This is a genomic window from Streptomyces sp. SAI-170, assembly GCF_049739565.1.
GTDB lineage: Bacteria > Actinomycetota > Actinomycetes > Streptomycetales > Streptomycetaceae > Streptomyces.
Genome location: NZ_JBMGQD010000001.1, coordinates 8,446,748 through 8,504,418 on the forward strand (window position 1 = coordinate 8,446,748; position 57,671 = coordinate 8,504,418).

Genomic DNA, 57,671 nt, shown 5'->3' on the forward strand with positions numbered 1-57,671 from the left:
CGGCATGATCGGCGGCGGCGTCATCGTGGAGACCCTGTCGCTGCGGGGCTTCTTCATCATCCTCACCGCGGTGTGCGCGGCCACGACCGTCGCGTCGTACGCCACGATCCCGCACGCCCCGCCCGCCGAGCGCGCCGGCCGCATCGGAGTACTCGGCACGGTGTGGATGATCGCCTGGGTCGCGACGATTCTCCTGACCCTGACGCAAGGCCTCGTGTGGGGCAGCGCGGCACTCGTTCCGCTGGGGATCGGCATCGTCGGCGGCATCGCCTGGGTGCGTGTCGAGCGCACCTCGTCCTCGGCGGTGTTCGACGTCGCGCTGATGAAGGCTCCCCTGGTCACCGCTTCGTGTCTGTCCATCATGTTGTTCGCAGCGGTGAACTCGGCCTTCCTGCTCCTGCTCAGCACGTACGCCCAGATCGTCCCCGACGCTCTTCGTCCCGCGGACGCCTACGGCCTCGGGCTCGACGCTCTGGAGACCGGCTTGCTCATGGCGCCCTTCGCGGCGGCGTTCCTCGTCCGCGGCGCCGTGCTCGACCGCCTCTTGTTCAACGGCCGTGGTGTGCCCGTCTTCGTCACCGGAGCGCTCATCAGCGCAGCGGGGCTGGCCTGGCTCGCCGTGGCGCACGACCAGCGGTGGCAGTACCTCGTGGGCGCCGCTGTCATGGGGCTCGGATGCCGCATCGGCTACGCGGCCGGCTTCACCTTGGTGCAGATGGCAGTACCCGAGGAGAAGGCCGGAATGGCCGCCGGTGTCGCCGGGACGTTCATGGCCGTGGGCTTCGCCTTCGGCACGGCACTGATCAGCGGCGACCTCAGCGCCTCCCTGGTTCCGGTGCCCGGAACCGGTCTCGAGGTCGCCGCGAAGGGCCTCTACTCGATCGGCTACTGGCTCTCAGGAGTTCTCGCCCTGCTCGTCGTGATGACCGTGCTGATCTCGCGCGCCCGGTCCGGTCGGCGGCCCCAAGCTGCCGCGTCCTGAACCAGTCCCTCGATTCCCCAAGGAACCGCACACCATGAAGGAACTGCTCTTCCTGCTGGCCGATCTCTGGATGATCTGCGCCGGCTTCGTCTGCGGATGGAAATTCATCCGACGCTACGGCAACTACCTGCTCGGCCTGGAATGGATCATCGTCGCCACGTCCGGCTCCAACTTCCTCGCCTGGTCCCTCCTCGGAGGTGACGAGGGCAGCGTCCTGTTCTCCATCGCGTACTTCTTCGACGCCTTCTCACGGTCGGTGGGCATCACCCTCATCCTCGTCATGGGCCTGATGCGCGTCACCCACCGGTACAAGCCGACGTTGACCGTCGACATCGGCGTGTTCGCGCTGGCCATCGCGGCGGGGCTGTACCTCCAGCAGTTCCGAGGCCATGAACTCCACGTCGGCCCGGCGACGCTCTATCTCGTCGTCAACGCCCTCACGACCCTCTTCCTCGCCTCCTTCTCGTGGCGCCTGTGGAAGATCCGTGCCAAGGGTCTGGCCGTCCTGAGCGCGCTCGCCACTGCCGCGGGAACAGCCATCGCACTCATCTACGACTTCTTCCCGATCCCGGGCGACGACGAGTACCGCACCACCCACTACATCCTCGCCCTCGCCACCTGGGGAACCCAGCTTTTCGTCTACTTCCGCTCCTACCGCGCGCTGCACGACCACAACGTGGCGACGGGTGCGGAGCCGGCCTCGAACGCACCAAGCGTTGCCCGGACCTGACGTCCGTACCGAAGAACAGCGCACGCTCACCAGGAGCCACCACATGAGAACCGACAACGTGCAGTACACCGACTTCAGCGGCTGGGTGGATCCCCCCACGGACATGCTGCCGGCCCTGACCTACGACGTCACCTGCGAGGTAGCGGTCGTCGGCGGCGGCCTCGGAGGCATGTCGACGGCGCTGCGCCTGGCCGAACGCGGTCAGGACGTGGTGCTGCTGGAGGCCGAGTTCTGCGGACACGGCGCCAGCTCCCGCAATGCAGGGCAAGTGGCGGGTGCTCCGGGAGGGGACCTGCAGCTTCTCAATCTGTTGTTCCGCACGAAGATGCCCGGCATGGTCCGCCTCGCCGAACGCGCCGCGCACTACGTCGAAGACCTCATCAAGAGGCACGACATCGACTGCGACTACGAACAGACGGGCAACGTCTTCGCGGCGGTGTCCCGGGGACAGATGGGCCGAGTGCGCCGGGTGGCCAGGATTCTCCGGCGCGCCGGCTGCCACGTGGCACTGGGCACGAGTGAGGAACTCGGCATCCCCCGCGGGTTCCTCGGCGGAATGCGCGAGGAAGTCGGCGGAATCATGAACCCCGGCACGTTCACCTCGGGGGTGCGCCGCGCTCTGCTCCGCTCGTCCGCGCGGGTCTTCGAGCGGACGAAGGTCACCGACGTCGTACGTGACCGCGGTCAGATACTCCTCACCACTGCTCAGGGCCGGGTGCGGGCGGACAAAGTCGTTCTGGCGACGAACGCCTACGCGGGGGAGTGGGACATCACTCCTCCACGGCTCTCCGTGCCCATCTGGGTCGTCGAGGTGGAGACCGAGCCCATCGATCCCGCCCGTCTGGCGGCACTGGGATGGACCAGCCGGTCGGGGCTCGTCACCCAGCACAACATCATGGAGAACTACCGCCTGACGCCGCGCAACACGATCGTCTTCGGCGTCCGACGGCTCGAGCGCGGCACGACGTATCCCCTGCCGCGGAAGAAGCCGGACCCGGGGCTCGTCGAAGAACTCGCGGAGGCCTTCGCGACGCGCTTCCCGGCTCTGTCCGACGTGGCGATCGAGCGTGCGTGGGGAGGATGGATCGCGATCACCTCGTCCTGGCTTCCGCTCGCCGGGCAGATCGACGACGACGTCTTCTACTCGATCGCCTGCAACGGCCACGGTCTGGCTCAGGCGCCGTACGTCGGCTCCCTCATCGCCGATGCGATCGTCGACGGCGAGCGGCACGAGGACTTGCGTCAACTGTGGGTGAAGAAGCCCGCGTTCCCTCGTCCGATGATGATGGGCCCGCTGGGACTGCGCACCATCTGGGCCGTCGACCGATTCAACGATCTGGTCAACGGAAGCCGGCGCAACGCCCGACGAGGCTCGGTGCCTGTGGCCTGACCGATGGGACCGCTCTGTGGCGACCGGATCGCCGAGGCCACGCCTTGAACCCCCGCACCCCTTACTCACAAGAGAGTTCCGTGCACTCCTACTTCGTTCCGAAGCCGCCCTACGAGCCGGTGACGGATACCCGTCCGCGACGCACCGACACCCTCCACCGAGCGATGCGCCGTGCCCAGCGAGTGTTTCTCGCCGTCAACGCGATGCCCCTCGCCGTCGGCATCCTGCTGTCCTGTGCCGCCGAAGCCGCTGCGGCTCCGGTGTACGGGCGGCTCACCCTGGGCCTCGTCTGGGGCATTCTGCAGCTCGGCGTCTTCGTCGCAAGCGCCTGGTGGTACGAGGTCCGGTCGACGCGTGCCTGTGATCGCCTCGAACAGTCCTCGGACCCCGGCGTGCCCCTGACCGGAGCGCTGGGCGCTTCCCCGGCCGACGCCTCCTGGCGGTGACGCGGTGGTCCTGTACCTGAGCTCGGGCGTACACGACCCGATCGGCTCGGTCGCCAGAGGCCCGGTCATGGTCGCCTTCTTCCTCTTCATCGGCCTGGCCCTGCTGTGGGTGTTCACGCTGGTCACCCACGACGACCGCCCGGAAGGGCTGTACGTCGCCGACAGGTCCCTCTCACCGGCCTTCAACGGGTTCGCCCTGGCGGGCGAACAGATCTCCGTCCTGACGCTGTTCGCGACATCCGGGGCCATCGCTCTGTTCGGCTACGACGGGTACGCCTCCGCCGTCGACAGCGCCGTCGCCCTCGGTCTGCTGCTGATCCTCGCTCAGAAGGTCCGCGACAGCGGCCGCTACACACTCGGTGACCTGTTCTCCCTCAGGGCGTCCGGGCCGGCGCCGCGTACCGCCGCGGCTGTGGTGACGCTGGCGATCACGCTTCCCATGTTGGTTCTCCAGCTGCGGGCCGGCGGCATCATCGCGGCCATGCTGATCGGCATGTCGACCGATGCGGCCCAGGTGCTGTGCACGGTGCTGATGGGCGGGCTCGTCGTCTGCTTCGCGGCGGTGGCGGACCTCAAGGGCACCAGCCGCATGCAAGCGGTCAAGGTGGTCATCACCCTGGTGACGCTCGCGGTGCTCGCGGTGCTGTCCTTGAGGAAGTTCTCGTGGGACGCCGGCAGCCTGCTCTCGGCCGCCGTGGACAGGAGCATGACGCCCGACGGCTATCTGAGCCCCGGGCTCTGGGCGCACATCGCGAGCCTCGTACCGCTCAACATGATCAGCGATCACATCGTCGTGATCGTCGGGACGGCGGTGATGCCGCACCTGCTCCTGCGGGTCGGCGCGTCCCGCACCGGGCGCTCGGCACGGCGGTCCATGAGCATCGCCGTGGGACTGAGCGGTGTCTACTTCCTGCTCCTGATCGTCACGGGTTTCGCGGCCGCGGCCGTGGTGGGCGGCAGGGACATCGGCATGGTCGACCCGAACGGCCAGGCGTCCCCGGTCCTGCTGGCCTCCGGGGTGCTGGGGAGCGGCTCCGCGGGCCGGGTCGTGCTGATCACCGTCGTGGCGTGTGTCGCCTTCCTCGCCGTCCTCACGACCGTGACGAGCGTGACGTTCGCAGCCGCGGTCTGCCTCGCTCGCGACGTCTTCGCGCGCGCCGACGGCCCCCGTGATGCCACGCGGCAGGTGAGGGTGCTGCGTCTGGCCATCGTCCTCCTCGGTGTCATCGGCCTGACGCTGTCGGCGGCCGCTCACCGGTATTCGCTCGAGTTCCTGGCCACCTTCGCGATGAGCGTCGCTGCGTCCTGTGTGGCTCCGGTGCTCGTGTACTCCTTCTTCTGGAAGGGGTTCAACCGCACAGGGCTGCTGTGGTCCGTCTACGGGGGGCTGCTGCTGTGCACCGTCCTGACGACGTTCTCTCCCACCGTGTCGGGGTCCGCTTACGCGCTGTTGCCCGGCGTGGACATCAGCTGGTACCCGCTCCGCAGCCCGGGCCTGATCTCCGTACCGGCGGCGTTCCTCCTCGGGTGGGTCGGCAGCAGGCACGCGGCCAAGGGCGCCGCTCCTGCCGAGGGCGGGGCCGGCGAGAACGGCGTACGTCGGCTGCGGACGTCTGACGGAGCCTTGGCGATGACGACGTCGCGGTCCGGCGAGCGCAAGGAGGGCGAATCGCCATGACCCTGTCCTGGCGGCCGGTCGCCGCCTGAGCCGACAAATGCGGCGGCCAAGACGTGCCGGGGGGCTCCAGGCGTAGCCTTGATCTCAGACGTTCCAGTCCTGGGCAGGTCGTATGGCCACGACGCACGCATCACGCGAAACCAGTCTCCAGAACCCGTTCGACGCGACGACAGCGGCGACGATCGTGGTGGATGAGCACGGGACGGTGACCGGCTGGAGCCCTGCGGCCCGCGCTCTCTACGGCGTCGGCACCCCAGAGGTGATCGGCCGCCCGGTGAGCGAAGTCCTGCGGGACGTCCGGTCCCAGGGCGGCGGGCCGCAGGCGTTCGGGGCGGCGGGGGCACCGCCACCCGGGGATGCCCGGACCGAGAATCGCACGGTCCGACGCCCTGACGGATCCCTGGTCGAGACGGTCCTGCGTGTTTTCCCGGTGCAGCAGGACGGGGGAAGGCCCGCCTGGGTAGTGATGGCGGTGGCCGGCGACCGCTACCGGCAGTGGATGACCGACCAGTCGATGCTGGCCGGGCTCTTCACACAGGCTCCCGTGGGTCTGAGCGTCTACGGCCCTGACACCCGCCTCGTATGGGTCAACGATCTCGTGCGGGACAGCATGGGCTGGCGCGACGGTGAATGGCTGGGACAGCCCGACAGCTCGCTCTACCCGCACGGCACCATCCTCTCCCCTCCAGGCTTTCATGACATGCAGGAGGTGCTGGAGCGGGTCCTGCACACCGGCGAAGCCGTACTCGACGTCCATTGGCGCGGGCCCACTCCCGCCACCTCCGAGCACCACCAGGTGTACTCGTGCTCGTACTTCCGTCTCCAGGACGACACGGGCCGCCCCCTGGGCGTCTGTGAGGCGGCCGTCGATGTCACCGACCGCTATGAAGCGCAGACTCGCCTGGCCCTCCTCGGACGGGCCAGCGGGATCGGCACCACGCTCGACGTCAGGCGAACGGCGGGCGAACTCGCGGGGCTCGTCGTTCCGGAGTTCGCCGACTCCGTACGGATCGAGGTCGCCGAGTCGGTCCTGGCCGGAGAAGAGGCCTCGCCGCCGGATTCCGCCGCATCGGCGCGGCTGCGACTCGTGGCGGAGCGCACCGCGAGTGACCCGTCCGTCGTGCCGGGCGACCAACTGCTGGGTGTCATCGGCAGTCGGTCGATGACCGCGGACCAACGCCTGCTGTCCCTGCCGCTGCTCCGCGGCGGCACCACGCTCGGTACGGTCACCCTCGTGCGGCAGTCGCCGCGGACGCCCTTCACCGAGCAGGACCGCGCCCTCGCGGAGGAACTGGCGTCACGCACAGCGGTATGCGTGGACAACGCCCGCCGCTACATCCGTGAGCACACCGCGGCGCTGAAGCTGCAGCGCGACCTCCTCCCGCGTGCGCTCCCGCAACCGAGCGGAATCGAGCTCGCGCACCGCTATGTCCCCGCCACCGGCCCTCTCGGAGCAGGGGGCGACTGGTACGACGTGATTCCGCTGTCGGGTGCCCGCGTCGGGCTCGTGGTCGGTGACGTGGTGGGACACGGAGTGGACGCCGCGGCCACCATGGGACGGTTGCGCACGAGCGTACGGGCACTGGCCGCCCTGGACCTGCCGCCGGACGAACTCCTGACCCGGCTCGACGACTTGGTGGCACAGGCGCGGATCGGAACGCACGCCATGCCCGGCGACGAGGCGACGGACAGGGCGCTGGGGACGACCTGTCTGTACGCCGTGTACGACCCCACCTCCTGTACGTGCGTCATGGCCAGTGCGGGGCACCTGCCGCCGGTCGCCGCCGGTGGTGGGGCAGAGCCCCGGGCGGCTGAAGCGCTCGACCTGCCGACAGGCCTTCCGTTGGGCATCGGAGGGCTGCCGTACGAGAGCGTGGAGTTCGAATTCGCCGAGGACACTGTGCTCGCCCTGTTCACCGACGGAATCGTCAAGGCACGCAGCCGGGACGTCGACGAGGGGCTGGCGGACCTGTGCCGTGCATTGGACGCCTCGGCCGGGTCCCTGCAGAAAGCGTGCGACGAGGTCGTCTCCCTGCGTACCCAGGAATCGACCGACGACGATGCCGCACTCCTGTTGGTGCGCCTCCACGCCTTCCCCGAGGAGAACATGGCGCTCTGGCATGTCGCCTCCGACCCGGCCGAGGTGGCCGGATGCCGTGCACTCGTACGAGGCAAGCTGGAGGAGTGGGGGCTGGACGACGCGGCGTTCGTCACGGAACTGGCCATGAGCGAGCTCGTCACCAACGCGATCCGATACGGCCGGCCCCCGGTCTCCCTCCGCCTGCTGCGTGCCGTCGACCGGACGCTGATCTGCGAGGTGTCGGACGCAGGCCACACCTCTCCGCATCTGCGCCGAGCCGGCAGCGAGGACGAAGGAGGACGGGGTCTTTTCCTCGTGGCCCAGTTGACCAGCATGTGGGGCACGCGCTACACCCCCCAGGGCAAGACGATCTGGGCCGAGATCGGGGTGGGGCAGGAAGCGCCACTGGCTCTCTTCGAGGAGCTGTGAGCGCGTCACGCTGGTGTACGTCGTACCGGCAGCCCGTGCGGGACTTGTCGAGTCCGAGCACAGCGCAGTTGCAATTGCGCGGCTGACCCTCAATACCCGCTCGCGCCGGCCCCGCGAGGTCCCCGGCAGCGCCGTCCTCCCCGGCTGCTCAAGGCACCCCCCACCCGTGGCAACCACGACCGTCACCAGGCCCCATACTCGGTGATCGTTGCAATTGACGGGCACACGCTCATACGCACAGGCGAGCACCAAAGGGAAAGGGCTGATGGGGGACATGGCAGACAGCGACGGGATGGCTGTGCCGGAAGAGGCACCCAGTCCGGCTCTGCGGACACAGCCGACCGGCAAGGTGGCACGGTGGATGCTGCGTCACCGGGTCCAGCCGGTCGGCCCCGCGGCCGGCGAGGGACACACCGAGCCCCAGGCCTGGTGGAAGGTGATGTGCCTGACCGGCGTCGACTACTTCTCCAGCCTGGCCTATGTGCCGGCGATCGCGGCGCTCGCGGCGGGTGCGGTCTCGCCCCTGGCCACGCTCCTGATCGTGGCGCTGACGCTGCTCGGGATGCTGCCGATGTACCGGCGGGTGGCGCGCGAGAGCCCGCACGGGGCCGGGTCGGTGGCGATGCTGGAGGATCTGCTGCCGTTCTGGTGGGGCAAGCTCTTCGTCCTGGTCCTGCTCGGGTTCGTGGTCACGTCGTGGATCGTCACGATCACCCTGTCCACGGCGGACGCCTCTGTGCACGTGGTGGAGAACCCGTTCTTCCCCGCGGCCCTGCACGGGCACGAGGTCGCGCTCACCGTGACGCTGCTCCTGGTGCTGGGCGGGGTGTTCCTGCTCGGGTTCAGCGAGGCCGTTGGTATCGCCATCCCGCTGGTCGCGGTCTTCCTCGTTCTCAACGCCGTCATCATCGGTGTCGGCCTCGCCCATGTGGTCACCACACCGGGCGTGTGGTCGGCCTGGACCGACGCGCTGGTCGGCGGAGGGACCGGTGCGGGGGATCTGCTGGGACCGGCGCTCCTGGCCTTCCCGTTGCTGGTGCTGGGGCTGTCCGGCTTCGAGACCGGGGTCAGCATGATGCCGCTCGTGGCCGCCCAGGGAGACGACGACGAACAGCGCCTGCGTTCGCGCATCCGCAACACCCGCCTGCTGCTGACCACGGCGGCGCTCGTCATGAGCGTCTATCTGCTCTCCGCCAGCTTCGTCACCACCGTCCTGATCCCGGAGGAAGAGTTCGAGCCCGGTGGAGCGGCCAACGGCCGTGCGCTGGCCTGGCTGGCGCACGAACACGTCGGTGAAGCCTTCGGCACGGTCTACGACATCAGCACCATCCTCATCCTCTGGTTCGCCGGCGCCTCCGCCATGGCCGGCCTGATCAACATCGTGCCGCGTTACCTGCCCGACTACGGCATGGCTCCGGAATGGGGGCGCGCCGTCCGGCCCGTGGTGATCGTCTACACCGCCGTCTCGGTCCTGATCACCTTCGTCTTCGACGCCGACGTCGAGGCACAGGCCGGCGCCTACGCCACCGGAATCCTGGCCATGATGGTCTCCGGCGCCTTCGCCGTCACCCTCTCCGTCGCCCGCACGGGCCGTCGTACGAGCGCGGTCGGGTTCGGACTGCTCACCGCCGTCCTGTTCTACGCCCTGGCCTACAACATCGTCGACAAGCCCGACGGCATCGCCATCTCCGGCGCGTTCATCCTCGGCATCATCATCGTGTCGTTGATCTCCCGGGTGTCCCGCACCACCGAACTGCGTGCCGACCGCATCGTCTTCGACGCCGAGGCCCGCCGGTTCATCACCGACACCCTCGCGCACGACAACGCCATCAACATCATCGCCAACCGCCGCCAGACGGGCGACCGAGAGGAGTACAGCGGCAAGGAGCGGGAGCAACGCGGTACCAACCCGGTGCCCGCCCCCGCGGACGTGCTCTTCCTGGAGATCGACGTCGTCGACCCCTCCGACTTCAGCGAGACCCTCACCGTACGAGGCGTCGAGGTCGACGGTTACCGCATCCTGCGCGCCGAGGCCCCGGCCGCCCCCAACGCCATCGCGGCGATCCTGCTGGTCCTGCGCGACACCACGGGTCTACGGCCGCACTGCTACTTCGCCTGGGCCGAAGGCAGCCCCCTGAAGCACATGTTCCGTTACTTCCTGCTCGGCCGCGGTGACACCGCCCCCGTCACCCGAGAGATCATCCGCCGTCACGAGCCCGACCCCTACCGACGCCCCGGCATCCACGTCGGAGACTGACCACCATCGGCGACGACACCCACAGGGGCGGGGACAGGACCGGGGGACAGTACGGGCGGCTCGGGGCCCGGCCAGCGCCGTGGGTTCGTGTCATCGGCCGGGACGGTGGTGGAGATCAAGGGGCCGACGACGTCGGTGAGCCGTCCACGGCGCCGGTGGGCGGCGCCGCTGCCTTCGACACCCCGGCGTGCCAAGCCCCCTCGCGCACGAGGTCGGCGTCGCCATGACGCCGAAGCGCAGGGTGCAGCCGGTGCAGCAGTCGCTCGACCTCTTGGGCGGCGGGCCGCAGACGGCCGTCGGCCAGGTCGACGGCCAGGCCGTCCCGCACCGTTCGCCGGCAGGCGGCGCGCAGAGCGGTGTCGCCGACCATGGGGCAGGCGTCGGCGGCCCGGAACTCCAGCGTGGGCATGAACCGACGGACGAGCAGGATGAGGACGACACGTCGGCCGCCCAGCGGCCGGTCCGCAAGTCGCCGTCGGTACGTGCTGTGAACCCTCGTACCGGACGACCCGCAGCCCGGACACGCGACGTCGCTGCGGGTCTCGATCCGGACTGCTTTGCCAATCGGCCTCCACCCTGTCGACCACGAGGTCTCCGACCTACGGCCAGACCGACTCCCGAAACGTGCACTCCACCCGGTGGGCCGCCGCCTTGATTTGAGGGGCTGGGCTACCTCACGCCGGTGTAGGTCGAAGCGACGAGAGCAGTGCGGAAGATCCGAGATGCTCGGGGTGGGCATGCGGGTGCGGGGCGGACATGCTTGGCCTCGACCGGCCGGCGCACAGGGCGCCGCCGTGGAGAGGGTTCGTTCGTGATGACCACCACCGATGCTCTGCCGGGCCGGGCTGTGCGCTCGCTGCCGTTGACGTTCGCCTGCGGGGCGGCGGTCGGGGTGCTGGGCGGCATGATCGGCCTGGGCGGAGCGGAGTTCCGGCTGCCGCTGCTCATCGGCGTGTTCGGGTTCGCGGCCCTGTCGGCGGTCATCCTGAACAAGGCGATGAGCCTGATCGTGGTGCTGACCGCGTTGCCCGCCCGGCTGGCTTCGGTGTCCTACTCCGACCTGGACGCGCACTGGTCGATCGCGGTCAACCTGTTGGCCGGGAGTCTGCTGGGTGCTTGGGCGGGGGCGTCGTGGGCAGTGCGGATGCGGACCGCCCCCCTCTACCGGTTGCTCGCCGTACTGATGGTCCTCATGGCTGCCGCCCTGGTGGCCACCCATACCTTGGAGCTGGACAGTGCGGGGCTGAGTGGAGCGGTGCGCATCGTGGCGGGGGTGGTGGCCGGGTTCGGGATCGGCGTGGTCGCCGCGATCATGGGTGTGGCCGGGGGTGAGCTCCTGATCCCCACGATCGTGCTGCTGTACGCCGTGGACATCAAGACCGCGGGCAGCCTGTCGCTGCTGGTGTCACTGCCGACGATGCTCGTTGCCTTCGCCCGCTACAGCAGGGATGGCAGCTTCGCCGTCCTGCGGGCCAACCTTCGCTTCACCCTCGTCCTGGCGGCCGGCTCCGTCGCCGGGGCCTTGCTCGGCGGACTGCTTCTCGGCGCGGTCCCCGATGTGGTGCTGATCCCCGCCCTCGCGGTAATCCTGCTCGTCTCGGCGTGCAAGACCGCCCGCCACGCCGCCCCCGCCGCACATACTCCACGCGCGGGCGCACCCGGCCCCAGCTGAACCCGGAACCAAGTGGGAAGGCGAGCACCCCTGGGGAAATTGTCGGCTCTGTTCGCGCACGCAGCACGTACCAACGAAGCCTGGACGAAAGGTCGCTGGGCTCTCTCGCCGGGTCATGGTCAGGCTGCGGGTTCGCCGGTACTTCTGCGACCGTAAGAGCTGTTTCGCCGGACTGACAGGGTGGCTGCGGTCGATCGAGATCGAGAGCGAGTTCGCCGGCGTCCTGCCGCCTTGTCGTTGCCGCGTGAGAGGCTGCCCGGCGGCACCAGGACATGAATGGAGAGCTGGCGGGATGGGTTTCGAGGGCGAAGTCTGGCGACTGATGCGGCAGGAGGATCTGCTCGGCGAGATCGTGATCGACGAGGCCGACTTCCCATGGTTGAACGGCCGCTTCGTTCCAACGCCTGGGTTCGGAGAGGTGAAGCCATGGTTCGACGAGTCGCTGGCTCTGCTGGAAGCGGAGGAGTACGAGCGCTTCGACGACTCCTACGACCGGATCGCGGACACCTTGTCGCTGGTCGCCCCGTCAGGTCCGGTCCCGGAGTTTCTTCTGCACATCAGTGACGGTCGTGCTTGGTTCAGGTGGAGTGACGAACCATTCGATGGCCTCTGAACCCGCCAGGCCGTTGTCGACAGTCAGGAGGGCGTCTCGTCCTCATAGGACCACGAACGAATAGACCACGGCTCGTCCAGGCAGACCCGCTCAGCAATGTGGCCAGGCGGAAGGCTGGCCAAAGCCGCGACAGAGGGGTCCAGGCCAAGGACGTGATCTAGATGGCAGACGATCGACGCTCCGTCCGCGTTCGGATCGTGAAGCCCGTCAGCCAGAAGCCAGTCTTGCTCATCATCATGGATCACCATCAGCGCCGGCCGGCTACCGTCGGCCACCGTCCGCTGCACGATGGCCAGCAGATGCTGAGGAAAAGTGCCATCGGTGAACGGCCACGTCACGTCCGGTTGCATCGAGCCCATGGGCTGATCATCCACGATACGACCGAGTCGAGACGAAGATGCTCAGGGCGATCACGACGTGTTCCTGTCCCACGTGCGCGGTCGACTCGGACTAGCCGGCTGTGAATGTGCCGCACCACGGCCGGCGCTTGGTCTGCCGACCAGGACTGCAAAGCACCGGTGCCGTGGCGGCCCACCCGGCAGAATCGGGTGATCGGCACGCCCTTGGGGGACCTGCGCGGGAACTGCGCTTGACGGCATCCACTTCACCGTGGAGGTCAGCAGCGATCAAACCTGTCTTCGTCGCGCACTGGGCGGTCATGAGCTGGGCGTCCAGCCCGCCATCGCCGGATCCGGTGAAGCGTCCAGCCGTCCGGCTTCTCGATGTCCTCGCGTGAGGTGAGGGGGTTGGCCAGCAGCCGGGCGTTCGTGCTGCTCTGCGGGCAAGGCGGGCGATGAGGCGGGGCAGCGGCCAGGGTGCCGGCTGCGGGGAGTTCAGCGTCAAGGCCGGTGTTCCCGAGGCCTCCCTGCACGGCGACCTGAAGGGGTAGCGGTGCAGGGAGCCGGGGTGACCGCCGTATAGCTGCTGTCGGTGCGATTGCACTACGCGTCGCGCCTGTGCAGCAGCACGCTGCCGGCCAGCAGCGCGGCCGCCGTCCACGCCGCGAGCACGCCCAGGCCGGCCCATGGGCCGATGGGCAACTCGTGCAGGTGGACGGTGGCTTGGACCGCGAGTCCGGCGGTCATGGGGGAGATCTGCTGGAGGTGGTGCTGCCACTCCGGGTCGTTGACCAGCCGGGTGACGACGGGGAAGAGGTAGAGCAGCGCGAGCACGATACCGATGGCGGTCGCCGCCTGCCGTACCGCGGTCGCCACGCCGAGGCCGAGCAGGGCGATCAGGGCGAGGTAGAGGACCGAGCCGACGGCCGCGCGCAGGGTCGGGCCGTCGGCCAGGGACAGCGGGGGATAGCCGTGCGCCTCGGTGAACCCGTTGCCGGGCAGGATGTGGCGGCCGGCGAGGAGGGAGGCCAGGACGGCAGCCGTCCCGGAGGCCAGGACGACCGTGGTGAGGACCGTCGCCTTGGCGGTGAGAACGGTGAGCCGGTTCGGCACTGCCGTGAGCGTGGTGCGGATCATCCCGGTGCTGTACTCGCCGCTGACGGCCGCCGCCGCGAGGACGGCGATGACCGCCTGCCCGACTGTGACGCCGGTCAGGGCGAGCCTGACGGGGTCCTGGCCGCACCCCGTGTCCGGGCACTTCACGGCCTTGGCGGTGCCGCAGCCGACGGCCACGGTCAGCACGACGGCGAGCAGGAGCAACCTGCCCATGTCCCCTGCGGTGCGCAGCTTCGTCCACTCCGCGTGCAGGGCGCGGCCGAAGTCCCCTCGCCATGCGCCGTCCGCCGTGTGCGTTGGTCGTGCGTCGCGCGGGAAACTCATACGTCCCTCCCGCGCAGCCGCACCAAGGCCAGACCGAGGGCGAGCGCGGCGTATGCGCCCAGCACGGCGAGGCCGGCCCAAGGAGCCAGCGGGTAGTAGCCGGTCGACGGCTCGTACACGCTGAGCACCTGCGCGTACTGAGGCAGCGTCTGCTGGATGGCGAAGCCCGCAGCCGGGGTCACCCGCAGCAGCCACTCCGAGACGCCCGGGGGCAGTACGCCGGAGGCGGCGAGCAGGAAGGGCAGCACGATCGACGCGATGACCAGGGCGACCGCCGTGGCGCTGCGCCGCAGCAGGGCGCCGACGCCGAGAGCGAGCACGGTGGCGGCCGCGCAGAGCAGGCCGGTGCCGGCCATGACGCGTACTTCGGTCGCCGGCGTGGCGGGGAAGACATGGAAGCCCCTGCCGAGGGCGCTGCGTTCCCCGACGGGAATGGTGATCGCGGCGGCCGCCAGGCCGATGGCGAACGCGATGCCCCCGGCCACCACCGCCTTGGCACCAAGCACCCGGCCCCGCAGGGGAGTTGCCGCCATGGTCGTACGCAGCAGATTGCGCCGGTACTCGCCGGTGATGAACACCGTGCCCACGACGATCACCACGATCAGCCCGGCGAAGGTGCCGACGAGGAATTTCTCGACGGAGAAGCCGGCGCCCATGACGGGCCCGCCGACGACCGGTGCGATGTCACCGGCCCCGGTCACGGTGAACCCGCCGCCGTCTCTCTGCGCGAAGCCACCCTTGAGGGTGTTCGTGTAGCTGCCGGAGGTGCCCGCGTCGCCGCCCACCTGTGTGCCGCTCCACGCCCCCTGGGACCAGTCGCCGGCGAGGACGGGGCGGCCGAAGGTGCCGGTGGCCACGGCGGGGCTGAAGCCCGCGCCCGCCGCAGTGTTCTGCTGCGCCTGCGGTGACGTCGCGAAGAGCCCGGCCTGCACGGTGCGCGCAAGCCCAGGCAGCTTCGCATGGCCGGCGTTGGTCCAGTGGGAGCCGTCGGTGGAGGTGGAACCGGTGAGACTGTCACCGGAGCGGACCAGGCGCAGCCAGCGCGGGGACTCCTGGGAGACCTTGCCGGAAGGGCCCGCTGTGTCGTGCGTGTAGTCGTACTGCATGCGCACGCCGTGGCCGCCGGTGGCCATGACCGCCGCGTACGGGGATCCCTGGGCGAGGCTTTCCTTCACGATGATCCCGGCCTTCGACCAGGGCTGGACGCCCCGGGCCGTCTTGCCGGCCCCGGTGTCGGCCACACCGGTCAGGGACCGCAGAGGAACGGTGAGGGTGCCGTCGCCGGTGAGCGTCTTGTGGACGAAGTAGAAGCTGTCGTTGACCGGCTCGCCGCCGGGACCCTGCGGGTACGAGGCTGAGTCGGCCCCGCGATTACCGGGAGCCGGGGCGGCCGTGCCGAGCAGGCCGACCACGATCGTCGCCAGAAGCGCCCCCGCCATCGCGAGGACCCAGCCGCGTACCGTACGGAACTTCGTCCACTCGGCGTGCAGTGTCCGGAGGAACCCGCCCCGCTCGGCGCGCCTCGTGGCAGGGGGGCGAGGGGTGAGGGTGGCGGTCATCGCGTGGCCTCCCCGGCCGGGATGCCCCGGTACTCCACCGCGTCCCGGGTGAGCTCCATGTACGCCTCTTCGAGCGTCGCCCGGTGCGCGGACACCTGGGAGAACGGCACCCCGTCGCGGGCGAGCAGGGCCACGATCTCCTCGTCGGGCAGGCCCGTGACGCCGAGGGTGTCGGGACCGGTGGCCAGAACGGTGGCGCCCGCGCCGTGCAGGACCTGGGCGGCGCGCGCAGGCGCGGAGGTACGCAGGGTGACCCGGCCGCCGGACGCCTCGGCGAGCAGTTCGGACACGCTGGTGTCCGCGACGACCCGGCCGCGGCCGACTACGACGAGATGGTCCGCGGTGTCTTCGAGTTCACTCATCAGGTGACTGGAGACCAGAACGGCGCGTCCCTGCCGGGCCAGCGACGACAGCAAGCCGCGCATCCACACGATGCCTTCGGGGTCGAGGCCGTTGAACGGCTCGTCCAGCATGACGACCGGCGGGTCACCGAGCAGCGCCGCCGCGATCCCCAGGCGCTGGCGCATGCCCAGCGAGAAGCCGCCGGCCTTGCGCCGGGCCGCCGTGCCCAGGCCGGCCTGTTCGATGACCTCATCCACCCGCCGGGCCGGCACGCCCTGCGAGTGGGCCAGCCACAGCAGGTGGTTACGGGCGGTGCGGCTCGGCTGCAGCGCGGAGGCGTCGAGCAGTGCCCCCAGATGCCGCAGCGGGCGACGCAGGGTGCGGTACGGCACCCCTTCGACCAGCGCCTTTCCCTCCTCAGCCGCGTCGAGGCCCAGGATCACGCGCATGGTGGTGGACTTGCCCGCGCCGTTCGGGCCGACGAAGCCGGTCACCCGTCCGGGCCGCACGGTGAACGTCATCCCGTCCAGAGCCGGCTTCGGCCCGAAGTGTTTACGCAGACCGATGACCTCGATCGTCGCCTTCGTACTCTCATTGTTCATGGGCCCCACCCTGTGACGGAGCGAGTTACAGGGGCCGAACGGCCGCTGTCATCTCGCTGTTAGGCGCCTCGGCCTAGCCTGGCCCGGTACGTGTCCTGGTGCGGCGGGGAGAGGGAAGCATGCGGATGGAATGGGATTGGCCCCGACGGCTCGCGGGCCTGACCGCCCGGCTCGGCCTGCGCCACGGCACTGCCCGCACCCGCTTCACCGCCTTGTACGTGACGCTGTTCCTGCTGTCGGGAACAGTGCTGCTCGCCATCGCGGCCGCGGTGGCATCCAGCGGATCGCGCTCCAGCCAGACCGCCCCCGATGGCGGCACCGGCCGGCCCGCCACGGCGGCACAGGCGCAGGGCCGCATCGACGAGCTGGAGCATCAGCTGGCTCAGGCGCACGGCATCCAGTCCCGGCAGATCCTGATCGGCTCCGCCATCGCCCTCGGTGTCATGGCGGTGATCTCGGTCGGCCTCGGCTGGTTCGTCGCGGGCCGGGTGCTGCGCCCGCTGCGCGTGATGACCGCGGCCACCCGCCGGATCACCGCCGACAGCCTGCACGAACGCCTGGCCATCGGCGGCCCCGGCGACGAGGTGAAGGACCTCGCCGACACCATCGACGACCTCCTCGGCCGCCTGGAGGGCTCCTTCGACGCCCAGCGCCTCTTCGTCGCCAACGCCTCCCACGAGCTGCGCACCCCGCTCACCACGATGCGGGCGTCCCTGGACGTGGCGCTCGCCAAGCCGGGCCCGGTACCCGAGTCCACAGCCACGCTGGCCGCCCGGATGCGCGCCGAACTCGACCAGGTGGACCGGCTGCTGGAGAGCTTCCTCGTCCTGGCCCGCACCCAGCACGGCGAGTTCACCGACGGGGCGTGCCTCGCCCTCAGCGAACTCGCGCTGACCGCCCTGACCGGACGGGCCAAGGACATCGCGGCCAAGGGCCTGACCGTGCGCGAGAACCGCATCGACGACTCCGCGTGGGTGTGGGGCAGCCAGACGCTGCTGCGCCGCATGGCCGACAACGTGGTCGACAACGCGATCGCGCACAACGACCCCGGGGGCTGGATCAGTGTCGCGGTACGGGCTGAAGGAGACGACGCAGGCACAGTGTCCCTCGTCGTCGAGTCCAGCGGACCGGTCCTCGACCAGCGGCGGGTGGCGGACCTCGCGCAGCCTTTCCGCCGCCTGGGCGCCGACCGGACCGGCACCGGCCGGGGCAGCGGCCTCGGCCTCTCCATCGTCGCGGCCATCGCCCAGTCCCACCACGGCACCCTGGAGCTGCGCGCCCGCCCCGACGGCGGCCTGCGCGTCACCATCACCCTCCCCCGTACGGACGGCAGGGCGACGGCGGAAGCCACCGACACAGAGACGAGCGTGGCGCGTTGAGAGTCCTGGTGGTCGAGGACGCCCGCCCCCTCGCCGAAGTCATCGCCGAGGGACTGCGCGACCAGGGCATGGCCGTGGACGTGGCCCACGACGGGCTCGACGCCGCGGCCAAGCTGGACGTCAACGCGTACGACGTCGTCGTGCTCGACCGCGACCTGCCGGGCATCCACGGCGACACCCTCTGCCAGATGATCACCGAGCGGGACGGCCGCGTGATGGTCCTGATGCTGACCGCCGCCGACTCACCCGGCGACCGCGTCAGCGGCCTGACCCTGGGCGCCGACGACTACCTCGCCAAGCCCTTCCACTTTCCCGAACTCGTCCTGCGCATCCGCGCCCTGGCCCGCCGCCGCCCCGCCGCCCGCTCCCGCACCCTGAGCGCAGCGGGCATCGAACTCGACCCGATGCGCCGCACCGCCAGCCGCGACGGCCACCAACTCGACCTCTCCGTCAAGGAATTCGCGGTACTGGAAGCCCTCCTGAACGCGACCCCCGCCTTCCTCAGTACGGAGAACCTCCTCGAACAGGTCTGGGACGAACACGCCGACCCGTTCACCAACACCGTCACGGTGACCATCAGCCGCCTGCGCCGCAAACTCGGCGACCCCCCGGTCATCGCCACCACACCCGGCGTGGGGTATCGGATCGTCGACGCAGGCTCCCCGCCCGGCTGAGCAGCGGGCCGGGGCCGGTGGGCCGCGAGTGAACCGCACCCAATGCGCCCGGCACACGCCAGCTGTGCCGGGCCCGTGGTGTGTCCGCTTCAGGCGTGGGAGCGGCAGGACCGCCTACGTGAGCTGCAGGTAGAAGAACAGCTCCAGATCGGCCGCCCGCTGCCGATCCACGTCGTGGACGAGCAGTTCACGCCTGGTCTGGTCGGCGCTCGTCCCGAGGTGCTCGGCGTTGAGATACACCCTGCGTTTGGTCTCAGGGTCCTCGGTCCAGATATGGGCGGACCGGATGCGCAGGCGGCACAGGATCGGCGTGGCCTTGCCGCCGGTCCAACCGCTGGCACGGACCTCCTCCTCGAGTGAGGGGACGATGCGATGGCCCCATTGGTGCTGCGGCGCGGACCTGAGGAAGACGCTCGCCATCTTGGACGGCCGCCACAGCAGACCGGGCCGCGGCTCCCTCGTCACGGTGACCTCCCCGTCGAGCCGCACCCGGTGGAAACCGAACGGCATGACGATGCGCCCCCGTACGTCCTCCCTGCTCGACGCACGAGCCCAGTAGATCTTCTCGTGGTCCGTGCCGGGGTAGGGCAGGTCCAGTTCGACCTCGACGATCGGGTCGAACGGCGCCGGCGTCGACTCCAGAGGGACCGGCTCCTTGCGCAGGGCCGCGGTCAGGTCGATCCCCCCGGCGAAGGCGTCGTGGGGGACTTCGAGGCCGTTGAGGATCAGATCGTCCCGTACCAGCTCGATGGACCGTTCGACGCCGTCGAGCAGCTCGATCGAGGCGAGCCGCAGGGTGACGGGTTCCTCCGATCCGCCGCTGTTGGCGCACAGCACGTCGAGGGCTTCCTGCACGGTGGTGGCCGGTTGGAGCAGGGAACAGTCGCCGGGCTGGTAACTGGTGGCCGCAGCCGTACGAAAGCCCGCGGTGAACACCAGCGGCGGGCCCTCGGCGGTGTCCGAGGCCGCGCCGACGGCCACCTGCACCTGGTGCCGGACATCGGTGCGTGCGGCGTCGATGGCCCAGGTGACCTCGCACAACCCCTCCGGGTCCGTCTCGGTCGTGACGGGGTTAGCCGCGTCCACCGCCGAGCCGTCGATCCGGCTGGGCACGCCGCCGGCGGGCATGCTCCAGGTCACCTTGGCCCCGGCGACCGGAGTGCGTCCGCGCATCACGGCGACCCGCAGCCGGCCGGGCAGCGGCACGAAGCCGCCGCCGACGGGCGCCGGCACCTCCTGGCCGTCGCCGCCCCGGTACAGCAGCGTGCGGTCGGTCAGTGTGGCGGTGGGCACCCGGCAGTCGTCGGCGCTCGTCGCGCTCTTCAGCGCTGCCAGGGGTGCGTACCGGATCTGTGGACCGTGCGGCGGCTCCTCCTGTCCCGTCGGCCAGTCGATCGAGCCGTCGGCCCGCGCCGAGAAGGTCCAGTAGTCGCCGCGGCGGAAGACATCGTCGCCGCCCCGGCCGAGCCGGATCGCCAGACCGTCGCCCAGATCGATGAGTTCGGAGTGGTTCGGATCGGCGGCGGACACCTCGGCCGTCGCGACCCCCTTCCCCTCCGGGAACGCGTCCCACAGCCGCAGGAACCAGCCCTCGGGTTCGTCCTTGACCGCACCGGCCATGCCGGCCGCGGCGGACTCCAGCGTCACGACGACGTCCGTCGCCCGCGCGACCTGGAACAGCCGCTCCTGGGCGACCGCGTCCCGCGGGTCGACGTCGTCGTGCCGCGAGACGAACTCGGCGTAGGCGCCGGGGGCGAACCAGTTGAGCGGGTCCAGCGCCGCGGGCTCGACGGTGATGTCGGTGCCGTCGACCTTCACGACCCTGGCCATGACCGAGGCATTGCGCCGGGACAGCTTCACGGTGAGGCCGTCCATGCCGAACCGCGGCCCGTCCGCGACCGGATGGTCCTGGCGCGGGACGCCGCCGTGCACCTCGATCCGATACAGGAGGTTCTCCGGCCGGGAGTAGCCGCCCTGCGGCAGCAGGGTGCACGGGTCGGCCGCCGGAGGCGCCGTGTCGGGCACCACGGCCAGCGTGCCGGACGACGGCTTCGCCAGCTTGGCCCAGTCCGCGTGCGAAGTCGCCGTGGCGCAGCCGAAGTCGGGGCCCCAGCCGCCGGCCGGGGCGAAGGGGAACACCTGCCAGTCGACCAGGGGCCCGCCCGGACGCCTGGGCGTCGCCGAGGGCCCGGTCGGCGAACGCCGGCTCCTCGACCGGGTCGACGTACCGGACGAGCGTCTTCAGGGCGAGCAGGACCGGCGCTGTCGGGGCGGTGTCGGTGCGGGGGTGCGGCTGAGTGCTGAGCAGGCAGTCGGTCGCGTTCTCCACCAGCCGGCCGCCCAGGTAGCCGTGTCCCTTTCCGAGCCCGCAGGCGTCCGGGGTCGCCGCCTGTGTCACCGAGAAGGCGTTCGATCCGGGCGGGATCACGAGGCGGCCGTCGGCGCCGAGCATGTCGTCGGTCGCCGTCTCGACGCGGTGCAGCAGATGCCGGCTCTGCTGGTCGAGGTCGGCGTCGAGCAGCACCTGCCCCTGCCGGCCGACGACCGAGCGTGGCTGCCGCTCGTCCCGCGCCCGGATGGTCAGGCGGGTGGCGTCGTTGCGGATGGTCATGGTCTGTTCCTCCGGGCTGCGACGGCGCTGGAGCGCGTGTCGTCGATGATTCCGGCCTCCAGGGCGACCGGCAGATACTCGGCCGACAGGGCCCGTACGTTGCTCACGGCGATCCCGTACGCGGCGCGGGCGAAAGCGCCCATCTCGCTGTCTCCCTCGCCCCCCGAGCGCACGCTGTCCGGGCACAGCGGGTGCAGCATGGCCAGCGTCGGCTCGTCGGCGGAGACATCCAGGAAGACGGGCTCGCTTGCGAGCCGGACCGCGTCGGCCTCGTCGGCGGTCAGCGGCCGCCCGGCCGCCTCCTCGGCCGCGGCCAGGGCGAGTGCGGGCTGACAGCGGAACACACGCGGTGCGGCCGAGCCTTCGGGGACGAAGCTGTACCGAACGCAGCCGGTCTGACGGCGGGTCACCTGCACCGTCTCGGCGAACACCGTGTTCGTCGCCGTGAGCGAGCGCAAGGACGACGTACCGAGCACCGTGACGTTGCACAGGGCGGTGTCGAGGCCCGGCGCGGCGAGAGCGTGGCCCGGCGCGCCGTCGGCGCTCACGACGCTGTCTCTCACCACGAGCGCACCGCCGGCGGGTACGCCCGTGTCCCCGATCCGCAGCGGACCGCAGACCGCGTGGTCGACCTCGACCCGGGTCGCCTCCAGCGGACCCTCCGCGTGCACCGCGACGTCGCCGGGAGCGCGCACGGTGGCATACCGCAGGTGCAGCTCGGACACACAGGCCGCCTGGAGCGCCAGGCCGCGGGTGAGTTCCAGGCCGTCGAGCACAAGGCGGCCGGCGGGCGCCGTGGCGTCTCCCGTTCCGCGCAGCACCCGCGTCGGCGCGTCCACCGTGAAGCGCCGCTCCCGGCGGACGAGGAACCCGCGCAGGGCGGGGTCCGGGTCCGCGCCGGTCACCGGCCGCGGGGGCCGCCACTGGGCGGCGACCAGGTACACCTCGGACCCGGGCGGCACCGTCACGTCGAGGGTCCCCGAGCCGGCGGGCGCCCCCTCCAGGTCGCAACGGGCCAGGACGACGAAACTGCGCCGTCCCACACCGAGGGCGGCGATCTCGGCCAGCGCGGTCGCGAGTGCCGGGACCGTGCGGCCCGACGTCTCCGCGGAGCCACCGGCCGTGGCAGTGGGGTCGACGATCCACACCAGGTCGCGCGGGCCGCCGGTGTCCCGGATGTCGAACGGCTGATCCGGGGCGTTGCGGTCGTGGGCCCCGGCTCCGACGGCCCGACCGGCGGCCGTGGCACAGGCCACCCGGACCTCGACCACATCGGGGCCGGCAGGAGCCTCGGGCACGACGATCCGCCCGGTCACCGGGTCGAGGGCGCAGGCGATGGCATGGGTGGGGGTCCAGCGCCGCGGGGCCGTGGGGCCCGGCTCGTACCAGACGTGCGTCACCTCGGGGGAGGGCCGGGCACCCGGCGGGGACGGTGGTGACTCCAGGTTCACGATGCGGATCTCGTCGGCCGGCACCCGCCGGAAGGCACTCTCGCCGTCCCGCCGCAGGAAGACGGTGAACGGCGCACCGGCCCGCTCGTCGAACCAGCGCCGGTCGGGCAGCCGCAGCGGGCGCATCTCCAGCTTGGCGGCACGCAGTTCCGTGGTCTCCTCGTGCAGGGGCAGACGGCGCAGCCGGTCCGGCAGGTCGACCTCCCGCAGCCGGGTCCCCTCCGCGGCGGACCGGCGATCGGGATTGAACAGGCGCAGTACGGCGCCCGGTTGCTGCGCCAGCTGGAAGTAGCCCGCCCGCTCTGCCCCGTCGACCTCCCACGGCCGCGCCTGGGGGACACCCGCCAGGTCCGCCGCAGGGACGGCAGCCGGCGGCGAGCCTGCCTCGGGGGCGGGGGAGGGGAACCGCATCACCAGCGGCCGCAGCAGGTGCACGCCCACCGAGGTCGGGGCGTGCCGCCCGACGGGCCGGCCGGGGCGGGTGCGGTCGACCCGGCGGACGTCGAGCAGACGCGGCAGCAGGTCGAAGGCGCCGCCCAGCGACGACAGGGTCCGCCCCGGGACGAGGCCGGCGGTGGCGGGCCGGTCCGGACGGACGTTCAGCAGATGGGCGCAAGCGGCCAGCCGCTGGTGGTACTCGACCGCCACCGCGGCCAGGCCGGTGACGTCCCCGGCCATCGCCTCGACGACGCGGGCCGTCCCCTTGCCGCGCCGGTAGCGGATGGTGTTGGCCACGAACGGCCGACGGGTCAGGCCGGAGTCGCCCGGGACGGGGTGCAGCGCGGGCGCGGCGACCAGGGCGGCGATCGCGTCCAGCGCCGCCTCCCCGGCCGTCTCGACGAACAGCGCGTCGTACCACGCCTCGATCTCGGCGTCGATCTCGGCGCTCGCCCGGCCCAGCACCCCGAACAGCGCCCGCAGAGAGCCGGTGCCGGCCAGATCGGCCTGGCGCACATGGGCGGGCAGCAGCCGGTACAGGGCCTCGGCGACCGCCTCGGTGCGGGACTCCGGGAGCTGCGCCCCGCCGTCCGTCGTGGTCGTCATGCTCATACGGTCAGCTCCGTGAACGTGATGTCCGGCGCGGCGACGGACAGCAGCCGGGCCGGCTCCAGCCGGGCCAGGCCGGTGGCCGGGTCGGTCACCAGGACCGGCCCGGGGCAGGGCAGCCGTCCTTCGGCGTCCGGCGTCACGCCCGGCGCCGAGAGGCCGGAGAGCACGACGGCCGTGACGCCGGGGACGTTCTGCACCGTCGCGATGACCTGCGAGCGGTGCACGGCGGTGCCGAAGGGCCGTACCGGCCTGCCGAAGTCCCGGACGAGCGCGGCCCGGACGGCGGCCTCCACCCGTGGCCTCGGCAGGTCCGGGTCGCAGGCGAGGGCCAGCGTCACGGTCATCGGCAGGTCGACGAATCCGGCGATGCGTACGTGTGTCCCCGGGGGTGCCGCCGCGGCGAGCGCCGCGTGCAGTCCGGTGACCAGGTCGGAGCTCTCCTGGGGCGGCGCGAACGAGGTGGTCGCGATGGTGAGGCACACGATCCGCCGCAACCCTGCCCGCAGTTCGACGGCCGAGGCCCTGCCGACTCCGCGATACCCCTCGGCGAACGCCTCGAAGTCCGTCAGGGACACGGCCCGGTCCAGGGTCCGAACGGCTTTCGGCGCGCCGGTGCGCATCTCCTGAAGCGTCTCCGCGTCGCTGCCCCCGTCCGCGGCCAGCGGGTTGGTCACCGAGGCGACTCCGATCACCGGGGTGACGATCTGGGTCAGCCGGTCGCCCGGAACGTTCCCCGCCGACCCGCCACCGGTGCGGTACAGGGCGACGACGTTCCCGGTCCCGCTCGGCAGCCTGCCCGCGAACTGCACTTCGGCCCCGCCGTCCGGCCGTTCGACGGACCGGAAGCGGCGGCTGTCGGGTCCTTCGCCGTAGAGGGAGTCGGCGTGCTCGTAGCGGCGGTCGTCGACCCGGACCTCGATCGCCGGGGCGTATCCACGCGGCCCCGGCGCGGCGACGTGGGCGAGCGGCGACTGCTTGAGCGGGAAACGCTGCAGTGCGGTCGCCGGGTCGCCGGACCCGAGGGTCTCGGCACCGGAGGCGGGCGTCTGCGCGTGGGAGGACGTCACGACGTTGGCGAGCACGGTCAGCGTGTGGCTGCTCCACCGGCCGGACAGGGGTCGGTCGAACACGACGAGCGTGGCCGCCGTATGCGCGTGGCCCGTGCGCGTCTCGGTCCGCAGCACCGTCGCCGCCTCGGACAGCGGCTCGCCGTCGGGCGTCCGCCCGGTGAGGATCACGCGCCGCCCCGGCGGCAGGGCCGTCTCCCCGGCCAGGTAGAACCGGTCGGGAAGGTTCTGCCGGTCGATGTCGGGGTGCTGCGGCGGGGCCGGCTCGCCGTCGGGCCCCGGGTCGGTGACCGGCAGGACCCGCTCCTCGGGACGGGCGACGAGCGCGCCCCTGGCGGTCTCGATGTGGAGCGTCGTCTCACGGACCGAGGAGTTGAACTTCTTGGCGAGCTTGGAGCCGAGGGTCATCAGGGTGCAGCGGGCGGACAGGCCGAAGGCCGAGCGTGCGGTCTCCCGGGCCGCGGTGACGCGCGCGGCGCCGGTCGCGGGCTTCCCGGAGCCGGTCTCCAGCACGACGACCCGGCCGGGCGCGGCCTCGGGGTGCACGGCGTCGAGATGAATGTGCCACCCGCTCCTGGAGACGGTCCCCATCATGAAGTCGTCCCATTCGGTGGGCAGTTGGGGCTCCGGGACCGGCTCCCCGTGTGCCCTGCGCACCGCGTCCGGCATGAACGTGATGTCCGGGGCGGTCGCCCCGAACGCCTGCGCCCGCCCGCCCAGGACGATCAGCGTGCCCGGGCCGGAGCGCCCCGCCAGGCTGTCGTCCACGGTGAGCAACTGTCCGCCGGACAGGGCGAGCCGGGTGTGAGCCGGTTCGGCGGAGGCCGCCACGTCCACGGCGGTGACCCGCGCCAGGAGCCAGAAGGACGTCCTCGCGGCCTCGGCCGCCCCGGCGTACACGAGCACCCGGTCACCGATCCTCGCCCCGGGATCGACGCCCAGGACCTCGACACTCCTCGTCTTGGCCGAGATGTCCGGCAGGACCGGCGCCCGCAGCGGCCGCAGCACGTTCCACGCCGCACGGGCCTCGACCGCCCCGTCCGTCTCGAACGTCACGGGCTGTCCGCCCTGTTCGGGCACCGAGGCCACCTTCACGCCCCCCGGGATCGTGACGACGTCCGGCACACCCGGCAGCCCGGTGCCCTCCGGCGCGCCCGGCAGCGTGCCGACCTGGAAGGCCAGCAGGGTGTCGGCGGCGATCGCCGGGCGCGGCACGTGGCCCAGCATGGCGGTCAGCCGGACCAGTGCCGCTCGGTCCTCGGTGCCGGGCAGTGTGGAGTCGACGGCGAGCCGGTGGAGCGTCCGGGCCAGCACGTGGTGCGCTCCGGCCGCCGCCGCGAGCAGGGCGATGGCGGGATCGTCGGGCGAGCGGCCGAGCGTCGCCAGCGGCCGGGAACCGAGGGCCTCGGCCCGGGAGATCCGGTCGAGCAGACGCTCCAGGATCGCGCCGTAACGGAACCGGGACGGATCGCCGGGAAGGCGAGGGGGACCGTCCGGGCCCTCGCCCGCACACACCGCCGCGCCGCAGCCGCACCCGCAACTCATCGTCCGCCTCCGGTCCTGATCAGAAGACGTCCCCGCTCCGGGAAGCTCGGATCGTCGCGCAGTTCGAGCACCTCGGTCGTCGCCGGGCGGATCACCCCGCGCTCCAGCTCACCCATCGCCAGGCGTCCGAAGCGCTGGAACACCAACGGCCTGACGCTCTGCACCCCTGGCACGGCCATCACGGCGGCGAGCAGCGCCGACAGATACAGCGGGGCGCCGAAGCCGAAGCGGTCGGGGTGGAAGAAGCCCGCGGTGCCGCCGCTGCCGGACGGCGACAGGGCGGCGCGCACCCGGCGTCCCACCTGGCCGGCCGTCTGGCCGGGCGCGGCGCACACCGCCAGAGCGACGTCGAGCGGGACGGTACGGGCCTCACGTACGGCGACGTCGAAGCCGGCGAGCCGGAACGACTCCAGGTGGGTCAGCAGGCCGGTGCGGAAGGCTGTGTCGACGGCGGCGCCGCCCTGCCGGTCGATGTGGACGACGACGGTCTGCCAGGCGCCGGTCCAGCGCGCCACGGCGACGGCATCGGCCACACCAGGGAACCGGCGTGCCGCCTCGGCGTAGTCCTGCGGTGTGACGGCGCGCTCCTGACGGCGGAACGCCTGCGGGGCGGCGAGGCGGACCGCGGCGTCCTCCTCCGGCGCCGCGCCGCCCGTCGCCGGGACCGGGTTGGTCACCGAGGCGACCCGCACGCTCCGGTCGGTGTCGGGCAGGACGACATGGCCCAGCGCGTCCGCTCCGAGGTTGCCGGCCGGGCCGGTGCCGAAGCGTCCGCTCACGCCGAGGGCGTCGCCCACCGCAGGGGCCAGCCCGTGCGTGCCGTCCCCGAACCGCAGCACCGGCAGCCCGTCCGGGCCGGTCTCCACGACGAACTCCCGGGAGAACGGCCCGCCGGCCAGCAGGTCGCGCCGGACGTCCCAGCTCGCGAACGCGTCGTGGAGGGTGATCTCCGGCAGGCACCGGGCCGGGTCCACCGCGGTGAGGGCGCGGGCCGAGGAGTCGGCCGGTTCGGCCGGGCCGTGCCGCGCGCACCGCGCCAGGGGACCGATGCCGCCGGCCACCCGGGGACGCCAGACCGCCCCCGGCTGTGGGGCGGGCGGGGACAGCCGCGGGGTGAGCGCCTCGGCGGCCGACGGCGGCAGGTTCAGGTGGGCGGGCGGCGGCAGCGTCGCGCCGTGCTCGGCGAGGACGACGTTGCCGCGCGCCACGGCGCAGACGACGTGCTGAGCCGGGCCGGACGGCTGCGGCACCAGGGCGGAGACCGGCAGGTCGAACGGCAGCGCGTCGGCCGCGTCCCACTCGACGTCCAGCAGCTTCGTGCCGGCGGGCGCGAGGACGTCTCGCGCCGGTGTCACCCGCGTCAGCCGGACGACGTGCCGGTGGCCGGGATCGGCGTCCTGGACGCGACCGGTGTCGGGGGCCACCGTCTCTTCCAGCAGCAGGAAGTCGCCCGGTTCGAGCGGCCCGCTCCCGCCGCCTTCGTCGACCAGCGTGGCCGCCGTCGCCCCCGCCGGCAGACAGCAGCGCTCGTCGCCCCAGGTGTGCACGGCGATCGCGCCGCGCCACCGCCACAGCCGCAGGTCGGCGAGCGTCTCGAAGACCACCGGCCGGGTGGCGAGCAGCGCCGGGTAGTCGGACGCCGGCACCACGGCGACCGGCGCCGCAGAGCGGGGCAGCACCGGTGTCCCCGCCCGCAGCAGGTAGCCGTCGTCGGCGGAGTCGGTGGTGAGGGAGAGGCTGACGAAGGTGCGGGCGGAGGCGCCCTCGCCGGGCGTGTGGTCGAGCAGCCGGGCATGGCGGGTCAGCGAGGCGCGGGTGCGCGCGGTGTCCAGGAACGCCTCGGTCCCGACCCAGTCGAGGGTGTAGCTCTGCTGGTCGGCGCGGTAGGCGAGCGCCTCGACGATCGTCGTGGTCAGATCGACCGGGTCGTCCTCGCGAAAGCCCGGGACCAGCACGGCGATCCGGTCGAGCATCAGACGCCGGAAGCCCTCCCAGTCGCGGGTCCGGTAGTCGAACTGCGGGTCCGGCGGCGCGGCCTCGGGCACCTCCCGGCAGTCGGGGGCGCAGTCGCCGTCCGCCGGACAGTCCACGGCGAACGAGAAGTCGACCGCGGACAGCCGCGGGTCCATGAAGTCGGGCGGCGCGTCCGATCCCGGCCCCTGGACGATCGCGAGCCGGTACGTCGAGAAGTCCGTCGGCTGCCCGCCCGGCACCGTGACCGTGTACCGCGACACCTGCGTGCCGCCCGGCTGCGCGCCGACGACGGGTTCCACCCTGGGCGTCGGGAACCGTACGCCGCCGGTGAGGGCGATGTTGTCGCCGGTGAGCGTGGCGTCGGGCAGCGGGAGCGGCTTGACGAGCACGATGTCGATCCGGGTCGGATCGGCGACCGTGGACCCCCGGTGCACCTCCACGTAGTCGATCCCGGAGACGTCCTGCGGCCCGGACGCGGCCAGCGCGGTCCGGCGGCGCTCGTCGCAGCAGTGGTAGCGGGCGCCCGTCACACGATGTCCTTCCGGATGCGCGCGTCGGCGGTCGTCCCGCTGGAGCGCACCTCGTAGGCGACGACGATCTCCAGCACTCCGCTGCCGTCGGTGACCTCCACCGCGACGTCCAGCAGCGTGAGCACATCGCCGAGCCACTGCTGGATCGCCGACTGCAGCGCGGCGCCGAGCGCGACCGTGGCCGGGCCGTCCTGCGGGCCGAACACCAACTGGCGGGCTGGGCTGCCGAGTTCGGGGCGCATCACCCGCTCGCCGGGCAGGGTGAGCACGAGCAGTTCGAGCATCTGCCGTACGTGCTCGTCACTGCCGTAGGCCACTTCCGCCGACCGGCCCAGCCCCGTCACGGTGAACGGGAAGGCGAGCCGGCTCATGTCGCGACCACCCGGGTCTGGGTGCCCGAGACGATCGGCGGGCCTGCCGGGATCTGGTCCGCGGACAGGCAGACCGCCCCGGCGGGGTTGATCAGCAGCGGCTGTCCGGAAGCGGTCACACGGGTCGCTCCCGCGAGCCACTTCGTGCTGACACAGGGCTGTGGCTTGGTGCCCACGGTGAACGGGCATCCCGTGACGAGCCCTTGGTCCGTGAGTACGGCGGCCGTGGCGCCGGACACGGTGACCCGGGGGCCGGCGGCGACGATGTTCAGGGGAGCGCCGTGCGGACAGGTCGCGGTCGCTCCGGGGTGCAGGACGGGCCCCGGCATCGAGGGCTCCTTCCGCTGTGCGGGGGGACGGTGGGCTGTGCGGGCAGGGACGGCTCAAGTGACCACGAGCGCACCTCCGTTGATGATCACCGACGGTCCGGACAGGACGATGGAGGCGCCCTGTCCGTTGCTGATGCTGATACCGGCCGACCCGACGACGACGGACGCGCCCGTGGGCGTGAGGACCTGCACCTGGGCCGCCGGGAGGTCGGACAGGGTGACCGAGACGCCCGTCGTGGTCTGCAGGTGGATGTTGGGCGTGGCGGGCGTGCCGGCCATGGCGAGCGGCGGTGCGCCCGCCGGGTCGGGCCAGAACGCCCCCGTCCAGATCGGGCAGTCGGGATCACCGGCCTCGAACTCGACCCAGACCGCGCTCCCCGTCTGGGGCAGCGCGATGACCCCCGCCGTGCCCTTGGCGGCGAACGGCACCGCGGGCAGCGCCCACGTCGACGGGAACATCCCGTAGCGGTCGGACAACTGGACCTGGATCCGGCCCTGCACGAGCGGGTCGGCGGTGCTGAGCACGGTCGCCCGGTACTTCCCGAAGTACTTGGGTCCGGCCGTCATGGCGCCACCTCCGTGACGTTCGATACGAGACCGTCCCGGGCCAGCTGGAACGCCTGCTTCCAGCTGCCGCGCCCGAGGGTGTGGGTCACCGAGCGCACGAACCACAGCCCGTCGTGCGCACGGCCCGCGCCCCGCACCCCGACCAGGGAACGGGCGTCGAGCGGCTGCCCGTAGCGCGCGAGGTCCATCGTCCCGGTCGCGGTCACCGGGTCCGCCGTGCCGCGGCCCGCGAGCAGTGTCATCAGGACCTCCGGCAGCTGCATCCGGTCCGTCTCCAGCAGCTGCGTGCGGCTCGGCACCAACGGCCGTGCCGCCAGCGGCGGTTTGAGCAGCGCCACGTCCGGCGCCGGAACCGGAACGGAGAAGTTGGCGACCTTGACGTGCGCGTACGGCAGGACCGCTGCGTTGCCGTCCGCGGAGAAGCTCAGGCCGTCGAGGTTGGCCGCGGCGTCCATGTCGACGGTCAGCGCGGGCTGTACGGCGCCGACGCGCACCTGGGGGCCCCAGTAGGCGGTGTTCGTGCCGGGCGCCGGTCCAGGAGTCACATAGAACTCGTGGCCCGCGTCCTTGGCCAGCTTCGTCGCGTACGCGAGGTCCGTCCCCTGCTGATGGGCGTACTTCTCCACCGGGCTCGACGCGGGCTGGAACGGCGGCGGGATCGTCACCGGTACGACCCCGAAGGCGGCGTACTTGGCCATCATCGCCGCCACCCGCGCGAACGGCGGCATGCCCGGGAACGGGAAGCCGGTGAGGTCGGCGACGTCCATGTACCCCGAGACGTCCTCGCCGGTGACGACCAGCCGGTGCTCGCCGGGGCGGCCGGTCGCGGTGACGTCCTGGCGCTTGATGGGCCCGTCGGCCAGCACCTTCGGCACCCCGCGCAGCGTCGCCACGAGCACCACCCGCATCATCGGGTCGAAGAAGCCCGTGGGAAGAAGGGAGTTCGCGATCGGCGACGTCTTGGAATAGGTGAAGCTCAGCTGGAACCCCGAGCGCGCCCCGACCGCGTGCGTCACCGTGGCTCCGTCCAGCGCGTCCACCACCGCCCGCGGTGCGGGGACGACGGCCACCGGCCCCACCAGCAGGGTGAGCGTGACGGTGCTAAGCACGGCCATGGTCGGCGATCTCCAGAGGCAGCGGGATCATGACGAGCCGCCCTTCCGTGCCGGTCAGCCGGGCCGGGTCGGCCTCGCCGCCGGCGTCGACGATGCGCCACCACAGCGCGGGGTCGCCGTAGGCGTCGTAGGCGAGGGTGTCGGGCCGCTCGGCACCGCCCAGCCGACGGTGCCCGAGCGGCACATGGCGTTCGGGCGCGGGCAGGATCCGGCGCGCCAGATAGACCTCGGTGGTTCCGTCGTCGCGCGTGCGGCTGACGACGGGCACCCCGTGGTAGCGGCTGTTCGGCGGGAACGGTACGGCGGTCATGGCACCCTCTGTACGGCGGTCACAACGGCGGTCACGGCACCTTCTGTACGGCGGTCAACGGCACCTCCTGTACGGCGGTAACGGCGCCCTCTCCAGGAAGGTGACGGCGCCCCGTCCACGAAGGTGACGGCACCCCTCCACGGAGGTCACGGCACCCTCGACAGCCCGACGCTCTGCAGCCCGGCTCCACGCCGGCCCGCGAGCCGCTCACGGCGGCGGACGGCGGTGAGGAACAGCTCGGCCCCCTTCGATCCCGGCGGCAGATCGTCGGACGACAGCACCCGCACCCCGAGCCCGACCCGGGCGAGGATCGGGTTGAGCCGCGTGTCGAACGCCTCCTCGGTGACGGTGAACTCGGTGATCCGCACGGGCAGTGTCCGGTTGGCCCCCAGGACGAGCAGCAGCAGCGGCGAGGGCAGCGGAAGGATCTCCAGCGTGCCCCGCCGGGCCAGCGCCTCGGCGGCCACCAGGTCGGCGGTGGCCGGTGAGATCATCGTCTCCAGCTCGGCGAGGTCCGCGGCGATGCCGTCGGCGACCGTGGCCGGGTTCAGGCCGGGCTTCTCCAGCCGGTCGGTGGCGTCGAGGACGACCTCCAGCTTCATGGTCTCCACCGGCGGCCCGACCAGCCGGAGCGCTTCGAGCCGGTCGCCGGTGTCGGTGGCCGCCCCGCGAGGGGTGAGGGTCCGGGTGAGGGTCTCCGGGTTGTACTGGAACGGGATGGTGCGTACGACGGCGCGCCCGTCGCCGTCCATGACGACGAAACCGCCTCGCACCGTCCGCGGTGAGCCGGGGAAGCCGGTCATCGCGGTCCTCCTCTCCGTACGCGCGTCATGTCTCCACCGCCTCGCCGCGCCCGAGCATGTCCTTGATGATCTGCACGGGGTCGATCGACTCGGGTTCGACCTTGATCTGGGACAGGCTCGGCCAGGTGATCTCGCCGTTCTTGGCGTACGCGATGCGGCCGAGGGTGAGCTTGAGTTCGGGGCCGAGCCGCGCCGACACGGAGGCCACCTCATAGGTCCACCGGTGGGAGAACAGGCCCCAGGCGGCGTACAGTTCGGCCGCCAGGAGCACCTTGGCGCTCGCCGTCAACTGGCCCTTGGCGTAGGCCTCGGCGTTGAACGAGAAGCCGTCCTTGTCGTAGTCCGCGGCGAACGCGACACCGCCCTCCCCGTCGAGGCGCAGCTTCGGCATGATGTCGATGCCGCCCTTGGCGCCGACGGCACCGAGCGCGACCTCGGCCCCGATGTAGGCGCCGAACGTGCCGGCCAGTTCGGCGTAGGCGGGCACCGCGAAGGTACCGGTGAGCTTCGCCGCCACCTGCGGATCGTCCTCGAACGGGTACAGCTCGCCCTTGAACACGACGGCTTTCAGCACGATGGGGCCCACGCCGTAGCCCAGGTTCAGCGAGCCGCGCAGTTCGATGTAGGCGGTGACGGCCGGGACGGGTGTGGGGAAGGAGAACTTCGCCCCGATGCCCTTGAGCAGCGGAACCGTCCCGCCCTCGGGCGACGGCCACTTGCGGACCAGGACGATGTCGCCGACGGCGGCCTCGCCGGAGAGCTTGATCCGGCGGTCCTTGGTGATCTCGACGCCCAGCACCGGCCGCAGATTCTTGGTGACCTGGTAGGCGACGCTGCCCTTGCCCCAGTAGCGCCCCTCCTCGTCGAAGTTCAGGCTGACCGAGCCGTCCGCCTTCTCGGTCTTGAGGGCGATCGTGGCCGCACCCGAGAAGCGCCCCTCCTCTTCCTCCTCCTTGCGGTTGTAGTCGACCTTCATGGTGGCCTTGAACTGCTTCCAGACGACATCGGCCTCGCCCTGCAGGTACAGGCCGCGCTCGCCGTAACGTCCGGACAGTCTCACCGAGTTCACGAGGGGCAGCGGTTTGTCGACCGTCACCGAACCGCGGTAGGAGAGGGCCTGCCCGTCCCAGCGGGCGCCGAGCTCGAGCCGGGAGTTGCGCACGGTCGTGGTGACGCCGCCGGTGGCGTACGGATCGAATCGGCCGGACGCCGTCGTGAAGCCGATCTCGACGTTCGCGGTGGAGCGGGGGATGGCCGTCGAGTCGGCGGTGATCTTGCCGGACCACCCGGTCTCCGAGTTCCATTCCACGTGGCCCGCCGCCGCGTTGATCCCGGGCAGCTTGCCCGCCGGGGTCAGGTCTCCCGCGGCGACCAGCGCGCCGTTGCGCACCGCCACGGTGAGGGTGCCGAGCATCACGGGCTTGGCGGCCGGGCCGACCGAGAACGTCAGCGTCCCGTTGGGCACCAGCGTGGGGGAGAGCTGCAGGGCCAGCTCGCCGCCGGTGAACCGGAACGCGCCGGGCAGCGGCGAGACGAGTTTGGCGGCGGGAATCGGCGCGACCAGCTTCAACTCGTCTTTGGTGTAGCGCACGTTGAGCTTGCCGAGGAACGGCACCGAGGCGTGGATGACTCCCTCGCCGGTGAGGTTGCCCTGCTCGTCGAGGGCCACCTTGGTCAGCTCTCCGGGGCTGAGATACGGGTAGAAGAACGCGATCTTGGCGTTCTTCGCCTTGTCGAGCCGTAGCTTCCGTGCCTCGCCCGGAGGCGCCGCCGTGGGGTCCGCCGTGGTCTCGGGCCCGGCCGCGGTGGCGGGGGCCGGCGCCGCGGCGGGCACGAGTTCGGCTTCGAGGGTGACCGCCGAGCCGGCCTTGGTGGTCGACACGGCGCGGCTGTCGAGCTCGCCCTCGACGGTGTCGCGCGTGGACTTGGCCCCCGCGGCGGCGCGCTTGTACTTCTCGATGCGCATGCCCGGCACGATGCGCCGGGCGGCGGTGTCCAGCGGCGTCTCGCCGGTGTCCCGCACCTGCACCGTCTCGCCCTGACCGCCCGCCGTGAGCAGGACGGGCTTGCCGGCGGCCTTGGCCTTCACCGCGTCGGAGCCGCGCACGGCACCCGAGCGCAGCAGGGTCTCGATCTCGTGGCTGGCGTCGGGCTGTCCGGTGGGAACGGTCGCCTTCGCGATACGGATCTGCAGCCTGCGGACGCCTGGACCGCGCATGGCGGGGTCGCGGATCTGCTTCACGACATCGACGAGCGCCTGGTAGGTCTCCCGGCCCGAGGCCTGGTTCTTGGTGCTGGTGAGCAGTTGGAGGTTCGACGGGATCGAGGTTCCGCCCATCTGCTTCTCGACGATGTGGTCGATGTCGCACTGCGACTGCTTGAGGCTCTTGCTCAGGCCCTGCACGACACCCTTGACGGCCGGATCGGCCAGCTTGCCGCGCACCTTGTCGTCGGTCGCCGCCGCCGTCGTGATTGCGTCGGCCAGTTTCGTCGTATTCGAGAATCCGTAGGCCCCGAGCCAGATGTCCTTGTATTTCTCGCCGCCCTCTTTGTACGCCGCGATGGATTCATAGCTCGCGGTCGAGTTGCCCTCGATGAGGGGGGTGAAGACCAGGCGCCCGCCGGCCGCGGCGTCGTCGTAGGCCTTCTGCACCCAGGGGCCGGCTCCCTTCTCCAGCGGGAGCGTGAAGGCCGGCATCTCGACGACCAGTTCGGTCGTGCCGAGACCGGCCGGCTCGTCGGTGATCACGTTCAGCCCGGGCGGCAGGCGCAGTGCGGGTCCCGTGGCCGTCCCGGGCTGAGGGGCGGCCGCCTTCGGCGCGGCGCCGGGGCCCGGAGCGGACACCGGCGTGGTCGCGGGGAGGGGCGGCGGCGCGGCGGTACCCTTCCCGGCCCGGCGGATGACCGGGGCACCGGACAGGGGCGCGAGCACCGGCCGTCCGCCCGCCGCCAGCACGTGCACGGCCCGGTCGGCCTCCGCCTCCGTCCGGGGGTCGTCCACCACGGCGGCGTGCGGCTGTCCGGCGGCGGGGGACTGGAGCACATGCGCCAGTTCGTGCGCGATGAGGCCGCGCCCGCCGGGGGTGTCGGGCCGGTACTCCCCGGCCCCGAAGACCAGATGCGGCCCGAGGGAGAACGCCCGGGCGTCGAGCGCGGCCGCGGCACGCACGGCGGCCGGGCCGTCGTGCACCCGCACATGGGACAGGCCGCGACCGAACCCTGCCTCCATCTGCCCCAGCAGGGACGGGGGCAGGGCCCGGCCCGGCTGGGCGATCGCGGCGCGCACGGGTGCGCTGCCGCCTCGGCGGGTCGCGGCGAACGGCGCGGGTTGCGCTGGTGCGGGGGCCGCGGGCGAGGGGGTGAAGGCGGGCAGGGACGCGGCCGGCGGACCGATCCGGGCCGTCACCGCCGGTACGCCGGTGTCGGCCGGCGCTGTGGAGGACACCGACCGCCTCGGGGTGAACGCCGGAACTGCGGCAGGCGTGACTGCGCCGGTACGGCCGTCGCTCATCCGCACCCGCGCCGGGGACGGCTTCGCCTGTGTGTGCCGGGCGGGGCGCACGGCCTGTGCCAGTCGCCTCATCGTGGTCCGTCACCGCCGAGCCGGATCCGCATCCGGTGGACGATCGCCGCGGCCACCTGGTCCGCCCTGCGGTCCGCGGCTGCGCAGTGCCGTCCCGGGGCGGGCACCGCCGGAGTCGTCGCGTCCGGCCACGACCGCAACGCCCGCTCGATCGCCGCGGGCAGGGCGTCGGCGAGCCGGCGCGCCTCGATCGCCGAGGCCGCGGTCACATGGAGGGTGCCGACCCGGACCCGGACCTCCGCGGGGAGCCCGCCGTTCATGCCGGCTCCTCCCAGGTGACGTGAGGGACGGGAAGGTTCTGCTTGCGCAGTTCCTCGGCGAGCTCCGCCTCGATCATCGTCCTGTCCACCGTGCCCGCGCCTGCCGCGGCGAGGAAGGCGGCGCCGAGCGCGACATTGCGGATCGAGCCGCCGGTGAGCGGGAGCGAGGCCAGCGCCTCCCAGCGCACGGGCTCGACCGGGGTCTCGGGCGGGAAGGCCGACCGCCACAGGCGCAGCCGCTCCGCCTCCGACGGAAGCGGGAAGTCCACGGCGAACCGGAAACGGCGCAGGAAGGCGGGATCGATGGCGTGCTTGAGGTTCGTGGTGATGACGGTGAAGCCCGAGAAGGACTCGATGCGCTGGAGGAGGTCGCCCACCTCGGCGTTGACATGCCGGTCGGTCGCCGTGGCCACACCGCCGCGGGTTCCCCAGACCGCGTCTCCCTCGTTCCACACCATCATCGACCCGGAGCGCTCGGCCGCTTCGAACACGGCCGCGACGTTCTTGGACGTTTCCCCCACCCACTTGGAGATGACCTGACTGAGGTCGATCACCATGACCCGCAGATCGAGCGCCGAGGCGAGCACCTCGGCCGCCATCGTCTTGCCCGTGCCGGACGGACCGCTGAAGAGCGCCGCCACACCGCGCCCGCGCCAGCTGCCGCGCCCGCCCACGCGCGCGGCGAAGCCCCAGTCGTCGAACACCTGGGCTGCGTGGCGCACATGCGACTCGACCCGGCGCAGCGCGGCCTCGGTGGCCGGCGGGAGCACGATGTCGTGCCAGGTGTAGGCGGGCTCGACCAGGCTCACGCCGGGCAGCGGGGAGGGGGTGAAGGAGCGGGCGGCGACATGCCAGAGGGCCGCTGCCGCGCTTGTCGCGTCCGGGGCGGCGTCGACGGCCGCGGCGGCCCGGGCGGCCGCCCCGGCGATCCCCTTGGCGTCGAGCCGGAACTGCGCCGCCACCCGGTGCACGCCCCGCCCGAGCCGGGCCGCGCGTTCGGGCCCCAGCGCGTCGGCCCACCGCCGTACCGCGGCGGCGGGGCTGTCCTCCTGGGGCGGCACCACGTGGAACCCGCGCGTGAGCCCGTCGGGCACCTGATGTCCCATCAGCAGCGCATGGCCGAGGACCCGGTCGGCGAAGGACGCGATCGGGCCTCCCGGCGGACAGCCGGTGGTGTCGATCACCAGGGCCGCGCTGTCGAGCATGGCCTCGCGGCTCCAGCGCGCCGCGAGCCGGTCACGCCCCTCGGCGTCCTCCGGGATGTCGCTCCCCGCGATACGCCAGGGCGTCAGGCCCAGGCGGCCCAGCGCACGCGCGACGTCGTCGAGCGCCACGTCGGGCAACAGCACCAGCGGTGGCATACCGAGCGGTCCACGGGAGGCGAGAGAGCGTGCCACGGCGGCCGCCAGGCCGTCCTCGGCGCCGGACACCGACGCGGGCACCGCGACCGGTGTCATACGGCCGGCCACCAGCGGGTCCCGCACGGGCCGGGACAGCAGCCGGTCCATCACCGGCGCGGTCAGCGTCAGCCGGGCCTCCACCCGCGGCGCGGGAGGTTCGACCTCCACGATGTCGAACCGCACCAGCGGCAGGGCCGCCGCCAGCATCGAGGCACGCGGCTTCCCGACGGCACGGCAGGCCAGCCACACCGGCAGACCACCGCCCGCGACACCGCCGTTCGCGGTCACCGCATCGGCCGCCGCGCGTGCCACCGGCTCCGAGATGCCGGCCGCCAACAGCAGCACCGTCAACCGCAGTTCGGCGGGGGACAGCTCGAAGCCCTCGGCCATCCGCCGCAGCGGCGACTCGGGATCGGCCCGCTGAAGCCACTGCCGCAGCGGGGCGAACCCGTCCGCCGTCGGCTCCCCGCGGGCGATGCCGGTCAGCACGGACAGCGACATCGACTCGGCGATGTCGGCCAGGTCCGGCTCGTGGGCGCGGGCGGAGGCCTCCTCGGGTTCCGGACCGGCCGTGGCCGTGGTGGCGGAAGCGGGCGTCGGCATCAGGCACCCCCGTCCGTGATGGTCATGGTGTCACCCTCGGGCAGGGTCTTCGCGGGCGTCGGCTCCGGCCGCACCCCGACCTGAGCCTTCGTCACGTCCTTGACGGTGGGGCTGTCGCCGAGGTCCAGGAACACGGTCGTCACCAGGAAGTGCGCACAGGGCCGCATCGGGGACTGCAGGGACGACCAGATCTTCGTCGACAGGTCCACGTCGACCGGTGCCTGCGACACGGTGATCCGCTGCGGCTGGCTCTCCGGCAGGTGGAGCGGTTCGGCTGTGAGGCGGTCGAGCAGGCGGGTGGGCGGCTCCGGTGCGGCGATCCCGCCGAGGATCGACTGGATGAGCGGCCGTGGGACGACCGCCCGTCGGTTCAGTGCCGCGATCCCGAGGCCGAGCAGCACCTCGCGTTCGAGGTCGGCGCCGGTGGCCGCGAGCATGTAGTGCAGATCGACGGCCAGCGGAGACGCTCCGATCCGCGTCCCTTCCGTCTGCCCCTCGCCCGGCTTCAGCTGTACTTCGTACATGTTGCGCCAGGCCGCGCTGAGCGCCACGTGGTGCAGAAACAGGTACAGGCCCGCCGGTTCGGGCTGAGGAGGGGGCGCCCCGGCGCCCGTGGGTGTCGCGGGCGGGCGTGGTGGCGGCTCGACGGAGACGGTCGGTGCGGCCAAGCTCCCGTAGGCGGACTTGACCCGACGCTGGATGATCTCCCGCAGGACGAAGGTGGTCGCGGGAATGGCGAACTGCGCGGTCATGACGTCCCCCGTCCGGCGGCGCTTCCCAGGTACTCGTCCAGGGTCGGCCCGGTGCGGGGCCGGGGCCTGCGCTCGCGGGCCGGCCCCGACGGCGTGTCGGCGACCACCCTCACCTCCACCCGCTCGATCTCGACGACCACCGGAACGGACTCCGTCGCAGGCCCGGCCGGCGGTGCCATGGCGTCCGGCACCACCGGCGCAGGCTCGGCGCGCACCAGCTCCGGCGCTGTCCCGGCCTCGGCGATCGCCGCGTCCTCGACGGGGGCCGCGACCGTACGAGGCGGAACCGGGCCCTCGCCGATCCCGGGAGGCGCCGTCGGCGAGGGCACAGGCACCGGCGGTGGTGAGGGAGCCACGGGCGGCGTGCCGGGAACCGGAGACAGCGGGACGGCGTGCGTCATGATCTCCTCGTCCGTCCCCGCCGGGCCCAGGGGCCGGCCGGTGTGGGGACGCGCGGCCGGACGGGGCGCCTGTGGGACGCGGTCCCGTGGCTGCTCCCCGTCGTCCACGGGGGCGTAGGGCGGGTATGGCTGCGGGGTGACCGGCACGGGCCCCTGCGCCGACGGCAGGGCCGGGCCGACGGGGACGTCGCCGACAGCTGACGGAACGTCAGGATGCGTGCCGACCGCCCAGGGCCGAGGGACGGCGGGGGCCGGAGACATCCCGGGCATGCCGTCCTCGGGGGAGGGCAGCAGGTCGACGACGGCTTCGTCCCACGTCCCTTCGTAGAGGGAGCGTGGCCTCGGCGCGGCGGACACGGCCGTCGTACCGTCCTCCTCGACGGCGGTCACCGCCATCCCTCCGGCACGCCGAAGTGCTTCCGCGTACGCGGACCGCCGCGGCGTCATCGCAGGGCCGCCGTGCGCCGGGCAGGGGAACGCCGCTGGGTGATGAGTTCCACGTAGCGGCGGCGGCGCGGTGCGGGCATCGCCAGGATCGCCTCCTCCGACCAGCCGTAGCCGCCGGCGATCACGTCGATCTCGCGCATCAGCTCGTCGACGAGCAGGTCCAGGTCCCGGGCCACGAAGTCGGCGGGATCGGCGTCCGCGGCGAGCTCCCGCCCGCACCCCGCGCATGTGAGGTCGACCCGCAGGGAACCGGCGGGATCGAGGGCCTCCCAGGCGTCGGCGAGTCGGTCGAGATCGTCCGCGTCCAGACGCGGGGCGCGGGAGTCCAGACAGGTGTCGCAGGCGAGTGCGTACAGGCTGCCCGCCGGGGGACGGCCCGCCGTCGCGGTCAGGTCGGCGAGCACGGGCAGCCGGAACGTCAGCTCCACGCCGCCCGCCTGAAGACGCGCCACCGCGTCCGCCTCGGCCGTCGGCAGCTCGGCCACGGCCCGCACGGGCAGCACGAACTCGTTGTCCGTCCCACAGGAGGGGCAGAGCACATGGCCGTCGACCGGTCGACGCACCCAGGCCTGATGCACCGCCAGCAGCCGCTGGTTGCGGGTTCCCAGCGGATAGCGCAGCGCGGCCGGTCCGTCGAGCGCGACCAGGAGGCCCACGACGCGATCCCCTGCAGGACGGCGCCGTGTCAGCGGCCACAGCCGCACGACGTTCTCCGCGCTCGGTACGGCGGCGGGGCCGGGAGAGGCGTTCACGCTGCGGCTCACGGCTCGACGAAGCTCGGCTCTTTGGGCTCCGCGACCGCGTAGTCGCGCTCCCAGCCCTCGTTCTCCAGCTTGAGCTTGGCGATGGCCACGGCGTTGGCGTTGGCGTCCAGGTCCGGCAGCGCCTGGTACTCCGACACCCAGCACCGGTAGACGGCGTAGCTGAGGACGACCTGCCCGGCCTCGTTGAGCAGTTCGATGATGATGTCCTTGCGGAAGTCGGCGAGGGACACCTCACCGCCGAGCGCGGACCCGAAGTTCCACGTCTTGTTCGCCCACTGCTCGAACTCCTGGTCGTGGGTGACTCCGCGTTCCAGGGTGATCGCGTCGTACTCGGTGCGTCCAGGCGACTTGTAGGACGTGGAGGGGTCCCCGCCGGCCCGGTGCTTGACGACCTCGGTGGTGCGTTTGAGCAGGGACACCTTCGATACGCCGGCCACATAGCGGCCGTCCCACTTCACGCGGAACTTGAAATTCTTGTACGGGTCGAGCCGCTGGGCGTTGACCGAGAACTGTCCCACGAGCTGCTCCTGTCTCAGACGGCCGGCTGCACGATCTGCTTGAGGCTGATCACCACGAACTCGGCCGGCTTGAGCGGCGCGAACCCGATCACGATGTTGACGATCCCCAGGTCGATGTCGGCCGGGGTGGTGGTCGTCGCGTCACAGGCGACGAAGTAGGCGTCGCGAGCCGAGACCCCCTTGAACGCGCCTTGGCGGAAGAGACCGTGCATGAAGGCCGTGCAGTTGACCCGCAGCTGGGACCACAGTTCCTCGCCGTTGCGCTGGTGCACCGCCCAGCGCAGGGACTCCGACAGCGAGCGCAGGATGTGGCTGGCGGTGCGGCGTACGGGGATGTACTTCCACTGGCTGGCCAGCGCGTCGGCGCCGTCGACGGTGCGCGAGCCGAACGCGACGGTCTGGTAGACGGGGAACCGCCGGATGACGTTGACACCCAGCGGGTTCACCAGGCCCTGCTCGGCGTCGGAGACCTCGATGGAGGGCCCGTGGACACCGGCCAGGAAGGCGTCGGTGCCCGCCGGTGCCTGCCAGACCCCGACCCGGCTGTCGGTCCTGGCGATGACGCCCGCGACGGCTCCCGACGGCGGATGCGACACGATCGTGCCCGGCTGCAGAGGGTCGTCGACCCGGATGTTCGGGAACCACGCGCCTGCGTGGACCGAGCGAAGGCCCAGCTTGGTGGACTTCCACGCGACGGCCGTCCCGATGTCGACGACGTCGGGCGGCGGGTCCACGATGAGGAAGGCGAACTTCTCGGAGCACACCCGGGCTGCTTCGGCGTACACGGTGAACGCGTTGCTGTGGTGCAGCGCCTTGGGATCCGTGGCCTTCGGGCGGACGAGGTCGGGCAGGCACAGAAGGTTGAAGAACGGGTCGGGCCCGGCGAGCCCGGTGATCGCGTCCTTGAAGTCGGACGACGACGGCTGGCCTGCGCTGTCGCCGTCCTTGGCCTCCTTGCTCAGGGCCACCTGGGCCTGGTCGTACACGTGGCCGAGCCGGTAGCGCGACGGGTTGGCGACCTCCTGCACGAGGGTGTACTCGGTCAGAAGCGACTCGGGGCCACCCGTCCCCGGCGCGGCGATCGTGACGGTCGCGTCGTGCACGCGCTCGAATCCGGGCACCGCCGTGGGGCGGGTGACGGACAGACGCAGGAAGCCGCCGTCCTCGTGGAGGGAGCCCTCGACGGAAGCACCGGCGAGTCTGCGCCGGGCGTCGTCATCGGCCCGGATCGCCTCGTTGAGCGCGGCGACCAACCGGGTCACCAGCTCCAGGCGACTGCCCGGCTTGGAGTCGTTCTGCTTGAAGACGGTGACCGTCAGATTCTTGACCGAAGAGTCGTCGTCGCGCTTCCCGTCCTCGGGCTTCAACCGGTCCACCGACAGATTCACGGCGAACGCCTTGTCGAAGGTGCCCGCCGTCGGCTCCTTGCCGATCCGGTAGACGGATCCGGTGGCCTTCGGGCCCTCAAGCCCGACGGCGTCCGCGGCCACGGTCACCTTGACCAGGCGGGAACCGGTGGCCGGATCGTTGACCACGGTGCCGACGGTCCTCGCGTTGCCCGCCTGGGTCGTGAGATCCGGGAACCGTTCGACCAGCCCCGTGACGGGATCGACGATCGTGAGGTTGAAGCGTGTCTTGTCGGGCGGCGGCGAGGTCGAGAACGGGTTCGCGCCGATGGCGAAGGAGTCGATCTCGACGAAGAGCGATCCACTGGCGGCGCCCGAACTGAGCGCGGTCACCGTGAGCGACGTCTTGTTGTCCGACACGTCCCGCCGGATCGTCGACTCGGCCGCCTGGGCGTTCTGCACGGGCAGCCGGATGACGACCGCCTGGCCTCCGCCGTTGGCGAAGAAGTGCATCAAGGAGTACGACAGCGAGCTCTTGGCGTACAGCCCGCCGAAGTGCCGTTCGAAGTCGGCGAAGCTCAGGCAGGTTACCGGCCGCTTGTCGATGCCCGTCCGGGTCGGCCCCACGAACAGCGCGACCGAGGTGGGAGCCCCCGTGATGGTCCGTACGCCGGAGTCCAGCTCCCGTGTGTACACGCCCGGGTAGGTGAGGTTGAGCATCTGATCGCCTCCGTGGGCCTGGGAGGCCCGGCAGTGACAGCGGCTGACGACGACGAGCGAGACCGAGGGTCCGTGACCATGAACCTGTCGACCTGACACCCCATCAGCTCGCGGCCCGCCGTACCAGGCTCCCACCGCCGTCGCTGACCTGTCGATACGGCAAATGGTTGACTGACCTGGGGCGTTGCGGCTGAGATCCATGTGACGGTGCGGTCGTGTGCAGGTACGGAAATCCGATGAGGTGGGTGATCGGCGAAGGCTGCACCCCTCGTTGAGCGCGGCTCTGCGGGGGGTGTCGCAGCGCTTCCTTGGGAGGGGCGCGGGGCTTTCGGCGCCGGCGAGTTCACGCTGCGACTTCTCATCGAGGACCCGGACAACCCACGCTCGGAGCTGCCGGAATCGATCGCGGGCCTCGGGTGCGTCCTCGTCGCCGGAACGCCGAGACTGGAACAGACGGGGATTTTGGACGAGAAGACGTACGGCATTCCGGAAGCGATCCGATCACGGGGGGAATTCAGCTCGGGTCCTCGGTGATCGTGGGTGGAGACGTGCACGCGGGCACGCTCGGCTGTGAGTTTCGTGATGCGCCAGGGCTGCCGGTCGCCGTCAGCAGCGCCCACGTCGTTCGCAGTGCGGTCGGTGAGGCGATCCAGCAGCCTGCACCAGGTTCGGCGACGGCACAGACGACCAGCGGGCCGCCTCCGTCGGTGACCTCTACCCCGACCGCGAGGTCGTCCAACTGGAGATCCACACCATCGCCGAAGGCGGGGGAGGGATCCACTGCGCGACCCAACAACAACCCAGGTGAGGTGTGGGCCCCTCGTCATCCCCGTGAGCCCGTTCCCAGCCTGTCCGGGCGAGCGCGGTGCCGCTCCATTCGGGGCCCGCGGCCGCGAGGTTCTGCAGGCTGCCGGCCGACTCCAGCGCGCGTCGTGCGGCATCCAGCAGGGTCACGCACTGCGTGCGCACCGCCGCAAGGAGTTTCTCACCTGGTGAACCGGCCACGACTTCGTCCCACGAAGCAAACCCGCTGGCGAGGTCGGCCGGGAACTCGGTCACCCTCGCCGGATCTGCGGCGGCTTCGGCCGGAAGGCTACTGCGTGGCCTCGGGCTCCAGTCGGTCCGTGACGACCTCCGTCATCGACATGCGGTCTCCACCGAGGGTGACTCCGCTCGTGCTCACGCTCGGTGTGAGGGAGATGGGGCAGGCGCCGGGCCGGTCGACGGTGAAGAGGCCGAAGGTGGCGGTCCCTTCGGAGATCTCGTCGCTGTCGGCGTGGCCGTAGTAGGCCTGGACCCCGTTCGGCTGGCAGAGCATGACGTGGAATCCGCCGGTGCCGTCGGGCCAGGTGAGGACCAGGTAGCGCACGGAGTAGTCCGTGCCGAGGGGCGCGAGTGTGGTGATGACCCCGGCGAGCGAGGGCCCCTGGAGGAAGATGTCCGGCATGCCCATCTGGATGTCGGAGTCGATGCAGAGCAGCAGCCGTTCGGACGCGCACTCGATGGCCAGCATTCCCTGGCGCTCAGGCCGTACCAGATACAGCTCTCCGGCCGGCATCCGGCTCAGCAACGCGAGGTCCTCCTCCGTGGGCTCGGAGGCGTCGATGAAGAACACCTCGTCCTCGTCGGCGGGGATGGCGACGATGCGCGTGTCGTCCGCGGGGGTGAGTTCGAAGCCGGAGAATCCCGCCCGGTAGGCGATCACCGACAGCGCGAGGGCGGCCTGGTCGCCGACCACGTCCCCGGCGGGGGGTGCCATCTGCGTCAGGACGTCCAGGAACTCGGAGGTGGCGACCTGCGCCAGGGTGCGCCAGGCGGCCAGCGCGATGATCGGTTCGCCGGACGATGCCGCGGGCTGGACCATCGGTACGGCGTCCCGGCCGAGCACCGCCGCCTGGCTGAGCGCCGCGGCGACCGTGAAGGGGTCGGGGTCGGGCTCCGCCAGCATCTGCCCGACCGCCTGGGCCAACGCCCCCAGTGGGGACGGGTCGATCAGGGAGAGGATTCCCAGCGCACGGACGCGGTGTTCGTCGTCGCGGGTGAGCGCCCGGCCCAGGGCGTCGGCGAGGTCGTCGGCGTCGAGCGCGGCCAGGAGTGAGGGGTCCACCCCGTCCTTCGACGCGAGCAGTCGGTCGATACGGTCGGTCATGGTCTGCGCGCCTCTCCGGGAACGCTTTCAAGTCCGTCAGTGCGTCCGCTCTACAGGGTGACCTGGCAGTGTCTGATCATCGTGACCGCCTGAGCCGGCGTGACCCCCGTGTTGGTTCCTGAGGCCGCCCGCATGAAGTTCGCGGGCCCACACAAAGACTCGTCCTTCTCACAGTGGGGCAGGCCCAGGAAGTGACCGACCTCGTGGGCGAAGGTGTTGCCGCTGTCCGCGGTGCTGCCCGCGATGGACACGACTGGTGCTCTCAGCCGGCCCTTGACCGTCTTCTTCCCGCACGCGCCGGGCACGGGCGAGTATCCGACGTCCTTGGGGTGGAAAATACGCTTCACGACGAACACGTCGAGAGCGTCGTTGCTGCTCACGGCAAACCGGTCGGCCAGCGCCATCGCATCACCCGCCCCCAGGAGGATCGCGTCCACCCCCGCGACCCTCGCATCGATATGGAAGCGGTTGACCGTGCCGATCACCGGACCGTGCGTGGCGAAGATCGCCTTCATGATGTCCACGGAGTCGTCGACCTGCTTCAGTTCCGCCGGCGTGAACACATCCCTGGCGACGACGATCAGATTGATGTCGAGGTGGACTGCCATGGCACCCCCAGGCGGTGATGGCGGGAGGTGACGACTGCGAAGGCCCCTACCGAAAAGGATGACGTCACAACCGGCGGTCCGCCACTCGACGGCTGCCGCCTGCGGGAGTGAGCGTCAGACCGACGAGGTGGGTGATGCGCTCGTGGAGTGGGAGCGCGTACGAAGTCACCTCCTCAACTACCGACAACTCCGCTCAGTGTGTGAGCGGTTGTAAGACGCCATCTGCCCGGCATCCCCTGTCGAGTGCTGTCTCCGCTGTACGAGGCTGGAGCGTAGGCACGGTTGACGGGTGCCTCGTGCAGAGACGTGCACCAGCAGCGCCTTGCCGTCCGGGTGGAGGCGCCCCGGGGTAGTGCTCGGCGAGGTTGCCCGTGGCGGGTCGTAGACGGGCCGCCGGTCACTGGGCGAAGGCGCGCAGGACGTGGGCGGGGACGGTCCGGGTGAACTGGCCGGCGCGCCCGTCCAGTGCAGCCGGGGAAGGCGACTCGGTGATTGCCGGGGAGCCTTGCGGCAAGGTCGAGTCGACCAAGTCGGTCTCGGACTTGTACGCCCCCGTCACCGGCGAGATCACCGCGATCAACCCCGCGGTGATCGACCAGCCCAAGGTCATCAACGGTGACCCGTACGGGAAGGGGTGGATTTTCAAGGTGAAGCTGAAAGGCGAAGCTGCGGACCTCCTGGACCCCTCTTCTTACGGCAAGCCGATTGAAGAGTCGCCTTAGAAGCCCGTTCCTCGACGGCGTAACGTCCCAAGATCCTCGGTCCGTGTGACTCCGGAGAGGCCGTCACCACCGTCGCTGTACGGTGGCTTTGGTGCCGGCCACCAGGCTTGCCGGTGGAACGTCATCGGCCACGACCGCGCCGGCGGCGATCACGGCGTCACGGCCAATGCTGACGCCGGGCAGGATCGTGGCACCGGCACCGATCCACACGTTCTCTGCGACGTCGATGGGCGCGCCGGTGAGGTACAGCCGCCGCTCCTCAGGATCGACCGGATGGCCGCTGGTGATGAAGGTGACCTTCGGGCCGACCATCACGCGCTCGCCGAGCCGAATACCGGCGTAGTCCAGGAACGTGCAGTTCTGGTTGATGAACACGCGCTCGGCGAGGTCGAGGTGCAGACCGTGGTCCGTGTAGAACGGCGGATAGATCGTGACTCTCGGCGGCAGCGGCCTGCCGAGGATCTGTTCCCACAGTTCGGCCTTGCCCGCTTCGTCCTCGAAGGGCAGGACGTTCAGGCGGGACGTAAGTTCGGTGACACGCAGGACCCTTTCAGCCATGGCCTGGAACTCGGCGCTGTGGATGCGCATGAGACGGTCGCTGGACATGCCGCGATTGTTTCCCGCGTACGGGTAACTGGGCAAGATTCGTAGGGGCTGCGGGAGCACTTGCCCGCTTGAGACGGCCTCCGCCCGGGCGATGCAGGAGCGCGACGCGGACGAGGTCGCTAAACGGTGCGGCGCTGCCGGGAGCGCCGGCGTGCTCTGGGGCCGCGGCGCTTGAGCGACCAGCGGCGCCATGCACCGAGCGCGGACAGCCCGACGCCGCAGGCCTGTGCCCGCCGTGCACCTACCGGCGGGGCACCTACCCCGGCGGATCCGCCCAGCGAGCCGGTCCCGTATCCGGCCGACGATCCCGCCCACCGCCCAGCAGGCCATGAACCCCCGGACTCTGCGCCAGGGTGGAGGCCCGCGGGCAGGGCCCCGCCGCTTGCATCCGGTGTCCACGACATAGCCGGAGGGCCTGCCCGCCCGGGCGAGGACGCTAGGCGAACCGTCCCGTCGTTCCGGGGCGGCCTGCGAGGACAGGCCCCCCGGCCCCGCGCGAGCCCGAGGGGCCTTGCCGGCGAGGGACCGGGAAAGACATCTGGGATACCTCCTGGAGAGTGACGATGCCGGAAGCCACGGATGATCCACCATGAACGCCCGTTGGGTGCGTGGATCGGGTGGACTGCGTTGGCCGAACGGCGGGTTCGACCGGCGCGCCGGCCGTCGGAGCTGACGCTTCCTCGCGCTGTACGGGACTCCGCCGAGGTGACGGTCAGCGAGTAACGCCTGCTGTGAACGGCTGAGCCTCTATGACCACCTGGCACTTTTCGACGACCGGACCGCACAGCACAGGCGTGCTCACGAAGGTGCCGAGTCCGCCGCGGCCTGGGCGAAGGCCTGGATGAGGGGTGTTTCCCCGTCGGCCCGCCAGACGAGGGCCCAGCGGGTGGGCGGGGCGTCGGTGACGGGGAGGAAGACGAGGTGGGGCCAGTTGTAGAAGTCGCGGGCCTCGGCGGTGACTGTGCCGACAGCGTGCCCGGAGGCGACCGCGTTCAGGACTTCGTGCCCCGTGGAGACCCTTGGACCGCGGGGAACGGGACGGCCGGAGGGGGTGTGGAAGGGGATGAACGTGTCCTCCATGGACGGGGGAAGGCCCCGGCCGGTCACGAAGGTGCAGTCGGCGAAGTCCTCCAGCCGGACCGACTCCCTTTGGGCGAGGGGATGGGTGGCGGCGACGATGAGCTGGAGGGGGGAGGTGTGCACGACCGGGCCGACGGTGAGGCTCGGGTCGTCGACCGGCAGCCAGAGCAGCGCCACGTCGACCTCGCCTGAGTTAAGCAGATCCAGTGGGGCCGGCTGTTGGATCTCGCGGTGCTGCAGCTGAACGGCCGGGTGACGGGCCTGGAGCAGCCTGATGGCGCCCTTGACCACACAGAAGTGCGGCCCAGTCGTGCCGATCGTGAGGACTCCGGCGTGGCCCTGTGCGGCCGCGGTGGCGGCATCGACGCCCTGCATGATCCTGCGGTAGCCGGCCTCCCAGTCCCGGTGCAGCTGTTCCCCGAGGGGGGTCAACTGGACGCTGCGGCTGGTGCGGTGGAAGAGCCGGCCGCCGATTCGGCGTTCCAGATGCTTGACCGACTGGCTGACACGCGCCTGGGTGACGTGCAGCCGCTGGGCGGTACGGCTGAAATGCAACTCCTCGGCGAGGGCCAGGAATATCTCGATGTCCCGCAGTTCCACGTCGTACCGCCCGGCGATTAGCCACAGGTTATGGGTCCTTGCCGAGCCCATTGTTGATCACCGGTGGTGGGCGTGCAAGCGTAGCGGCAGTCAACTCACCTGCATCCGAGAGTGGTTACACGTGCGGAAGATCCTCAACACGGCCCATGTCTACATGATCGTCGGCCTGGTCAGCGGCCTGTACTACCGCGAGCTGACAAAGCTGAAGGACTTCACCGGCGACACGCAGCTCGCGGTCGTGCACACTCACGTCATCGCCCTGGGGATGCTGTTCTTCCTTGTGGTGCTCGCACTGGAGAAGCTGTTCGGGCTGACCTCGAGCCCGCTGTTCGGCTGGTTCTACTGGACGTACAACGCGGGGCTGGTGGTGACCGTCGTCATGATGGCCGTCCGCGGCACGCTGACGGTGCTGGGCCACCCCCTTGGCGAGGCCGCCGGCCTGGTGTCCGGACTCGGCCACATCCTGCTGACGGCGGGTCTGGTGCTGTTCTTCGTCGCCCTCGGTAAGCGCCTTCCGGGCCGCTCCGACGCGGATGAGGCGGCGGACACCCGGCCTGCCGCCGCGGCCGGCTCGACGGCTCGGTGAGGAGAGTCCCATGCGGCCCCGCGCCGCCTGGAGTCTTACTGGCTCTAACAAAAGCGGGTTGATCATGTGACTGTCGGCTTGATCGTTCGTTGATGTGGTCATGGGGAAGCGTCAGTCGCGGCCGTGGATCGTGTCGGACGAACTGTGGTCGCTCATCGAGCCGTTGCTGCCCGAGCCACCGCCGAAACAGGTGGAAGGGCGGCCTCGAGTGCCCGACCGCCAGGCCTTGTGCGGGATCCTCTTCGTCCTGCACACCGGCATCCAGTGGGAGTACCTGCCCCAGGAGCTCGGTTTCGGGTCGGGCATGACCTGCTGGAGGCGCCTTGCCGCGTGGAACGAGGCCGGTGTCTGGGAGAAGCTGCACCAGCTGCTGCTGAACAAGCTGCGGTCGAAGAACCAGCTGGACTGGTCGCGGGCGGTGATCGACTCCTCCCACGTCCGGGCCGCACGACGGGGCCCAAAAGCGGCCCCAGCCCGGTCGACCGCGCACGGCCGGGCAGCAAACACCACATCATCACCGACGGCCAGGGCATCCCGCTCGCGGTGTCACTGACCGGCGGAAACCGAAACGACATCACCCAACTCCTGCCCCTGCTGGACAAGATCCCGGCAGTGGCCGGGGCTGTCGGCCGGCCGCGCAGGCGGCCCGACATGCTCTTCGCCGACCGCGGCTACGACCACGACAAATACCGCCGGCTCCTCCGACAGCGCGGGATCCGCCCCGCCATCGCCCAGCGGGGACAACCGCACGGCACCGGCCTGGGCACGTTCCGCTGGGTCGTCGAGCGGACCATCTCCTGGCTGCACGGCTTCCGCCGCCTACGGATCCGCTGGGAGAGACGCGACGACATCCACGAGGCCTTCCTCGGACTCGCCGTCTGCCTGATCACCCACCGCCACGTCCAGAGGCTTTGTTAGGGCCAGTTACTCCGTGCTCGATCTGCTGATCATGAATGCCCCTGAAACGGTGCGTGAAGCCGTCGACGGGTCAGGGGGCAGATCCGTAGAGGGACTGGATCGCTTCGATGTCCGCCGTGGAGAGTTGGCGTTTCGCCGCGCCGAACGGAGTCATCACCGAGTCCACGTCGGTCGTCGTGTGCCCCAGGCCCAGGGCATGCCCGATCTCGTGAACCGCAGCGGCCTGGAGGTCGGTCAGCAGCCCTGGGCTGTTGGTCCACTTGGGAGCCTCGTTGAAGTGCACGTCGCCGGCGAAGAGCTCAGGTGCCAGCGCGGCGGGCGGCGGGAATGCGTGGCCCAGCACGAGGCGGTTGTCGTCGAAGGGCGGGGGTCCGAGCAAGCCGGGTGGGTCGCCATGGTCGCGGACCAGGAAGCCGAGGAGGATGTCCACGCGGTACAGCCGCGCGAGCGCCTGCACAGCCTGTGCCTGAACACGATCGAAGGCAGCGCCGAGGCGGACGGCCAGCGCGAGTGTCTGCAGAGCGCCGCTGACGGCGAATGACGGCGGAACGCGCCTGAATGTCAGGGGCGTTACGGCGGCCCAGGTCGCGAAGCCCTGTGAGACGGCCGAGGTGACCTGTGCGGGTGGCAGGTCGGAAGTGAGCCGGATGAACCCGTACGTCAGGTCCGTACGGGGCCAGGCGCGAACAGTGGGCACGGCTCTGGGCACCACGGTGGCTCCGGGCAACAGATCCGGCATGCCGCAACGCGGGCTGCGCATCTGCGCGAGCGTCTCCTTGCCCACCTCTCCGTCGGCTTCGAGGGAGAAGAACTCCTGGTACCGGCGTACCGCGTCCGCCAGCGGCTCGTCGTAACGGTCGAGGTCACGGGGGGCGTGCGTCGCGTAACCCAGCTGCCGCAAATACGCGTACAGAGCCCTGACCTCGGGTCCTTTGTCATCCTTCTTCAGCGTCTGCAGCGGAGCTCTGAGCATCCCCGCCTCCTGAGTCAGTGCTGACAGGTCCATCGGGATTCGGGACCACTGCCCGACGTATCGGCCCCCTTGCTCGCGGGTCACACCGCACTGCGACAGCGAAAGGGATCTGCCGAGTGGCGCTGATTCCACAATAGGAGGCCCACAAAGCGGCGCAACTCCGTCACGACCAGGCGCAGTGATCCCGGCAGCTCGTTCGGGGTTCCATCGCTGCGGGTGGACACGGGGGCCGGGAACGGCGGTGACCCAGCGCAGTCGACCGACCACGGTCAGCGGGCCGTCGTCCACTCAAGCGGCTGGTCAGGGGTGCCGCGGACGAGCGCATCGCCGCCGAAAAGGAGGGGGTTCGGCGACCCCTCTAGGTTCCGCCGACACTTCGACCGCCACACCCGCGTCTCCGCATGGCGACCTCGTTCCTCGACACGCGGACCGCCCCGGACACCGGCTGCCTCGCCGGTCTGCAGCGCCCGAGTTGGAGACCGCCCGGTAGCGACGACCGATCGACTGACCGATCGACGACCGGCGCCCCGAACCCGGTGCTCGGTCCGGCGAGTCAGTCGGCGCTATCCGGGCCCGCCGTGTTGCGCAGTGTGCTGATCATCGCCCGTACTTCGGGGCCGTCCGGCGGTGTGACGCGGTGGTGACCGCCGTAGGTGAGGAGGTTCTCCAGTTCGGGGTGTTCGGTGAACTCCCTGAGGCGGGCGGAGAATCCGGCCCGGTAGGACTCCGCGTTGCGCGGCTCCGCCTGGGCGCGGTCGAAGTAGCTCGTCAGGATGCGCCAAGTCTCTGGTTCGGCGGCGAGGAGATGGAAGAAGGCGCGATGCCGGGTGCGGATGATCAGGAGGATGGCGAGGCGCAGCGAGAAGTCCGCTGTCAGGGCGCGGCTGTGCTGGGCCCGGGACACGGACAGCGCCATGCTGAGCACATTGAGGTAGCGCTTCAGCCGCCGGGGGTTGCCGCCGAGGCTGGTCTGCAGCAGGCCCCAGAAGAAGTCGGAGTCCGCGAGGTCGGGAACGGCCGTGGCGTAGGCCGCCCGCAGGGTGTCGAAGCCCACGTCGGGCAGGAAGAAGGGCAGTTGGACGATCTTGTCGAGGTAGGCCATGCCCGACACGACTTCCGGCGGAGCGCCCTTGAGGGCGTCGCCGAACTTGTTCGTTGCCACCGCCGCCAGCACGTCAAGGTCCAGCGCGAGCACGAACACGCACTGCGTCTCCGCCAGGAACAGCTTCAGTGACTCCAGGACGGTCATGGCGGACTCCGGCGTGCACCGGTCGAGGTCGTCCACGAAGACCACGAGCCTGCCCTCCGGGCCGACGAACTCCCTGACGGCCGAGGCGAAATCGGACTCGAAGCTGTTGATCTGACGGTACTGCTCGGAGTCCCGTACGGAGATGTCCTGGAGCATCTGGTCCACGGCCTCGCCCTTGATGACGCCGCCCGTGCCGAGCGCGGCCGCCGCTCCCAGGCCCGCCCTGACGGACAGCCAGGTCGCTGCCTTGGCGAGCCGGAGCGCCTTGTCCTTGAGCTTCTCCTCCTGCTCCAGCTCGGCGAGGATCGTGTGCAGCAGCGCGGCCCAGACCTCGACCTTCCGGTCGTACTTCCACGGGTTGAACCAGATGGTGCGTACGTCGTCCTTCGTGAAGCGCTTCTCCCACAGCTTCAGGAAGCTCGACTTGCCCGCTCCCCAGGAGCCGAAGACGCCCACGGTGAGCGGCAGCGGCCTGGCCTCGGCGACAGCCTCGTGCAGGACCGTGACGTACGGCTCGAAGTGGAAGGCGTCGTCCTCGGGACGGCTGATGGGATTGTCGGTCAGCGGACGCAAAGGGTGTCTCCTGTCGCTCAACTGGTGTCGGCCGAGGGATGGTTGGTCGGTCAGGCGGGGTGCGAGGAGCTTTCCATGCAGTGCGAGACCGCCTTGAGCCGGTCCGTCCGGGCCCGGGGGCCGTTCCGCCAGACACTCTCCGCGAGTTCGGCCGCCATGCGGGCGGCCTGGAGGTCTCCGCGGTTCTTGTGGTGGCGTACGGCGACCAGCACGAGGTCGTTCACCTCCGGGCGTTCGCTCGCCACGGCTGGAGCGAGGTTGAGGCGTCGGACGATCTCGGTGACGAGCTGCGGAGCACCGGGGGCGGAGAGTGAGGCGGGCATGGCCGCCGCGAGCAGACACAGGACCGCCTCGTCGGCCTCCTGGCGCTGGTTCGGTTCCATGAAGCGCTGACGCGCGACGAGTTGGAGGACCCGGTGGACCTCGACGGTGTGGATGGCTCTGTCCAGGGTGGCCAGGCCGGCGTCACAGAGTCGGCGCAATGCCTGCTGCAGGGGGACCGGCCGGCACAGCACCGCTCCGGGGCCGGGAGGCATCCCCCGCCCCACGGCGGCGAACAGCAGATCCTGCGACACCGGCCCTACGCCCAGATGACACAGCAGGTGGAAGAGCTGGACCGCGCTGGGCATGTCCTTCTCCAGCACATCCAGGGTGGCCCGCCAGCTCGCCACGAGCGGCACGGGGTAGCCCAGCAGACCGCCCTCCTGGAGGAGCATGGTGCACAGCTCGTCGAACTCCGCCAGATACGCGGCCACGTTGGGGCCGACCTCCGACAGGAACCGCCCGATCTCCAGGACGGCCAGCGGCAGATCGCCGGTCCGCTCCGCCAGGTCATCGGCGTCCGCCTCGGGCAGCGTCGGCACCAGACGCCGGAGCACCGAGAGGCTTTCCGCGCGCTCGAAAGGGGTGACGGGCACGACGTCGGAGACCTGGCGCGTCCAGCTGAACGTACGGCTCGTGACGATGACATGTCCGTCGCCGTCCGGCAGCAGCTGGCCCATCTTGTCCACGGTCTCGGCGTTGTCGAGCACCAGCAGCCAGCCCTTGCGGACCCGTCCGCGGCGCAGCCGGTCGAGGACCGCTTGCACGGGTGGCGCGCCTGAGGGTCCCGGCTCGATGCCCAGGGCCGTGCCCAGGGCTTCCAACGACTGGGTGAGCTTGACGGCGTCGGTCGCCTCCAGCCACCAGACGAAGTCGTAGTCGCCCTGGTGGAGATACGCGTACTCCAGCGCGGTCCGGCTCTTGCCCACGCCCCCGGTGCCGTACAGCACGCACGGGCCGGTCCCGGCCGTCAGCTTGCCGCGCAACTCCCGCAGCAGTGCCGCGCGGCCGGTGAAATGACCGTTGCGGGAGGGGAGATGATTGTGAGAGGCCTTCAACTCCGCGCCGCGGTCCCGCTGTCCGGGCTGCGCCCGCTGACCGTGGGAGGCCTGGGGCCAGACTCGGGCCCCGTCCCAGGCTCCGGGCGGCAGGAACTCCTCCGCGACGCTCATCGCGCGCTGTACGTCCGCAGGAGGGAGCGTCGCCCTGAGGGCTTCGGCGACCTCCGGCTGGAAGACGTAGGCCGGCTCGGTCATCCCGGTGGCGGCGGGCGCGGGGCTGAGCAGGCCGCTCAGGAACGCCTCGGCGACGGGGTAGTCTCCGCGGTCGGGCAGCAGCCGGCGGTGCATGCCGCGCAGCAGCGTCACCGTGATCACCGGTGCGACCGCGAGCAGTGCGGCGAGCCGGACCGAGTCACGCTCGGCGGTGCGCTGGAAGAGGCGGACGAGGTGCTGCCCGTCGGCCGGAGGCGTCGGGTGCACCGGCGACAGCGGCCGTATCAGGCGCAGTCCCAGCCCCTGGTGCCAGACACCGCCACCGACGGCGGTCAGCCGGGCCCATGTCCCCAGGGCGGCGAGGTCCAGGGCGATCAGCGGCACCGCGTCGTCGACCGGTGGCTTCGGTCCGGCGGTCGGGCCCGGTGGTCTGCGGCGTAGATCCGCGGCGGGCGTGCCGGGCCCGTCCGCGCGCCATTCCACCTCGACGACGGGGTTGCCGGTGCGGTACCACAGGCGCTGCGGCAGCACTTGCATCACGCCCAGGGGAGTGTGGGTGGCGCACGCGCCCAGCAGCTGGGACATCCGGCCGTCCCGCCAGGCCGCTCCCAGTCCGTCGGTCGCCAGCAACAGCACACGACCGGGGGCGGGTTCCCCGAGGAGGTCGCTCGCCGGGGACGTACCGCCGTCGTGGTCGACGCACAAAAGGCTCCCGGGCGCGGACGTGTCGAGACGGTGCACGCTGACGCTGCGGAACGACGCGCGCCGGGTGACGGAGGCGAACTGCGCCAGGTTGTCGCGCCACATCTCCATGGAGGGCGCGTCGTCCACCACGAGACAGAGGTCGAAGTCCCCGCTCGCGAACGGTCGCAGGACACCGAGAAGGGCACTGTCCGCCTGGCTCACCCCGGCACTCATGGCGACATCAGGGGGAGGTGCGGGGGGTCGGACACATCGGAGTCCGGATCGTCGTAGAGCAGAGCGATCGACTGCGCCCACGGACTCTCACCGCGGCGTAACTCCAGGATCTTCTCGGGAAGGGTGGACAGGGTCGAGTCCGCGGCGAGCTCCTCGATCCGTGCGTCGGTCTCGGCGGCCCCGTCGCGTGACCACAGTGCCGCCGGTACGCCGGCCGCCACGATCTCGCTCCAGAGCCTCGCCCGGGATGCCTGGGGCGACGGTTCGCCCTCGACGCCACCCAGGGACAGGCACAGGACCCGCCGACCACCGCCTTCGACCCACGTCCGGCCCAGGGTGCGGGTCCGCAGTTCCTGCCAACGTGTGCGCCAGTCGGGGTCGCGACGCACATGCGGAACGCGGACGACGACCGGATGGAGCATGCCGAGGGCCGGGCCCTCGGACGCACCGTCCACCGGCCATTCCTCGACGCGGAGTTCGAGGAGATCGGGAGGCAGCACGAACTCGACCCGCAGGCGGTCGGCGTGGGAGCCGAGCCGGGTGACCTCCTCCAGTGTCTCGCCGACCGCTGCCCGCACGGTGTCGAGCGACATCGGCTCGCTGCTGCCCCGAAGGGGCACGGCCTCGTCGTCCGGTCCGCGCAGCAGCCACGACGACAGTTCGAACCGTGCGCTGTCCCAGGCGGCCTTCTGCAGCAGGAAGGTCAGCACCCACGGCGCTTCGGGGGACCCGGCCGGCGGCTGTGCGGGCACGGCGTTCGGCCCCAGGCGCTCGGCCGTGCCGCCGCGCCAGTCGAGCAGTGCCTCCCGTACCGGCGGATCGGCGCGGGCGGCGACCTCGGAGACGAACTCCAGCAGGGCGACGGGGCCGCCGGGCGGGGCAGTGCTGTCCTCCAGCTCCACGGCGCGTTCGAGGAGGTTCTCGCCCGGCACCCGGGATGGTACGAAGGTCAACAGCCGGTGCAGTTCGGTCCGTTCGGTCGGCAGCAGGAGCGGCTCCGAGGTCATCTTGTCCACCAGGGCCGCGAACGTCTCCAGCTCAGGGCCGGCGGCCTTGAGCATGCGCAGGGCCGCCACCAGTGTGCGCAGTCCGTCCGGCCATTGTGCGCAGGTCCTCAGGAGCGCGATGGCCTGCGGGCGTGCCGCGGAGTACCGGGGCACGCCGAGGGCCAGCGCGGGACGCAAGTGGCCCAGGATCAGATCGAGTTCCATCGGCTCGAGCCGAACGGCCAGCAGCGCGTCGACCAGTTCGCCCAGTTCCCGCAGGGTGAGCCGGCTCGGGCGCGTTCCTTCGCCGTACTTCGGGCGTACGGTGGTCAGGGGGACGAGGTCGAGCGCCTCGCCGACCGGGAGCATCCAGCCCGACGCCCGGTCCTCATGGCCCGGGTTCGCCATGAGGATGCCCACCACCCCCCTGCCGTCCCGGTCCCAGACCGCCGCGCCGCTGACCCCCGGTCCGGGCACCGGTCCCGGGAACTTCAGCCGGGACCACGCCGTCGACCCGGGGTCGGGGCTGTCCAGCACGACCGCCCTCCACCGCCGATCCGGCCCCTCGGGATCCGGATGCCAGATCTCGACGACGGCCCCGGCCTCGGCCCGCTCCCGGCTCGGCGGACGAGGCCTGTGCTCGGTGGGGTCGACGAGATGGAGTACGGCGAGATCTCCGCTGCCCGGCCGCCACGGCAGCCATCCGCCGGGTACGACCTCGGCCCTGCGCTCCGCCGACGACCCGGGGAGCCGCACCAGGACGTGCCCTTGCGGCCGGTCCCCGGACGCGGGCGCATCGAGGGCCTCCGCCACCACATGCGCGCACGTCAGCACGTGGTTCGCGGCGACCAGAAAGCCGGACCCGCGGGCATGTCCGTCGAGGTCCGTGATCACGGCGCCGAGCCGGTCGGATCGAGCCTCGCTCACCGCGTCCTCCCTTCGTGCCGCGCGCGCCGATTATCGGGTGCGGTAGGGGGCTCTGTCAGGAGGATGACCGATGTCGAGGCCGGCCGGGTGCGGGGGACGGTGAGGACGCCCTG

Annotated in this window: 45 protein-coding genes and 3 pseudogenes (1 of these 48 cut by a window edge); 15 read left to right on the forward strand and 33 right to left on the reverse strand. The window is 71.3% G+C overall.

Going from position 1 to position 57,671, the window contains the following annotated elements:
* From RKD23_RS37910 to RKD23_RS37940, 7 genes are all read left to right on the forward strand, one after another.
* A protein-coding gene (locus RKD23_RS37910) for an MFS transporter (protein WP_424857888.1) crosses the window boundary here: on the forward strand, nt 1-982 show its 3' portion. The gene continues 488 nt to the left of window position 1, outside the view; only the last 982 of its 1,470 coding nucleotides appear in the window; its start codon lies beyond the left edge, outside the window; it ends in the stop codon at nt 980-982.
* A 34-nt stretch (nt 983-1,016) separates the two neighbouring features.
* Nucleotides 1,017-1,712 (forward strand): transporter, encoded by a 696-nt coding sequence (locus RKD23_RS37915; RefSeq protein ID WP_424857889.1) that lies wholly within the window; start codon nt 1,017-1,019, stop codon nt 1,710-1,712.
* Between the two features lie 43 nt (nt 1,713-1,755).
* On the forward strand, nt 1,756-3,102 hold the full coding sequence (locus tag RKD23_RS37920) for an NAD(P)/FAD-dependent oxidoreductase (RefSeq protein ID WP_424857890.1): 1,347 nt from the start codon (nt 1,756-1,758) through the stop codon (nt 3,100-3,102).
* Nucleotides 3,103-3,266: 164 nt separating this feature from the next.
* Nucleotides 3,267-3,548 (forward strand): hypothetical protein, encoded by a 282-nt coding sequence (locus RKD23_RS37925; RefSeq protein ID WP_424857891.1) that lies wholly within the window; start codon nt 3,267-3,269, stop codon nt 3,546-3,548.
* 4 nt (nt 3,549-3,552) lie between these two features.
* Complete coding sequence (locus RKD23_RS37930; RefSeq protein ID WP_424857892.1) at nt 3,553-5,226, forward strand: cation acetate symporter; 1,674 nt, start codon at nt 3,553-3,555, stop codon at nt 5,224-5,226.
* A 112-nt stretch (nt 5,227-5,338) separates the two neighbouring features.
* Nucleotides 5,339-7,735 (forward strand): SpoIIE family protein phosphatase, encoded by a 2,397-nt coding sequence (locus RKD23_RS37935; RefSeq protein WP_424857893.1) that lies wholly within the window; start codon nt 5,339-5,341, stop codon nt 7,733-7,735.
* Nucleotides 7,736-8,027: 292 nt separating this feature from the next.
* Complete coding sequence (locus RKD23_RS37940; protein ID WP_424858429.1) at nt 8,028-9,992, forward strand: amino acid transporter; 1,965 nt, start codon at nt 8,028-8,030, stop codon at nt 9,990-9,992.
* Between the two features lie 115 nt (nt 9,993-10,107).
* Here the strand turns inward: RKD23_RS37940 and RKD23_RS37945 are convergent, their stop codons facing one another.
* Complete coding sequence (locus RKD23_RS37945) at nt 10,108-10,401, reverse strand: hypothetical protein (RefSeq protein WP_424858449.1); 294 nt, start codon at nt 10,399-10,401, stop codon at nt 10,108-10,110.
* 12 nt (nt 10,402-10,413) lie between these two features.
* Nucleotides 10,414-10,731: pseudogene (locus RKD23_RS37950) on the reverse strand (transposase family protein); the annotation flags it as partial.
* A gap of 75 nt (nt 10,732-10,806) precedes the next feature.
* Here RKD23_RS37950 and RKD23_RS37955 point away from each other — a divergent pair.
* Nucleotides 10,807-11,664 (forward strand): sulfite exporter TauE/SafE family protein, encoded by an 858-nt coding sequence (locus RKD23_RS37955; RefSeq protein ID WP_424857894.1) that lies wholly within the window; start codon nt 10,807-10,809, stop codon nt 11,662-11,664.
* A 292-nt stretch (nt 11,665-11,956) separates the two neighbouring features.
* Nucleotides 11,957-12,277: a hypothetical protein gene (locus RKD23_RS37960; protein ID WP_424857895.1), complete on the forward strand. Its 321-nt coding sequence runs from the start codon at nt 11,957-11,959 to the stop codon at nt 12,275-12,277.
* A gap of 23 nt (nt 12,278-12,300) precedes the next feature.
* Here RKD23_RS37960 and RKD23_RS37965 read toward each other — a convergent pair whose 3' ends face one another.
* The 4 genes from RKD23_RS37965 to RKD23_RS37980 all read right to left on the reverse strand — a co-directional run bounded on the left by RKD23_RS37965 (nt 12,301) and on the right by RKD23_RS37980 (nt 16,558).
* Nucleotides 12,301-12,636, reverse strand: coding sequence for a hypothetical protein (locus RKD23_RS37965; protein WP_424857896.1), 336 nt, complete (start codon nt 12,634-12,636; stop codon nt 12,301-12,303).
* A gap of 582 nt (nt 12,637-13,218) precedes the next feature.
* Nucleotides 13,219-14,055 (reverse strand): ABC transporter permease subunit, encoded by an 837-nt coding sequence (locus tag RKD23_RS37970; RefSeq protein ID WP_424857897.1) that lies wholly within the window; start codon nt 14,053-14,055, stop codon nt 13,219-13,221.
* The gene (locus RKD23_RS37975) at nt 14,052-15,614 is read right to left on the reverse strand and encodes an ABC transporter permease subunit (protein WP_424857898.1); all 1,563 of its coding nucleotides are present in this window, start codon (nt 15,612-15,614) and stop codon (nt 14,052-14,054) included. Before RKD23_RS37975 ends, RKD23_RS37970 begins: the two co-directional genes overlap by 4 nt.
* Nucleotides 15,611-16,558 (reverse strand): ATP-binding cassette domain-containing protein, encoded by a 948-nt coding sequence (locus RKD23_RS37980; protein WP_424857899.1) that lies wholly within the window; start codon nt 16,556-16,558, stop codon nt 15,611-15,613. The genes RKD23_RS37975 and RKD23_RS37980 overlap by 4 nt, the downstream gene beginning before the upstream one ends.
* Nucleotides 16,559-16,677: 119 nt before the next feature.
* Between RKD23_RS37980 and RKD23_RS37985 the strand changes: the two genes are divergently transcribed.
* Together RKD23_RS37985 and RKD23_RS37990 are read left to right on the forward strand one after the other, a co-directional pair.
* A complete protein-coding gene (locus tag RKD23_RS37985) occupies nt 16,678-17,937 on the forward strand; it encodes a sensor histidine kinase (RefSeq protein WP_424857900.1) in 1,260 nt (419 codons plus the stop codon).
* The gene (locus tag RKD23_RS37990; RefSeq protein WP_424857901.1) at nt 17,934-18,611 is read left to right on the forward strand and encodes a response regulator transcription factor; all 678 of its coding nucleotides are present in this window, start codon (nt 17,934-17,936) and stop codon (nt 18,609-18,611) included. The genes RKD23_RS37985 and RKD23_RS37990 overlap by 4 nt, the downstream gene beginning before the upstream one ends.
* A gap of 114 nt (nt 18,612-18,725) precedes the next feature.
* Here the strand turns inward: RKD23_RS37990 and RKD23_RS37995 are convergent, their stop codons facing one another.
* The 19 genes and pseudogenes from RKD23_RS37995 to RKD23_RS38085 form a co-directional block, all read right to left on the reverse strand.
* The gene (locus tag RKD23_RS37995; RefSeq protein WP_424857902.1) at nt 18,726-20,750 is read right to left on the reverse strand and encodes a DUF6519 domain-containing protein; all 2,025 of its coding nucleotides are present in this window, start codon (nt 20,748-20,750) and stop codon (nt 18,726-18,728) included.
* Between the two features lie 148 nt (nt 20,751-20,898).
* Nucleotides 20,899-21,222: pseudogene (locus tag RKD23_RS38000) on the reverse strand (DUF6519 domain-containing protein); the annotation flags it as partial.
* A complete protein-coding gene (locus RKD23_RS38005; protein WP_424857903.1) occupies nt 21,219-23,717 on the reverse strand; it encodes a hypothetical protein in 2,499 nt (832 codons plus the stop codon). The pseudogene RKD23_RS38000 and the gene RKD23_RS38005, both read right to left, overlap by 4 nt.
* A gap of 2 nt (nt 23,718-23,719) precedes the next feature.
* On the reverse strand, nt 23,720-26,335 hold the full coding sequence (locus RKD23_RS38010; RefSeq protein WP_424857904.1) for a baseplate J/gp47 family protein: 2,616 nt from the start codon (nt 26,333-26,335) through the stop codon (nt 23,720-23,722).
* Nucleotides 26,332-28,839: a baseplate J/gp47 family protein gene (locus RKD23_RS38015; protein ID WP_424857905.1), complete on the reverse strand. Its 2,508-nt coding sequence runs from the start codon at nt 28,837-28,839 to the stop codon at nt 26,332-26,334. Before RKD23_RS38015 ends, RKD23_RS38010 begins: the two co-directional genes overlap by 4 nt.
* Nucleotides 28,836-29,210 (reverse strand): GPW/gp25 family protein, encoded by a 375-nt coding sequence (locus tag RKD23_RS38020; RefSeq protein ID WP_424857906.1) that lies wholly within the window; start codon nt 29,208-29,210, stop codon nt 28,836-28,838. The genes RKD23_RS38015 and RKD23_RS38020 overlap by 4 nt, the downstream gene beginning before the upstream one ends.
* The gene (locus RKD23_RS38025; RefSeq protein ID WP_424857907.1) at nt 29,207-29,539 is read right to left on the reverse strand and encodes a hypothetical protein; all 333 of its coding nucleotides are present in this window, start codon (nt 29,537-29,539) and stop codon (nt 29,207-29,209) included. Before RKD23_RS38025 ends, RKD23_RS38020 begins: the two co-directional genes overlap by 4 nt.
* Nucleotides 29,540-29,593: 54 nt before the next feature.
* Nucleotides 29,594-30,106, reverse strand: a complete 513-nt coding sequence (locus RKD23_RS38030; RefSeq protein WP_424857908.1) for a phage baseplate assembly protein V — start codon at nt 30,104-30,106, stop codon at nt 29,594-29,596.
* On the reverse strand, nt 30,103-31,221 hold the full coding sequence (locus RKD23_RS38035; RefSeq protein ID WP_424857909.1) for a hypothetical protein: 1,119 nt from the start codon (nt 31,219-31,221) through the stop codon (nt 30,103-30,105). The genes RKD23_RS38030 and RKD23_RS38035 overlap by 4 nt, the downstream gene beginning before the upstream one ends.
* Nucleotides 31,208-31,531: a hypothetical protein gene (locus RKD23_RS38040; RefSeq protein ID WP_424857910.1), complete on the reverse strand. Its 324-nt coding sequence runs from the start codon at nt 31,529-31,531 to the stop codon at nt 31,208-31,210. The genes RKD23_RS38035 and RKD23_RS38040 overlap by 14 nt, the downstream gene beginning before the upstream one ends.
* A gap of 146 nt (nt 31,532-31,677) precedes the next feature.
* The gene (locus RKD23_RS38045; RefSeq protein WP_424857911.1) at nt 31,678-32,334 is read right to left on the reverse strand and encodes a hypothetical protein; all 657 of its coding nucleotides are present in this window, start codon (nt 32,332-32,334) and stop codon (nt 31,678-31,680) included.
* 25 nt (nt 32,335-32,359) lie between these two features.
* Nucleotides 32,360-35,779, reverse strand: coding sequence for an eCIS core domain-containing protein (locus tag RKD23_RS38050; RefSeq protein ID WP_424857912.1), 3,420 nt, complete (start codon nt 35,777-35,779; stop codon nt 32,360-32,362).
* A 134-nt stretch (nt 35,780-35,913) separates the two neighbouring features.
* On the reverse strand, nt 35,914-36,177 hold the full coding sequence (locus RKD23_RS38055) for a hypothetical protein (protein WP_424857913.1): 264 nt from the start codon (nt 36,175-36,177) through the stop codon (nt 35,914-35,916).
* Nucleotides 36,174-38,180 (reverse strand): ATP-binding protein, encoded by a 2,007-nt coding sequence (locus RKD23_RS38060; protein ID WP_424857914.1) that lies wholly within the window; start codon nt 38,178-38,180, stop codon nt 36,174-36,176. Before RKD23_RS38060 ends, RKD23_RS38055 begins: the two co-directional genes overlap by 4 nt.
* Nucleotides 38,180-38,932: a Pvc16 family protein gene (locus tag RKD23_RS38065; RefSeq protein ID WP_424857915.1), complete on the reverse strand. Its 753-nt coding sequence runs from the start codon at nt 38,930-38,932 to the stop codon at nt 38,180-38,182. The genes RKD23_RS38060 and RKD23_RS38065 overlap by 1 nt, the downstream gene beginning before the upstream one ends.
* Nucleotides 38,929-39,723, reverse strand: a complete 795-nt coding sequence (locus RKD23_RS38070; RefSeq protein ID WP_424857916.1) for a hypothetical protein — start codon at nt 39,721-39,723, stop codon at nt 38,929-38,931. The genes RKD23_RS38065 and RKD23_RS38070 overlap by 4 nt, the downstream gene beginning before the upstream one ends.
* 53 nt (nt 39,724-39,776) lie before the next feature.
* Nucleotides 39,777-40,544 (reverse strand): hypothetical protein, encoded by a 768-nt coding sequence (locus RKD23_RS38075; protein ID WP_424857917.1) that lies wholly within the window; start codon nt 40,542-40,544, stop codon nt 39,777-39,779.
* Complete coding sequence (locus tag RKD23_RS38080; protein WP_424857918.1) at nt 40,541-41,062, reverse strand: phage tail protein; 522 nt, start codon at nt 41,060-41,062, stop codon at nt 40,541-40,543. Before RKD23_RS38080 ends, RKD23_RS38075 begins: the two co-directional genes overlap by 4 nt.
* A gap of 14 nt (nt 41,063-41,076) precedes the next feature.
* Complete coding sequence (locus tag RKD23_RS38085; protein WP_424857919.1) at nt 41,077-43,128, reverse strand: phage tail sheath family protein; 2,052 nt, start codon at nt 43,126-43,128, stop codon at nt 41,077-41,079.
* A 673-nt stretch (nt 43,129-43,801) separates the two neighbouring features.
* Here RKD23_RS38085 and RKD23_RS38090 point away from each other — a divergent pair.
* Nucleotides 43,802-43,936, forward strand: a pseudogene (locus tag RKD23_RS38090) (agmatine deiminase family protein); the annotation flags it as partial.
* A 285-nt stretch (nt 43,937-44,221) separates the two neighbouring features.
* Here RKD23_RS38090 and RKD23_RS38095 read toward each other — a convergent pair.
* Nucleotides 44,222-45,277 carry a hypothetical protein gene (locus tag RKD23_RS38095; RefSeq protein ID WP_424857920.1) on the reverse strand — a complete coding sequence of 352 codons (1,056 nt, stop codon included), beginning with the start codon at nt 45,275-45,277 and terminating at the stop codon, nt 44,222-44,224.
* A gap of 50 nt (nt 45,278-45,327) precedes the next feature.
* Nucleotides 45,328-45,885, reverse strand: coding sequence for a hypothetical protein (locus tag RKD23_RS38100; protein ID WP_424857921.1), 558 nt, complete (start codon nt 45,883-45,885; stop codon nt 45,328-45,330).
* A gap of 440 nt (nt 45,886-46,325) precedes the next feature.
* On the opposite strand from RKD23_RS38100, the gene RKD23_RS38105 reads away from it, so the two are divergent.
* Complete coding sequence (locus RKD23_RS38105; RefSeq protein WP_424857922.1) at nt 46,326-46,607, forward strand: glycine cleavage system protein H; 282 nt, start codon at nt 46,326-46,328, stop codon at nt 46,605-46,607.
* A 63-nt stretch (nt 46,608-46,670) separates the two neighbouring features.
* Here the strand turns inward: RKD23_RS38105 and RKD23_RS38110 are convergent, their stop codons facing one another.
* Both RKD23_RS38110 and RKD23_RS38115 read right to left on the reverse strand, forming a co-directional pair.
* Nucleotides 46,671-47,213, reverse strand: coding sequence for a DapH/DapD/GlmU-related protein (locus RKD23_RS38110; RefSeq protein WP_424858430.1), 543 nt, complete (start codon nt 47,211-47,213; stop codon nt 46,671-46,673).
* A 798-nt stretch (nt 47,214-48,011) separates the two neighbouring features.
* On the reverse strand, nt 48,012-48,893 hold the full coding sequence (locus RKD23_RS38115; RefSeq protein ID WP_424857923.1) for a LysR family transcriptional regulator: 882 nt from the start codon (nt 48,891-48,893) through the stop codon (nt 48,012-48,014).
* 121 nt (nt 48,894-49,014) lie between these two features.
* Here RKD23_RS38115 and RKD23_RS38120 point away from each other — a divergent pair, with 121 nt between their 5' ends.
* Nucleotides 49,015-49,479 carry a DUF2871 domain-containing protein gene (locus RKD23_RS38120; protein WP_424857924.1) on the forward strand — a complete coding sequence of 155 codons (465 nt, stop codon included), beginning with the start codon at nt 49,015-49,017 and terminating at the stop codon, nt 49,477-49,479.
* A gap of 100 nt (nt 49,480-49,579) precedes the next feature.
* Nucleotides 49,580-50,397 (forward strand): IS5 family transposase gene (locus RKD23_RS38125; protein WP_424857925.1). Its coding sequence is split into 2 segments (ribosomal slippage): nt 49,580-49,931 and nt 49,931-50,397, totalling 819 coding nucleotides; the frame shifts between segments, so codons are not numbered across the junction.
* A gap of 70 nt (nt 50,398-50,467) precedes the next feature.
* On the opposite strand, the gene RKD23_RS38130 is transcribed toward RKD23_RS38125, so the two are convergent.
* The 4 genes from RKD23_RS38130 to RKD23_RS38145 all read right to left on the reverse strand — a co-directional run bounded on the left by RKD23_RS38130 (nt 50,468) and on the right by RKD23_RS38145 (nt 57,558).
* Entirely contained in the window at nt 50,468-51,403 is a 936-nt protein-coding gene (locus RKD23_RS38130) for a matrixin family metalloprotease (protein WP_424857926.1), read from the reverse strand.
* A 520-nt stretch (nt 51,404-51,923) separates the two neighbouring features.
* Complete coding sequence (locus RKD23_RS38135) at nt 51,924-53,192, reverse strand: KAP family P-loop NTPase fold protein (RefSeq protein ID WP_424857927.1); 1,269 nt, start codon at nt 53,190-53,192, stop codon at nt 51,924-51,926.
* A gap of 50 nt (nt 53,193-53,242) precedes the next feature.
* Complete coding sequence (gene fxsT / locus RKD23_RS38140; RefSeq protein ID WP_424857928.1) at nt 53,243-55,645, reverse strand: FxSxx-COOH system tetratricopeptide repeat protein; 2,403 nt, start codon at nt 55,643-55,645, stop codon at nt 53,243-53,245.
* Entirely contained in the window at nt 55,642-57,558 is a 1,917-nt protein-coding gene (locus RKD23_RS38145; RefSeq protein ID WP_424857929.1) for an effector-associated domain 2-containing protein, read from the reverse strand. The genes fxsT and RKD23_RS38145 overlap by 4 nt, the downstream gene beginning before the upstream one ends.
* Nucleotides 57,559-57,671: the final 113 nt, after the last annotated feature.

What these genes read in the sequence shown, in the direction of transcription:
- RKD23_RS37915 (WP_424857889.1), top strand. Translation starts at nt 1,017, where the DNA reads ATGAAGGAACTGCTCTTCCTGCTGGCCGATCTCTGGATGATCTGCGCC.
- RKD23_RS37920 (WP_424857890.1), top strand. Translation starts at nt 1,756, where the DNA reads ATGAGAACCGACAACGTGCAGTACACCGACTTCAGCGGCTGGGTGGAT.
- RKD23_RS37925 (WP_424857891.1), top strand. Translation starts at nt 3,267, where the DNA reads ATGCGCCGTGCCCAGCGAGTGTTTCTCGCCGTCAACGCGATGCCCCTC.
- RKD23_RS37935 (WP_424857893.1), top strand. Translation starts at nt 5,339, where the DNA reads ATGGCCACGACGCACGCATCACGCGAAACCAGTCTCCAGAACCCGTTC.
- RKD23_RS37940 (WP_424858429.1), top strand. Translation starts at nt 8,028, where the DNA reads ATGGCTGTGCCGGAAGAGGCACCCAGTCCGGCTCTGCGGACACAGCCG.
- RKD23_RS37945 (WP_424858449.1), bottom strand. Translation starts at nt 10,401, where the DNA reads ATGCCCACGCTGGAGTTCCGGGCCGCCGACGCCTGCCCCATGGTCGGC.
- RKD23_RS37955 (WP_424857894.1), top strand. Translation starts at nt 10,807, where the DNA reads ATGACCACCACCGATGCTCTGCCGGGCCGGGCTGTGCGCTCGCTGCCG.
- RKD23_RS37960 (WP_424857895.1), top strand. Translation starts at nt 11,957, where the DNA reads ATGGGTTTCGAGGGCGAAGTCTGGCGACTGATGCGGCAGGAGGATCTG.
- RKD23_RS37965 (WP_424857896.1), bottom strand. Translation starts at nt 12,636, where the DNA reads ATGGGCTCGATGCAACCGGACGTGACGTGGCCGTTCACCGATGGCACT.
- RKD23_RS37970 (WP_424857897.1), bottom strand. Translation starts at nt 14,055, where the DNA reads ATGAGTTTCCCGCGCGACGCACGACCAACGCACACGGCGGACGGCGCA.
- RKD23_RS37975 (WP_424857898.1), bottom strand. Translation starts at nt 15,614, where the DNA reads ATGACCGCCACCCTCACCCCTCGCCCCCCTGCCACGAGGCGCGCCGAG.
- RKD23_RS37980 (WP_424857899.1), bottom strand. Translation starts at nt 16,558, where the DNA reads ATGAACAATGAGAGTACGAAGGCGACGATCGAGGTCATCGGTCTGCGT.
- RKD23_RS37985 (WP_424857900.1), top strand. Translation starts at nt 16,678, where the DNA reads ATGCGGATGGAATGGGATTGGCCCCGACGGCTCGCGGGCCTGACCGCC.
- RKD23_RS38005 (WP_424857903.1), bottom strand. Translation starts at nt 23,717, where the DNA reads ATGACGACCACGACGGACGGCGGGGCGCAGCTCCCGGAGTCCCGCACC.
- RKD23_RS38010 (WP_424857904.1), bottom strand. Translation starts at nt 26,335, where the DNA reads ATGAGTTGCGGGTGCGGCTGCGGCGCGGCGGTGTGTGCGGGCGAGGGC.
- RKD23_RS38020 (WP_424857906.1), bottom strand. Translation starts at nt 29,210, where the DNA reads ATGAGCCGGCTCGCCTTCCCGTTCACCGTGACGGGGCTGGGCCGGTCG.
- RKD23_RS38025 (WP_424857907.1), bottom strand. Translation starts at nt 29,539, where the DNA reads ATGCCGGGGCCCGTCCTGCACCCCGGAGCGACCGCGACCTGTCCGCAC.
- RKD23_RS38030 (WP_424857908.1), bottom strand. Translation starts at nt 30,106, where the DNA reads ATGACGGCCGGACCCAAGTACTTCGGGAAGTACCGGGCGACCGTGCTC.
- RKD23_RS38035 (WP_424857909.1), bottom strand. Translation starts at nt 31,221, where the DNA reads ATGGCCGTGCTTAGCACCGTCACGCTCACCCTGCTGGTGGGGCCGGTG.
- RKD23_RS38040 (WP_424857910.1), bottom strand. Translation starts at nt 31,531, where the DNA reads ATGACCGCCGTACCGTTCCCGCCGAACAGCCGCTACCACGGGGTGCCC.
- RKD23_RS38045 (WP_424857911.1), bottom strand. Translation starts at nt 32,334, where the DNA reads ATGACCGGCTTCCCCGGCTCACCGCGGACGGTGCGAGGCGGTTTCGTC.
- RKD23_RS38055 (WP_424857913.1), bottom strand. Translation starts at nt 36,177, where the DNA reads ATGAACGGCGGGCTCCCCGCGGAGGTCCGGGTCCGGGTCGGCACCCTC.
- RKD23_RS38060 (WP_424857914.1), bottom strand. Translation starts at nt 38,180, where the DNA reads ATGCCGACGCCCGCTTCCGCCACCACGGCCACGGCCGGTCCGGAACCC.
- RKD23_RS38065 (WP_424857915.1), bottom strand. Translation starts at nt 38,932, where the DNA reads ATGACCGCGCAGTTCGCCATTCCCGCGACCACCTTCGTCCTGCGGGAG.
- RKD23_RS38085 (WP_424857919.1), bottom strand. Translation starts at nt 43,128, where the DNA reads ATGCTCAACCTCACCTACCCGGGCGTGTACACACGGGAGCTGGACTCC.
- RKD23_RS38095 (WP_424857920.1), bottom strand. Translation starts at nt 45,277, where the DNA reads ATGACCGACCGTATCGACCGACTGCTCGCGTCGAAGGACGGGGTGGAC.
- RKD23_RS38100 (WP_424857921.1), bottom strand. Translation starts at nt 45,885, where the DNA reads ATGGCAGTCCACCTCGACATCAATCTGATCGTCGTCGCCAGGGATGTG.
- RKD23_RS38110 (WP_424858430.1), bottom strand. Translation starts at nt 47,213, where the DNA reads ATGTCCAGCGACCGTCTCATGCGCATCCACAGCGCCGAGTTCCAGGCC.
- RKD23_RS38130 (WP_424857926.1), bottom strand. Translation starts at nt 51,403, where the DNA reads ATGGACCTGTCAGCACTGACTCAGGAGGCGGGGATGCTCAGAGCTCCG.
- fxsT (WP_424857928.1), bottom strand. Translation starts at nt 55,645, where the DNA reads ATGAGTGCCGGGGTGAGCCAGGCGGACAGTGCCCTTCTCGGTGTCCTG.